The 55,123-nt window shown below is 63.8% G+C and carries 56 protein-coding genes and 1 pseudogene (2 of these 57 cut by a window edge); 25 read left to right on the forward strand and 32 right to left on the reverse strand.

The window, feature by feature from the left end; translation table 11 throughout:
* On the forward strand, nucleotides 1–20 hold the final stretch of the coding sequence (locus tag FX984_RS05690) for a DeoR/GlpR family DNA-binding transcription regulator (protein WP_146478367.1). It extends 766 nt beyond the left edge of the window; 20 of the gene's 786 nt are visible here — the last part of the coding sequence; its start codon lies off the left edge, out of view; the stop codon is at nucleotides 18–20.
* Between the two features lie 14 nt (nucleotides 21–34).
* Complete coding sequence (locus FX984_RS32395) at nucleotides 35–190, forward strand: hypothetical protein (RefSeq protein WP_175472311.1); 156 nt, start codon at nucleotides 35–37, stop codon at nucleotides 188–190.
* A gap of 168 nt (nucleotides 191–358) precedes the next feature.
* On the opposite strand, the gene FX984_RS05695 is transcribed toward FX984_RS32395, so the two are convergent.
* On the reverse strand, nucleotides 359–793 hold the full coding sequence (locus FX984_RS05695; protein ID WP_027607156.1) for a hypothetical protein: 435 nt from the start codon (nucleotides 791–793) through the stop codon (nucleotides 359–361).
* A 296-nt stretch (nucleotides 794–1,089) separates the two neighbouring features.
* On the opposite strand from FX984_RS05695, the gene FX984_RS05700 reads away from it, so the two are divergent.
* Nucleotides 1,090–1,650 (forward strand): type 1 glutamine amidotransferase domain-containing protein, encoded by a 561-nt coding sequence (locus FX984_RS05700; RefSeq protein WP_146478368.1) that lies wholly within the window; start codon nucleotides 1,090–1,092, stop codon nucleotides 1,648–1,650.
* 62 nt (nucleotides 1,651–1,712) lie between these two features.
* On the opposite strand, the gene FX984_RS05705 is transcribed toward FX984_RS05700, so the two are convergent.
* A complete protein-coding gene (locus FX984_RS05705) occupies nucleotides 1,713–1,919 on the reverse strand; it encodes a PLD nuclease N-terminal domain-containing protein (protein ID WP_027607158.1) in 207 nt (68 codons plus the stop codon).
* Between the two features lie 256 nt (nucleotides 1,920–2,175).
* Between FX984_RS05705 and FX984_RS05710 the strand changes: the two genes are divergently transcribed.
* Nucleotides 2,176–2,652 carry a PA2171 family ribosome-binding persister protein gene (locus tag FX984_RS05710; protein ID WP_027607159.1) on the forward strand — a complete coding sequence of 159 codons (477 nt, stop codon included), beginning with the start codon at nucleotides 2,176–2,178 and terminating at the stop codon, nucleotides 2,650–2,652.
* Nucleotides 2,653–2,720: 68 nt separating this feature from the next.
* Nucleotides 2,721–2,999: a hypothetical protein gene (locus FX984_RS05715; protein WP_092357289.1), complete on the forward strand. Its 279-nt coding sequence runs from the start codon at nucleotides 2,721–2,723 to the stop codon at nucleotides 2,997–2,999.
* Here the strand turns inward: FX984_RS05715 and FX984_RS05720 are convergent.
* On the reverse strand, nucleotides 2,988–3,197 hold the full coding sequence (locus tag FX984_RS05720) for a DUF3079 domain-containing protein (protein ID WP_146478369.1): 210 nt from the start codon (nucleotides 3,195–3,197) through the stop codon (nucleotides 2,988–2,990). The two genes, FX984_RS05715 and FX984_RS05720, sit on opposite strands and share 12 nt — an antisense overlap.
* A 179-nt stretch (nucleotides 3,198–3,376) precedes the next feature.
* On the opposite strand from FX984_RS05720, the gene FX984_RS05725 reads away from it, so the two are divergent.
* From FX984_RS05725 to FX984_RS05740, 4 genes and pseudogenes are all read left to right on the forward strand, one after another.
* Nucleotides 3,377–3,907, forward strand: a complete 531-nt coding sequence (locus tag FX984_RS05725) for an iron transporter (RefSeq protein WP_146478370.1) — start codon at nucleotides 3,377–3,379, stop codon at nucleotides 3,905–3,907.
* Nucleotides 3,907–4,098: pseudogene (locus FX984_RS05730) on the forward strand (cupredoxin domain-containing protein); the annotation flags it as partial. The gene FX984_RS05725 and the pseudogene FX984_RS05730, both read left to right, overlap by 1 nt.
* 28 nt (nucleotides 4,099–4,126) lie before the next feature.
* On the forward strand, nucleotides 4,127–4,966 hold the full coding sequence (locus FX984_RS05735; protein ID WP_146478372.1) for an FTR1 family iron permease: 840 nt from the start codon (nucleotides 4,127–4,129) through the stop codon (nucleotides 4,964–4,966).
* Nucleotides 4,963–6,318, forward strand: coding sequence for a 4Fe-4S binding protein (locus FX984_RS05740; RefSeq protein ID WP_027607165.1), 1,356 nt, complete (start codon nucleotides 4,963–4,965; stop codon nucleotides 6,316–6,318). Before FX984_RS05735 ends, FX984_RS05740 begins: the two co-directional genes overlap by 4 nt.
* A 420-nt stretch (nucleotides 6,319–6,738) precedes the next feature.
* Here the strand turns inward: FX984_RS05740 and FX984_RS05745 are convergent, their stop codons facing one another.
* The 12 genes from FX984_RS05745 to FX984_RS05810 form a co-directional block, all read right to left on the reverse strand.
* A complete protein-coding gene (locus FX984_RS05745) occupies nucleotides 6,739–8,358 on the reverse strand; it encodes a methyl-accepting chemotaxis protein (protein ID WP_027607166.1) in 1,620 nt (539 codons plus the stop codon).
* Nucleotides 8,359–8,427: 69 nt separating this feature from the next.
* Nucleotides 8,428–9,123, reverse strand: a complete 696-nt coding sequence (locus tag FX984_RS05750; RefSeq protein WP_043293716.1) for an anaerobic ribonucleoside-triphosphate reductase activating protein — start codon at nucleotides 9,121–9,123, stop codon at nucleotides 8,428–8,430.
* Nucleotides 9,120–9,275 carry an anaerobic ribonucleoside-triphosphate reductase gene (gene nrdD, locus FX984_RS32940; RefSeq protein WP_049712898.1) on the reverse strand — a complete coding sequence of 52 codons (156 nt, stop codon included), beginning with the start codon at nucleotides 9,273–9,275 and terminating at the stop codon, nucleotides 9,120–9,122. The genes FX984_RS05750 and nrdD overlap by 4 nt, the downstream gene beginning before the upstream one ends.
* Before the next feature lie 31 nt (nucleotides 9,276–9,306).
* Complete coding sequence (locus FX984_RS05760; RefSeq protein WP_027607169.1) at nucleotides 9,307–11,307, reverse strand: ribonucleoside triphosphate reductase; 2,001 nt, start codon at nucleotides 11,305–11,307, stop codon at nucleotides 9,307–9,309.
* 916 nt (nucleotides 11,308–12,223) lie between these two features.
* Nucleotides 12,224–13,210 (reverse strand): GTP 3',8-cyclase MoaA, encoded by a 987-nt coding sequence (moaA, locus tag FX984_RS05775; RefSeq protein ID WP_092357302.1) that lies wholly within the window; start codon nucleotides 13,208–13,210, stop codon nucleotides 12,224–12,226.
* A gap of 1 nt (nucleotide 13,211) precedes the next feature.
* The gene (locus tag FX984_RS05780) at nucleotides 13,212–14,138 is read right to left on the reverse strand and encodes a peptidylprolyl isomerase (RefSeq protein ID WP_146478373.1); all 927 of its coding nucleotides are present in this window, start codon (nucleotides 14,136–14,138) and stop codon (nucleotides 13,212–13,214) included.
* Nucleotides 14,139–14,148: 10 nt separating this feature from the next.
* Nucleotides 14,149–14,829, reverse strand: a complete 681-nt coding sequence (narI, locus tag FX984_RS05785; RefSeq protein ID WP_027607172.1) for a respiratory nitrate reductase subunit gamma — start codon at nucleotides 14,827–14,829, stop codon at nucleotides 14,149–14,151.
* Nucleotides 14,822–15,577 (reverse strand): nitrate reductase molybdenum cofactor assembly chaperone, encoded by a 756-nt coding sequence (gene narJ, locus FX984_RS05790; RefSeq protein ID WP_146478374.1) that lies wholly within the window; start codon nucleotides 15,575–15,577, stop codon nucleotides 14,822–14,824. Before narJ ends, narI begins: the two co-directional genes overlap by 8 nt.
* A 3-nt stretch (nucleotides 15,578–15,580) precedes the next feature.
* On the reverse strand, nucleotides 15,581–17,119 hold the full coding sequence (narH, locus tag FX984_RS05795; protein WP_027607174.1) for a nitrate reductase subunit beta: 1,539 nt from the start codon (nucleotides 17,117–17,119) through the stop codon (nucleotides 15,581–15,583).
* 1 nt (nucleotide 17,120) lies between these two features.
* Nucleotides 17,121–20,894 carry a nitrate reductase subunit alpha gene (locus FX984_RS05800; RefSeq protein WP_092357304.1) on the reverse strand — a complete coding sequence of 1,258 codons (3,774 nt, stop codon included), beginning with the start codon at nucleotides 20,892–20,894 and terminating at the stop codon, nucleotides 17,121–17,123.
* Nucleotides 20,895–20,951: 57 nt separating this feature from the next.
* Nucleotides 20,952–22,349 carry a NarK family nitrate/nitrite MFS transporter gene (locus FX984_RS05805; RefSeq protein WP_146478375.1) on the reverse strand — a complete coding sequence of 466 codons (1,398 nt, stop codon included), beginning with the start codon at nucleotides 22,347–22,349 and terminating at the stop codon, nucleotides 20,952–20,954.
* Nucleotides 22,350–22,351: 2 nt separating this feature from the next.
* Nucleotides 22,352–23,608 carry an MFS transporter gene (locus tag FX984_RS05810; protein ID WP_092357308.1) on the reverse strand — a complete coding sequence of 419 codons (1,257 nt, stop codon included), beginning with the start codon at nucleotides 23,606–23,608 and terminating at the stop codon, nucleotides 22,352–22,354.
* 310 nt (nucleotides 23,609–23,918) lie between these two features.
* Here FX984_RS05810 and FX984_RS05815 point away from each other — a divergent pair, with 310 nt between their 5' ends.
* The 3 genes from FX984_RS05815 (at nucleotide 23,919) to FX984_RS05825 (ending at nucleotide 27,398) form a co-directional block, all read left to right on the forward strand.
* On the forward strand, nucleotides 23,919–25,721 hold the full coding sequence (locus tag FX984_RS05815; RefSeq protein ID WP_092357310.1) for a HAMP domain-containing protein: 1,803 nt from the start codon (nucleotides 23,919–23,921) through the stop codon (nucleotides 25,719–25,721).
* Nucleotides 25,718–26,365 (forward strand): two-component system response regulator NarL, encoded by a 648-nt coding sequence (gene narL / locus FX984_RS05820; RefSeq protein WP_146478376.1) that lies wholly within the window; start codon nucleotides 25,718–25,720, stop codon nucleotides 26,363–26,365. Before FX984_RS05815 ends, narL begins: the two co-directional genes overlap by 4 nt.
* Nucleotides 26,366–26,717: 352 nt before the next feature.
* A complete protein-coding gene (locus FX984_RS05825; RefSeq protein ID WP_146478377.1) occupies nucleotides 26,718–27,398 on the forward strand; it encodes a Crp/Fnr family transcriptional regulator in 681 nt (226 codons plus the stop codon).
* Here the strand turns inward: FX984_RS05825 and ubiT are convergent, their stop codons facing one another.
* From ubiT to FX984_RS05870, 8 genes are all read right to left on the reverse strand, one after another.
* Nucleotides 27,399–27,878: a ubiquinone anaerobic biosynthesis accessory factor UbiT gene (gene ubiT, locus FX984_RS05830; protein ID WP_092357314.1), complete on the reverse strand. Its 480-nt coding sequence runs from the start codon at nucleotides 27,876–27,878 to the stop codon at nucleotides 27,399–27,401.
* Nucleotides 27,872–28,762: a U32 family peptidase gene (locus tag FX984_RS05835; RefSeq protein ID WP_146478378.1), complete on the reverse strand. Its 891-nt coding sequence runs from the start codon at nucleotides 28,760–28,762 to the stop codon at nucleotides 27,872–27,874. The genes ubiT and FX984_RS05835 overlap by 7 nt, the downstream gene beginning before the upstream one ends.
* A gap of 10 nt (nucleotides 28,763–28,772) precedes the next feature.
* Nucleotides 28,773–29,768 (reverse strand): ubiquinone anaerobic biosynthesis protein UbiU, encoded by a 996-nt coding sequence (gene ubiU, locus FX984_RS05840; RefSeq protein WP_065948136.1) that lies wholly within the window; start codon nucleotides 29,766–29,768, stop codon nucleotides 28,773–28,775.
* A 9-nt stretch (nucleotides 29,769–29,777) separates the two neighbouring features.
* The gene (locus FX984_RS05845) at nucleotides 29,778–31,010 is read right to left on the reverse strand and encodes a molybdopterin molybdotransferase MoeA (RefSeq protein ID WP_146478379.1); all 1,233 of its coding nucleotides are present in this window, start codon (nucleotides 31,008–31,010) and stop codon (nucleotides 29,778–29,780) included.
* Nucleotides 31,007–31,561 (reverse strand): molybdenum cofactor biosynthesis protein B, encoded by a 555-nt coding sequence (gene moaB / locus FX984_RS05850; protein WP_027607185.1) that lies wholly within the window; start codon nucleotides 31,559–31,561, stop codon nucleotides 31,007–31,009. Before moaB ends, FX984_RS05845 begins: the two co-directional genes overlap by 4 nt.
* A gap of 85 nt (nucleotides 31,562–31,646) precedes the next feature.
* Nucleotides 31,647–32,294: a pyridoxamine 5'-phosphate oxidase gene (pdxH, locus tag FX984_RS05855; RefSeq protein WP_092357320.1), complete on the reverse strand. Its 648-nt coding sequence runs from the start codon at nucleotides 32,292–32,294 to the stop codon at nucleotides 31,647–31,649.
* A gap of 661 nt (nucleotides 32,295–32,955) precedes the next feature.
* Nucleotides 32,956–33,387, reverse strand: coding sequence for a hypothetical protein (locus tag FX984_RS05865; protein ID WP_146478380.1), 432 nt, complete (start codon nucleotides 33,385–33,387; stop codon nucleotides 32,956–32,958).
* Nucleotides 33,388–33,396: 9 nt separating this feature from the next.
* Nucleotides 33,397–34,587 carry an NnrS family protein gene (locus FX984_RS05870; RefSeq protein WP_146478381.1) on the reverse strand — a complete coding sequence of 397 codons (1,191 nt, stop codon included), beginning with the start codon at nucleotides 34,585–34,587 and terminating at the stop codon, nucleotides 33,397–33,399.
* Between the two features lie 251 nt (nucleotides 34,588–34,838).
* Here FX984_RS05870 and FX984_RS05875 point away from each other — a divergent pair, with 251 nt between their 5' ends.
* Both FX984_RS05875 and FX984_RS05880 read left to right on the forward strand, forming a co-directional pair.
* Complete coding sequence (locus tag FX984_RS05875) at nucleotides 34,839–35,522, forward strand: Crp/Fnr family transcriptional regulator (RefSeq protein WP_027607189.1); 684 nt, start codon at nucleotides 34,839–34,841, stop codon at nucleotides 35,520–35,522.
* Nucleotides 35,519–35,710, forward strand: coding sequence for a protein DnrP (locus tag FX984_RS05880; protein WP_146478382.1), 192 nt, complete (start codon nucleotides 35,519–35,521; stop codon nucleotides 35,708–35,710). The genes FX984_RS05875 and FX984_RS05880 overlap by 4 nt, the downstream gene beginning before the upstream one ends.
* On the opposite strand, the gene FX984_RS05885 is transcribed toward FX984_RS05880, so the two are convergent.
* From FX984_RS05885 to FX984_RS05925, 6 genes are all read right to left on the reverse strand, one after another.
* Nucleotides 35,704–37,545, reverse strand: coding sequence for a nitric oxide reductase activation protein NorD (locus FX984_RS05885; protein WP_146478383.1), 1,842 nt, complete (start codon nucleotides 37,543–37,545; stop codon nucleotides 35,704–35,706). The genes FX984_RS05880 and FX984_RS05885 overlap by 7 nt on opposite strands.
* A gap of 978 nt (nucleotides 37,546–38,523) precedes the next feature.
* Nucleotides 38,524–39,945: a cbb3-type cytochrome c oxidase subunit I gene (locus FX984_RS05900; RefSeq protein WP_098479234.1), complete on the reverse strand. Its 1,422-nt coding sequence runs from the start codon at nucleotides 39,943–39,945 to the stop codon at nucleotides 38,524–38,526.
* Between the two features lie 3 nt (nucleotides 39,946–39,948).
* Nucleotides 39,949–40,389 (reverse strand): c-type cytochrome, encoded by a 441-nt coding sequence (locus tag FX984_RS05905; protein WP_027607193.1) that lies wholly within the window; start codon nucleotides 40,387–40,389, stop codon nucleotides 39,949–39,951.
* Nucleotides 40,390–41,023: 634 nt separating this feature from the next.
* Nucleotides 41,024–41,266, reverse strand: a complete 243-nt coding sequence (locus FX984_RS05915; RefSeq protein ID WP_027607194.1) for a cytochrome C oxidase subunit IV family protein — start codon at nucleotides 41,264–41,266, stop codon at nucleotides 41,024–41,026.
* Nucleotides 41,267–41,273: 7 nt separating this feature from the next.
* On the reverse strand, nucleotides 41,274–41,837 hold the full coding sequence (locus tag FX984_RS05920) for a cytochrome c oxidase subunit 3 (protein ID WP_098479232.1): 564 nt from the start codon (nucleotides 41,835–41,837) through the stop codon (nucleotides 41,274–41,276).
* Complete coding sequence (locus tag FX984_RS05925) at nucleotides 41,821–42,597, reverse strand: CbbQ/NirQ/NorQ/GpvN family protein (protein WP_027607196.1); 777 nt, start codon at nucleotides 42,595–42,597, stop codon at nucleotides 41,821–41,823. Before FX984_RS05925 ends, FX984_RS05920 begins: the two co-directional genes overlap by 17 nt.
* 195 nt (nucleotides 42,598–42,792) lie before the next feature.
* On the opposite strand from FX984_RS05925, the gene FX984_RS05930 reads away from it, so the two are divergent.
* The 11 genes from FX984_RS05930 to FX984_RS05980 are packed head-to-tail and all read left to right on the forward strand — an operon-like array spanning nucleotide 42,793 to nucleotide 51,717.
* A complete protein-coding gene (locus FX984_RS05930; RefSeq protein ID WP_027607197.1) occupies nucleotides 42,793–44,466 on the forward strand; it encodes a cytochrome D1 domain-containing protein in 1,674 nt (557 codons plus the stop codon).
* A 24-nt stretch (nucleotides 44,467–44,490) separates the two neighbouring features.
* Nucleotides 44,491–44,805 carry a c-type cytochrome gene (locus tag FX984_RS05935; protein WP_027607198.1) on the forward strand — a complete coding sequence of 105 codons (315 nt, stop codon included), beginning with the start codon at nucleotides 44,491–44,493 and terminating at the stop codon, nucleotides 44,803–44,805.
* A gap of 16 nt (nucleotides 44,806–44,821) precedes the next feature.
* On the forward strand, nucleotides 44,822–45,139 hold the full coding sequence (locus FX984_RS05940) for a c-type cytochrome (RefSeq protein ID WP_027607199.1): 318 nt from the start codon (nucleotides 44,822–44,824) through the stop codon (nucleotides 45,137–45,139).
* Entirely contained in the window at nucleotides 45,136–46,305 is a 1,170-nt protein-coding gene (locus FX984_RS05945; RefSeq protein WP_146477248.1) for a cytochrome D1 domain-containing protein, read from the forward strand. Before FX984_RS05940 ends, FX984_RS05945 begins: the two co-directional genes overlap by 4 nt.
* A 1-nt stretch (nucleotide 46,306) precedes the next feature.
* Entirely contained in the window at nucleotides 46,307–46,765 is a 459-nt protein-coding gene (locus FX984_RS05950) for an Lrp/AsnC family transcriptional regulator (protein ID WP_027607201.1), read from the forward strand.
* Nucleotides 46,762–47,277 (forward strand): siroheme decarboxylase subunit beta, encoded by a 516-nt coding sequence (gene ahbB / locus FX984_RS05955; RefSeq protein WP_027607202.1) that lies wholly within the window; start codon nucleotides 46,762–46,764, stop codon nucleotides 47,275–47,277. Before FX984_RS05950 ends, ahbB (FX984_RS05955) begins: the two co-directional genes overlap by 4 nt.
* On the forward strand, nucleotides 47,270–47,713 hold the full coding sequence (locus FX984_RS05960) for an Lrp/AsnC family transcriptional regulator (RefSeq protein WP_146477246.1): 444 nt from the start codon (nucleotides 47,270–47,272) through the stop codon (nucleotides 47,711–47,713). The genes ahbB (FX984_RS05955) and FX984_RS05960 overlap by 8 nt, the downstream gene beginning before the upstream one ends.
* The gene (ahbB, locus tag FX984_RS05965) at nucleotides 47,688–48,197 is read left to right on the forward strand and encodes a siroheme decarboxylase subunit beta (RefSeq protein ID WP_146477244.1); all 510 of its coding nucleotides are present in this window, start codon (nucleotides 47,688–47,690) and stop codon (nucleotides 48,195–48,197) included. Before FX984_RS05960 ends, ahbB (FX984_RS05965) begins: the two co-directional genes overlap by 26 nt.
* Nucleotides 48,198–48,200: 3 nt before the next feature.
* A complete protein-coding gene (gene nirJ, locus FX984_RS05970) occupies nucleotides 48,201–49,382 on the forward strand; it encodes a heme d1 biosynthesis radical SAM protein NirJ (protein WP_027607205.1) in 1,182 nt (393 codons plus the stop codon).
* Nucleotides 49,383–49,426: 44 nt separating this feature from the next.
* A complete protein-coding gene (gene cobA / locus FX984_RS05975; protein WP_027607206.1) occupies nucleotides 49,427–50,266 on the forward strand; it encodes a uroporphyrinogen-III C-methyltransferase in 840 nt (279 codons plus the stop codon).
* A complete protein-coding gene (locus tag FX984_RS05980) occupies nucleotides 50,263–51,717 on the forward strand; it encodes a nitrite reductase (protein ID WP_092357332.1) in 1,455 nt (484 codons plus the stop codon). Before cobA ends, FX984_RS05980 begins: the two co-directional genes overlap by 4 nt.
* 473 nt (nucleotides 51,718–52,190) lie before the next feature.
* Here the strand turns inward: FX984_RS05980 and hemN are convergent, their stop codons facing one another.
* The 3 genes from hemN to FX984_RS05995 all read right to left on the reverse strand — a co-directional run.
* Nucleotides 52,191–53,576 (reverse strand): oxygen-independent coproporphyrinogen III oxidase, encoded by a 1,386-nt coding sequence (gene hemN, locus FX984_RS05985; protein WP_027607208.1) that lies wholly within the window; start codon nucleotides 53,574–53,576, stop codon nucleotides 52,191–52,193.
* Nucleotides 53,563–54,678 carry an oxygen-independent coproporphyrinogen III oxidase gene (locus FX984_RS05990; RefSeq protein ID WP_081744468.1) on the reverse strand — a complete coding sequence of 372 codons (1,116 nt, stop codon included), beginning with the start codon at nucleotides 54,676–54,678 and terminating at the stop codon, nucleotides 53,563–53,565. Before FX984_RS05990 ends, hemN begins: the two co-directional genes overlap by 14 nt.
* A gap of 77 nt (nucleotides 54,679–54,755) precedes the next feature.
* Nucleotides 54,756–55,123, reverse strand: the 3' portion of a protein-coding gene (locus FX984_RS05995; RefSeq protein WP_098479228.1) for a hypothetical protein. It continues 76 nt past the right edge of the window; 368 of the gene's 444 nt are visible here — the last part of the coding sequence; its start codon lies beyond the right edge, outside the window; the stop codon is at nucleotides 54,756–54,758.

Below are 55,123 nucleotides of genomic sequence, written 5' to 3' on the forward strand. Positions count from 1 at the left end.
TGCGGGTGGAGGTCGAGTAAGTACCGGGCATCAAATGGCGGTGTGGCTGGCAGGCTTTGTTGTGGCCCGCGGACTTTTTGTGGTGGGCAAGCTTTTTTTTATGGTGAGCGGGCTTGTTGTGGTGAGCAGGCTTTTTGTGGTGAGCGGGCTTGCTGTGGTGAGCGGGCTTGCCCCGCGCTGGGGCGCGTAGCGGCCCCTCATAAGGCCACCGCCATTATCCTGCCTGCCTGAACGCGGTGACTGGTTTTAGGGCCGCTTCGCAGCCCAGCGCGGGGCAAGCCCGCTCACCACAAAAAGCCTGCTCACTACAAAAAAAGCTTGCTCACCACAACAAGCTCACTAGCCACAACAAGCCCGCTCACCACGACAGCACCTTGGCCGCATCGCGCATGAAAATCTCGATGGTCTTGGGCCCCACGCCGTCAAATTCACCCAGGCGCTGTTCGAACGCCTGGCGGTTTTCGCTGGCACTGCGGATATGGCTGATCTTGCCGGCGTATTCGGCGTTCAGCTTGGCACTCAGGTCCAGCAGGCGCTGTGCGGTGCTTTCGTCGTACCGCACGTAGTGGGCACGCCCCAACATCGCCACCAATTCCTTGGAGGTGCAATGTTGCAGCTTGCGCGCCGTATCGCGCCCCTCTTCTTCAACGATCACCTTGTAGGCCTGGGCGGCAATCGGTGCCTGGATGCGCTTGCCCATCAGGAAGCTGGCGACAAGCCACTTGAACAGGCTGGCGTCATCCCCAGGCTTGAGATCGATGCCCAGTTCAGCCGCTGAAATAGCCTTGGCCATGCTCAGTGCCCCAGCTTGCGCTCGGCATCATCCGCCCGTTCGTTGATGGCGTCGGCCTGGCGTTCGGTGTCCTTGATCGAGGTGGCGGTCACAGTGAAATCTCCTGGCAGTTGAAGGCCCGCGAAAGCGCCGGGCACTTATGCAGCAGAGGCCGGTGAGTTTCGATAGTTCAAGGAAATTGCCCGCACCAACCGCCCACGAAAAAAGCGCAAATTAATTTAAACCTTTGCCGCCCGGACTCGATCCACTCTCCCATATCGCCGCTTCAATCATCCCCCCTCAGGAGACACTCGATCATGAGCTCACACCTTAACGGCAAGAAGATTCTGGTCATCACCTCCAACACCGGCATTGAGCGCGACGAACTGCTCAAGCCCCTGGAAGCACTGCGCGGCCATGGCGCCACGGTGACCCACGCGTCCAGCAAAGGCGGCTCCACCCAGACCTTTGTCGGCGACACCGAGAAGGACAAAACCGTGGAATCCGACGTGCAGCTGTCGGACGTGGCCAGCAGCGACTTTGACGCCCTTGTAATCCCTGGCGGTACCGTCAATGCCGATACCCTGCGCCAGGACGCGGCGGCGCTGCGCCTGATCAAGGACTTTGCCCAAGCCGGTAAAACCATCGCGGCGATCTGTCACGGCCCATGGACGCTGATCGACGCCGGCGTGATCAAGGGCAAGACCCTGACCTCGTATAAAAGCGTGCGCATCGACCTGGAAAACGCTGGCGCGGCCGGGTGGGTCGATACCGAAGTCAAGCAATGCCAGGCCAATGGCTGGACCTTGATCACCTCGCGTACACCGGACGATCTGCCTGCTTTCAACGAGGCGATTGCCCAGGCTGTCGCTGGTTGAACCGCCAACGTTGAACGCAAAACAGGCGCCTTTCGGCGCCTGTTTTGCGTTACCCCTGCCACTCAGCTTTTACGCTGTTCCGGCATCTCCCGCTTGGGTCCGAACATGGCCCATGCAATCAAGCCCACCAGCGGTACGAAGATCAGGATCACCAGCCATAAGCCCTTGGTCTCCCAGCCACTGGTGCTGCGCAATACGATATTGATCGCCCACAATTCCAACAGCAGCAGAATCACCGCCAACGCAATCCAGATATATTGAATTTCCATGCTTCACCTCCTAGGTCGTATACGTTAGTTCAAGCATCGGCCGCGAGGGTTCATTTAAATTTTCCTGGGTGGTGGAATGCAACGTGGTCCCAGGCCGACCATGCAACCTGCACGACAGGCGCTCTCTGCAATCCTCTTCAACCAATTGAATTGAAAGGCCAATTTAAAAACACTCAAGTTGGTACGCCTGATGCACCACTGCACGGGACGAGGCGTGCATATCGACGCGCCCTGAGTTTCCCGTGAGGTGTCACCGATGAATGCCATTGACCTGCTCAAAGCCGACCACGAACGCGTAAAGGCCCTGTTGACTCAATTGAGTGAGTCCACCGAACGCGGGGTGAAAAAGCGCACCGAGCTGCTGGCCAAGCTGGAAGCGGAAATCAGCCTGCACACCAGGCTGGAAGAAGAAATCCTCTACCCGGCGTTCAGAAAGGCCGGCGGCAAGGAACAGGACATCATGTACCACGAGGCCAAGGAAGAGCACCGCACCGTTGACGCCCTGGTGCTGCCCGACCTGAAGCAAACCGAACCTTCGACCACCGAGTTTTCCGGCCGCGTCAAAGTGGTCAAGGAACTGCTGGAGCACCATATCGAAGAAGAGGAAACCGAGATGTTCCCCCAGGCCAAAAAGCTGCTGGGCAAGGCATTGCTTGAAGAGTTGGGCGCCGAAATGGAAGCCATGAAAGCGGCGCATAAAAAGTCGCAATCGAGCAAGCCGATGGCGGCTTGATCGAGGCAGGACCGGAGCCTGGAATTCATCCAGGCTCCTGATACATCCACACGATAGGGGATAGCGTCATGAAGACCAGATCGTCCCAACGGATTGTGCTTATCGTCGGCCTGTCGGCCCTGCTCGCCGGCCCCGCCCTCGCCGCCTTTGGCGATAACCCGGAACCTGCCGCCAACGCCTTGAGTGGCGACAGCGCCGCCGGCTCCGCCCTGCCACCGGGGACTTACCCCAGCAGCCCCTCGGACAGCGACAAAAAAACCAAGGACACCGCCAAACCGCCGAGCAAACCCGCCAGGCCGGCTGACACCCCTAAAGACGGCAAGGAAAAACCCCGCTCAGGCAGCTGAGGGCTCATCCGCCACCGGCGGCTCGGGCGCCAGCCCCCAGTCGCCATGCTCGTACCAGTCATCCCCGATCATCTCGGCCGGGTGCATGGTGCGGTCGGCGCCATTGCCGCACGCTAGGTCGGCGGCCGCGCAGTAGCGGTCACAGCCCCAACAGATACGTTCGGGATGCTTGGGGTGCAGCGGGAAAGGCTTGGCCATGAGTCGACTCCCTGGCGACGAACACTCCCTGCAACCTACCCCCATACAGCCTGTACAACCTTGACCGGCATCAAGCCTGGCCAAGATGAAATATCCTCGGAACTTGACAAGAATCATTATTATTTACTGCTGACCTTCCTAGACTCGGGTTCTCTCTCCACACCCCTCAGGAAGCCTCCATGCGTACCCCTTCTTTGCTGTGCCTTGCCCTGCTGCTGAGTACCTCCGTGGCAGTTGCCAAGGAGTACCCCATCGGCGAACCGCAACACTGTCCGGGCCTGGAAATCGGCGCGGTGTACCTGCAACCGATCGAGATGGCACCCGCCGGCATGATGCGCGCCACGGCGGATTCCGATGTGCACCTGGAAGCCGATGTGCGCGCCACGGCGGACAACGCCCAAGGGTTTCAGGAAGGCAGTTTCGTGCCCTACCTCAACCTGTCTTTCACCCTGAAGAAAACAGGCAGCGACACCCCCATCAGCGGCGACTTCCACGCCATGGTCGCCAACGACGGGCCGCACTACGGCGATAACGTCAAGCTGCAAGGCCCCGGCAAATACACCCTCACCTTCAGCGTATTGCCGCCCACCGGCCACCACTCCCTGGGCCGTCATACCGACAAGGAAACCGGGGTCGCCCCGTGGTTCGAACGCTGCGACGTGCACTATGAATTCGTCTACGCCGGCATCGGCAAAAAAGGCGGCTATTGATGCGCCGCGCTCTGTTGCTGGGCGGCCTGCTGCTAAGCGGCGCGGCAGTGGCGGCGCCGTTGCCCACCTATGCGTTGAGCCTGCAGGACGGCCACTTCGACCCGCCACAACTGGTGGTCAAGGCCGATGAGCGCTTCAAGATCGTGCTCAAGAACATCGGCCAAGGCCCGGCCGAATTCGAAAGCACGCCGTAGCATCCTCGCCGAATAGGAGCCGTTGATGAATCAATCGATGTTTATTGTCTGGCGTGAAAGCGTCGAGGCCCTGCTGGTGATCGGTATCCTGCAGGCCTGGATCAGCCGCCAGGCCGGCCATGTGCAGCTGGCCCGTTTCCTCTGGGCCGGGGTGGTGCTGGGGTTGCTGTGTTCGACCGGGCTGGCCGGTTTGATGCTGTGGGCCGGCGACGCCATGACCGGCCCACAGGGCGAGTGGCTGCAAGCGGCGCTGACCCTGTTGGCCAGCGGCTTGATGGTGCAGATGGTGTTCTGGATGCACCGCAACGCGGCCACGCTCAAACACAGCCTGGTACGCGAGGCCGACGAGCGCCTGGCGCGCCAGGGCGGCTGGGGCGTGTTGTTACTGGCGCTGCTGGCGGTGAGCCGCGAAGGCAGTGAAACCGTGGTGTTTTTGTATGGCGCCGGGGCGCGCCTGCACGATGAGGCGCAAGGCCTGTTCGCCGTCGGCGGCCTGCTCGGCCTGGCACTGGCGGGGCTCACGGTCCTGGTGTTGCGCGGCAGTCGGCGCTTTATCTCCTGGTCACTGTTTTTCGCCCTCAGCGAGGCGCTGCTGTTGCTGCTTGGCGGGGCCTTGCTGATCGCGGCAGTGGACCGCATCAGCGGGCAACTGCTGGACATGGACATGCCCGAGTGGGTCTACGCCGCCTTCGGTGAAAGCCGCTGGGACAGCAGCGCACTGCTCAGTGACAGCCATGGCCTCGGCGCACTGCTGGCCGACTTTACCGGCTACCGCGCGGCCCCCAGCCTTATCACCGTGTTGGTACTGCTCGGCTACTGGCTGTGGGTGGGCAACGGCTTGCGTCGCGCCCGGCACGCGGCATGAGCTGGCTGCAGCAACTGGGCGATGGCATGCGCCGCCATGCCCGGCTGATCCGTGCCATGCAATGGGCGGTGGTGCTGGCGTATGCCGTGCTGCTGGTACTGCCCGCCGCGCTGCCGTTGCCGGATAGCCAGGCGCGCATGGTGAACAACCTGACGCTGCTGGCGCAATTTATCTTCTGGGGGATCTGGTGGCCGTTCGTGTTGCTGTCGATGGTGCTGTTCGGGCGCCTGTGGTGTGGCGTGCTGTGCCCGGAGGGTTCGCTGAGCGAGTGGGCCAGCCAGCACGGGCGTGGCCTGGGCATACCGCGCTGGCTGCGTTGGGGCGGCTGGCCGACCCTGGGCTTTTGCCTCACCACGCTCTACGGCCAATTGATCAGCGTGTACGACTACGCCCAGGCAGCATTGCTGATCCTCGGCGGCTCGACGTTGGCGGCGGTGGCGGTCGGCCTGTTGTTCGTGCGCGGCAAGCGCGTGTGGTGCCGCTACCTGTGTCCGGTCAGCGGCGTGTTCGCCCTGCTCGCCCGCCTGGCGCCGGTGCATTTCGCCGTGGATGAACAACGCTGGAAAGCCAACCACGCCCCGCGCCTGCCGCTGCCCAACTGCGCGCCACTCCTGGACATCCGCCGCCTGCAGGGCGCCAGCGACTGCCACGCCTGTGGCCGTTGCAGCGGGCAACGCGGCGCGGTGCAACTGATCGCCCGCTCCTGCAACCAGGAGATTCTCCAGGCGCCGCGTCAACCCGGCTCGCCGTGGGATGCGCGCCTGCTGCTGTTTGGCGTGATCGGCCTGGCCATGGGCGCGTTCCAATGGACCTTGAGCCCGTGGTTTATCGCGCTGAAACAGACACTCGCCGAATGGCTGGTGAGCCGCGACTGGCTGTGGCCGTTGCAAGACAACGCGCCGTGGTGGCTGCTCACCCACTACCCGCCACTCAACGACAGCTTCAGCTGGCTCGATGGCCTGTGCATCCTGCTGTACCTGGCTGGCAGCGCACTGCTGCTCGGCGGTGGCTGCTGGCTGCTGCTGCGCCTGGCCGCGTCTGTGGCCGGCGATCGCGCACTGTTTCGGCCCCTGGCGCTGACACTCACGCCCCTGGGTGGTGCAGGGCTGTTCCTGGGGCTGTCGGCGACGACGGTGAAGTTGTTGCGCTATGAAGGGTTGGCATTGGCGTGGGTGCAACCGGCTCGTGCACTGGTGTTGAGCGCGGCGATTGGCTGGTGCTTGTGGTTGGGGTGGCGACAGCTCCAGGGGCTTGGAATCCGGCGCCGTTGCCTCGGGTGGTTGTGCGTACTGCTGAGCAACGGCCTGGTGGGCTATGGCTGGTGGTTGCAGTTCTGGGGATGGGCTGGCTGATGCACACCGATCCAAATGTGGGAGGGGGCTTGCCCCCGATGAGGGTGGGTCAGTGATACTTGGGTTGACTGACTCACCGCTATCGGGGGCAAGCCCCCTCCCACATTTTTAACCCAGTACACCAGACACAACTCCGGTCGGCTCTAAGGCCGCCGCGCTTTGGCTTTTGATCTCAAATCGCCCCGTCAAACACGCTGGCCAAAGCCGGAGTGAGGGCACACCGAGCCTAGGCGAGGTGCCGAGTGTTGGGGCGAAGCGTTTTTTGGTTACTTTTGGCGCTCTTCCAAAAGTGACCCGCTGTAAGAGCGGAACCCTAAGTGGCCGTGACCGCAGCAACGGATATGTACTCAATCAAATCCAACGACATGGTCGGCCCGAAGGCCGCCACGGAAACAAGCCCCCTGACCGCACCAGCCGAAGTTACACCTTGAACCGCGCCACCGTCTGATGCAGCGTCCCCGCCATCCCGGCCAGGTCGTGCCCGGCCGTCTCGGTGTGTATCGCGCCCTGCAACACCTGCTGGGACAAGTTGCGAATGCCCACCAGGTTGCGATCCACTTCCCGCGCCACCAGCGCCTGCTCTTCGGTGGCGCTGGCAATCATCATATTGCGTTCGTTGATCTGCGAGATCGACCGGGTGATCTCGTCCAGCGCTTCTCCCGAACGTTGCGCCACGCTCAAGGTCGCCTGTACCCGCTCGCTGCTGCTGTGCATGGCGGCCACGGCGTGTTCGGTGTCCTGGCGGATATTGCCGATCATCTGCTCGATCTCCTGGGTCGAGACCTGGGTGCGATGGGCCAACGCGCGCACTTCATCGGCGACCACCGCAAACCCGCGTCCGGCTTCCCCGGCGCGGGCCGCTTCGATGGCCGCGTTCAACGCCAGCAGGTTGGTCTGGTCGGCAATGCTGCGGATCACTTCGAGCACGCTGCTGATGTCTTGCACACGGCCGGCCAACTGCTGGATACGCTCCGAGGTTTCCACCACACCGGTGGCCAAGGTATTGATCGACGCCACGGTTTCCTGCACCTGCGCCTGTCCACGCTGGGCGGTCTGCTCCGACAGGCGCGAGGCTTCGCTGGTGCTCACGGCATTGCGTGCCACCTCGTCGACGGCGGCGGTCATTTCGTTCACCGCCGTGGCGGCCTGTTCGATTTCCTGGCCCTGCAACTGCAGGCTGCTGCTGGTCTGGCCGCTGACCGCGCTCAACTCTTCCGACGAGCTGGCAACGCCGTCCACCGACGCGGCGATATGGCGGACCATCTGGTTGAGGCTCTGCTGCATCTGGTGCAGATTGCGCATCACACTGCCGTCGATACTGTTGCCCAACGGCACCTCGAGGGTCAGGTCGCCCTCGGCGATATGGCTCAACACCCGCGCCACTTCATCCGGCTCGCCGCCCAGCGGGCGGGTAACGCTGCGCGTGACGATCACCGCCGCCACCACCACCAGGGCCAGGCACAGCAGGAACAACCCGAGCATGGTGCGTCGTGCCTCGTCATACAGGGTTTGCGCCGCCTGCTGACGCTCGGCGAACAACCGCCCCTGCATGGCCATCAGCGCATCCAGGCTCTTGAACACCTCAAGCTCGGCCGGGATCACCTGCTGTTTGAGCTGGGCCAGGCCCTGCTCGCGCGCGCCTTGCCGGATCAGCGCCTGCACCTGGGTGAAGGCCGCCACGTAGGCTTCGCGGTGGGTTTTCAAGGTGGCATAGGCGGCCTTGCCTTCGGCGGTGTCGAGCAGCGGTTCGAGGGTGGCGAACGCCTGGGTGATGCGCTCGCGCGTGGTGCCGATGGAGGCCTGGGCCTGTTGGTTGTCCTGGTCGATCAGCAGGTCGCGGGTGTTGCGCCCGTTATCGCGCACCCCGGTGGCGATCACCATGATCGGCGCAATTCTGGGCCAGTCCTGCTGCACGATCTGCTCGGACTGCTGCTTGAGGGTCGCCAGGTCGTGAAGGGCGTAAAACACCAAGCCGACCAGCGCCAGCGGCGCAATCGCGAAGCCGATGACAATGCGTTGTGCCGTGGTTAATTGCTTCATTGTGATAGTCCCTGATGAACACCTGCCCGTCATGGGCAGCATCTATAAAAATCCGCTTGAGGGCGCCGATCACCCTCGCAATACAAAGGCAGGAAACAACTCGCGCAATCGGCTCCATAACTCCGGCAAGGCAGCCTGTGGCGGAGAACTCGACAATTGCGCATCGAGCATGCTGGCCGTGCGCACCATTTGCACCGCAAAGCGTTGCACGCCATTCGCTTGCAAACGCTGGGCCAGCAACAGCAACCGAGGCGGGTCGATCAAATGCCAATGCACCGTGGTGCGGCACTCGTACTCGACGCCGCTGGCCAACAGGGTGTCGAGGCTGCGCCAGTTGGCGGCACCGCTGTTCCTGACCTGGGTAATCGACTGGCAATCCTCGGCCAGCGCCTTGACGTCAAAGCCGACCCAATCGGCATGCCGCAACGCATTGGCAAACCCTGCCGGCTTGATCCCGGCGCTGTGCAGGCCGACACGAAAGCCCATCGCCCGCACTTCATCCATGGCCGCCGGCAAGCCTTCCTGCAAGGTCGGCTCGCCGCCGCTGAACACCACGGCGTCGAGCAAGTCCTTGCGCCGCTGCAAGAACAGCAACACCCGGCGCCAATCCACCTCCGTGCTACCGCGCGGCGGGATCAGGTCCGGGTTGTGGCAGTAACGACAGCGCCAGGCACAGCCCTGGCAAAACAGCACACAGGCGAGCATGCCGGGGTAGTCGAGGGTGGTCAGGGGCACCAGGCCCCCGACCCGTAGCGCTCGACTCATTGGCGCCCGGCCACGGCGGCCGTTTCAGTGAAATGCACCCGCTCCTTGTGCTCGGATTGTTTGCCGGGATTGAACGCCGACACGGGCCGGTGATAGCCCATCACCCGGGTCCAGACTTCGCAGCGCTGACGTTGTGGCTGGGATGCTTGCATGGTGAATCTCCTTGCGGGTTGGAAGATCGGTTCAGTGCGCAGCGGCAAGGGCCAGCACTTCATCGCACTTGGGACAGAACTCATGCTCACCGGCGAGGTAACCGTGCACCGGGCAGATCGAGAACGTCGGGGTGATCGTCAGGTACGGCAGGCGGAAACGTCCCAACGCCTTGCGCACCAGCTGCTTGCAGGCCTGGGCCGAGGAAATCTGCTCGGCCATGTACAGGTGCAACACGGTGCCGCCTGTGTATTTGCATTGCAGTTCGTCTTGCAGCTCCAGGGCTTCGAAGGGGTCCTGGGTAAAGCCCACCGGCAGTTGCGAGGAGTTGGTGTAGTACGGCGCGACGTCGCTGCCGGCCTGCAGGATGTCCGGGTAGCGCTTGCGGTCTTCCTTGGCGAAGCGGTAGGTGGTGCCTTCCGCCGGGGTGGCTTCGAGGTTGTAGAGGTGGCCGGTGTCTTCCTGGAAGCGCAGCAAAGTGGCACGCACATGGTCGAGCAACTTGAGGGCAAATGCGCGGCCTTCCTCGGTGTGCATGCCCTGCTCGTCGCCGGTGAAATTGCGCAGCATCTCGTGCATGCCGTTGAGGCCGATGGTGGAGAAGTGATTGCGCAGGGTGCCGAGGTAACGCTTGGTGTAGGGGTACAAGCCGGCGTCCATATGGTGCTGGATCACCTTGCGCTTGACCTCCAGGCTTTCCATGGCCATGTCCATCAGGCTGTCCAGGCGTTGCAACAGGCCCGAGGTGTCGCCCTTGAACAGGTAACCGAGGCGCGCGCAGTTGATCGTCACCACGCCGAGGCTGCCGGTCTGCTCCGCCGAACCGAACAACCCACCGCCGCGCTTGAGCAGCTCGCGCACGTCCAGTTGCAGGCGGCAGCACATCGAGCGCACCTGGTTGGGTTGCATATCGGAATTGAGGAAGTTCTGGAAATACGGCAGGCCGTAGCGCGCGGTCATCTCGAACAGACGGTCGGCGTTCTCGCTGTCCCAGGGGAAATCGTGGGTGATGTTGTAGGTGGGAATCGGGAAGGTGAAGACCCGGCCCTTGGCATCGCCGGCCTGCATCACTTCGATATAGGCGCGGTTGATCAGCTCCATTTCCGCTTGCAGGTCGCCATAGGCAAACGGCATTTCCTCACCGCCGATCACCGGTACCTGCTCGCGCAGATCTTCCGGGCACACCCAGTCGAAGGTCAGGTTGGTAAACGGCGTCTGGGTGCCCCAGCGCGACGGCACGTTGAGGTTGTAGATGAACTCCTGCACCGCCTGGCGCACCTCGGCGTAACTCAGTTGATCCTTGCGCACATAGGGCGCCAGGTAGGTATCGAACGAGCTGAACGCCTGGGCGCCGGCCCATTCGTTTTGCAGGGTGCCGAGGAAATTGACCATCTGCCCCAGGGCGCTGCTCAAGTGCTTGGGCGGCCCGGCTTCGACACGGCCCGGCACGCCATTGAGGCCTTCGTGCAACAGCGACCGCAGCGACCAGCCGGCGCAATACCCGGCGAGCATGTCCAGGTCATGGATATGCAGATCCGCCTCACGGTGCGCACGGCCGATCTGCTGGCTGTAGACCTCGTCGAGCCAATAGTTGGCGGTGACCTTGCCCGACACGTTCAACACCAGCCCGCCCAGGGAATAGCCCTGGTTGGCATTGGCTTGCACACGCCAGTCTTCGCGGTCGAGGTATTCGTTCATCGAGGTGGCGACTTCCACCAGGGTCTTGCGGTCGCGGCGCAGGCGGCCGTGTTGTTCGCGGTAGACGATATAGGCGCGCATGGAGAGGAAGTAGCCGGCGTCCATCAGCACGCGTTCGACGCTGTCCTGGATTTGTTCGACGTCCAGGTGTTCGATGCCCCTCAGGCGGGCCAGGACAGCGCCCAGTAACAGGTCGACGTCGGCCTCCTGGTACTCGCCGGTGGCGGTACCGGCGGCGGTCAGGGCGTGGTGGATTTTTTCGGCGTTGAAGGGGACCAGGCTGCCGTCGCGTTTGTGTAGGCGGGTGCTGACCAGCGGGGTGAGCGTGTTTTGCATTTTCCGGGCTCCAGGCACTACATGTAGATATTTTTAGGTTTACAGACACAATATGCAGTGAGGTTACGGAGAATGGGGTGGGGGTCCCTTGATCGGGGTCAAGGTTTTTTGATTGGGTACATATCCGTTATTTAGGTAACGGCGGCTTAGGGTTCCGCCCTTACGGCGGGTCACTTTTGGAAAAGAGCCCCAAAAGTAACCAAAAGGGCTCTTGCCCCAACACTCGGCACCTCGCCTAGGCTCGGTGTGCCCTCACTCCGGCTTGAATCCGTGGGCCGCCGTCATGGGCCATCCTTGGCCCAGGACGGCTAACCCGGCGTCCTGCCGGGTTACCCACGGATTCAAGCCTGCGTTCGGCCAGCGTGTTTGACGGGGCGCCTAGGATCAAGATCAAAAGCCAGAGCAAAAGCAGAGCAAAAGCAGACCGAGTTCTAGCTGATATGTGGAGATCCAAATGTGGGAGGGGGCTAGCCCCCGATGAGGGAGTGTCAGTTGATGGATTTGGTACTGACCCACTGCAATCGGGGGCAAGCCCCCTCCCACATTTACCGAGTACACCAGACCCAACTCCGGTCGGCTCTAAGGCCGCCGCGCTTTGGCTCTTGATCTAAAATCGCCCCGTCAAACACGCTGGCCGAACGCAGGCTTTGGAGCGTGGGTAACCCGGCAGGACGCCGGGTTAGCCGCGCTGGGCCATGGATGGCCCATCGCGGCGGCCCACGCTCCAAAGCCTTCGTTCGGGCACACCGAGCCTAGGCGAGGTGCCGAGTGTTGGGGCGAGGACCTTTTGGTTACTTTTGGGTCCCTCCAAAAGTGAGCCGCTGTAAGAGCGGAACCCTAAGCCGCCGTTACCGAAGAAACGGATATGTACTCAATACCACACCACCCCACACACCCCACACACCCCTCACCCCCCTCACCCCCCACTCATATTCATAAACCGCACCACCTGCACCTCCCCCTCCCCACTGAAATCATGCCGCAACGGCTTGCCCTTCAACCCCCTGTGCAACGCCTCGACCAACGGCCCATCCTCCAGCGGATAGCGCCGTAACAACGCGCGAAAATCCAGCGCATCCTCCTGCCCCAGGCACAACAGCAACTGCCCTTCCACCGTCATCCGTACCCGATTACAACCGCCACAGAAATTATGGGAATTTGGCGAAATAAACCCCACCCGCGTCCCAGGATGCCCGGCCAACCGCACATACCGCGCCGGCCCGCCGCTGTTCTCGGTGCTATCGATCAGCCCATGCTCACGGGCAATCACCGCGCGTACTTCATCGCTGGAGCAGAACGTCTCGCCCCGCGATCGCCCCACGTCCCCCAGGGGCATTTCCTCGATAAAACTGATGTCGACACCCTGGTCGATGGCGTACCGCACCAACGCCGGCACCTCGTCGAAGTTGCGCCCTTTCATCACCACGCAGTTGAGCTTGACCCGCTCGAACCCCGCATCCCGCGCGGCCTCGATACCGTCCAGCACCTGGCGCAGGTCTCCGTTACGGGTAATCCCGCGAAAGCGTTGCGCATCCAGGCTGTCGAGGCTGATGTTCATGCGCTTGACCCCCGCCTCCACCAATGGCCGCGCCAGTCGCGCCAACTGCGAGCCATTGCTGGTCATCACCAGTTCACGCAAGCCCGGCAGTGCCGCGATGTTGCGGCACAGCCCGACAATGCCCGGGCGAATCAGCGGTTCGCCCCCGGTGAGGCGGATCTTGCGCACGCCCTGCCCCACGAACAGCGCGGCCAGGCGTTGCAGTTCTTCCAGGGTCAACACCTGCTGGCGCGGCAGGAATGTCATGTTTTTCGCCATGCAGTACACACAACGAAAATCGCAACGGTCGGTCACCGACAAACGCAGGTAATCGATCGAACGGCCCACCCCATCCACCAGGCTCATGTCACTGCACCAACGGTGAGTCGGCGCCCTGCAGCGCGATGCCGCGGATGTCCGCCGCGCCGATCAGGGTTTGCAGGTACTGCACCAATGCCTTCTGCCACACCCCTTGCTGCAACTGGGTGCGAATCGCGACGGCTACCGCTTCATACGGCAACGGCTGGCCTTCGATACGCTGGTCGACACTGATCACATGCCAGCCGTAGCGGCTCTCCAGCGGTTTGGCGGCCAAACCTGGGGCCAGGGTGAACAACTGGCGCTCCAACTCCGGCACGGTCTGGCCTTTGCTCACCTGGCCCAGCGAACCACCCTGTGCCTTGGACGGGCAGGCCGAGTACTTGAGCGCCAGTTCGGCAAACTGGCCCGGATGTTCTTCCAGCGTCAGCAGCAGGACTTCGGCCTGGGTGTGCGCCAGGTGGCGCGCCTCGGCGTCGTCCGGCGCGCACTCGAGCAGGATATGCCGCACCGCCAGCAACGGCGCGCTGTGAAAGCGCCCACGGTTGTTCTCGAAGTAGCGCACGCAGGTGGCTTCGTCGCAGTCGGGCACCGTCACCTCAAGCTCCAGCAGCAGGCGCGTGGCGGCTTCTTCTTCGTTCTCGCCGGCGGCGATTTCCACCGCCAGGCCCAGCTCGGCGATCCGCTGTTGCAACAGCTCGCGGATCACCAGCGCGCGGGCGGCCAGGTACACCGCTTCCTCGCGGCTGGCGGCCGGGTGGTATTGCAACTCCAGGGCCATGGCCTCGGGCGTGACCGCCACGCCGTTGACGCTGATGATCGGCCATTCCTGTTCACTGCTGGCGATCAATTCCGGCGCCTTGATCTCCTCGAAAGAGGCCTGGGCCACAGCCTCGGCCATCACCGGTTCCTTGGCCGACGAGCCGCAACCACCGCTGCCGCCGTTACCGCCACCACATCCGCATCCTGTAGTCATGACGTTCTCCTCAATACTTCTGCCGCACGATTTGATAACGACGCCCCAGGTACCAGATCGGCGCGCTGACCATATGCACCAGGCGGGTAAACGGGAACAGCACAAACAGGGTCAAGCCCAGCGCCACGTGGGCCTTGTAGATCAGCGACACCGGCGCAATCGACTCGGCCGCTTCCACCGGCCGCAACAGCACCACGTTCTGCGCCCAGTCGGCGAGCATCACCATCACCGAGCCGTCCATATGCCCGGTGGAGGCGACGATGGTCAGCAGGCCCAGCAGCAACTGCGCGAGCAACACCAGCAGGATCAGGATGTCCGACGGGCTCGAGGTCGCCCGCACGCGCGGATCGCCCAGGCGACGCTTGACCAGCATCAGCAGGCCCACCAGGCACAGCAGGCCAAAGAAGCCGCCCGAGACCATCGCCAGCAACTGCTTGTGCTCAGTGCTGATCACATGGTGGTAGACCGACGCCGGGGTCAGCAGGCCGACAAAATGCCCGGCCAGCACGAACAGCACGCCGATGTGGAAAAAGTTGCTCGCCACGCGCATGCCACGGTTGTTGAGCATCTGGCTGGAACCGGCCTTCCAGGTGTACTGCGACAGGTCGAACCGTGCCCAACTGCCCAACAGGCAGATCGCCAGGGCCACATAGGGGTACACCCCGAATACCAGCAAATTCCACTTAGACATTACCCACCTCCCCGGCGGGCACTGCGGCCCGGCCTTCTTGCTGAAAATCCACCCAGTGCAACGGCACCGCGCTTTCTTCGCGGGCCTTGCCCGGACTGCTCGGCATCGAGCTGCAGCGGTCCTGTTGCTCAGCCTGCATAAAGTCCACCGCTTCCTCTTCCCAGATTTTGTCCAGGGCTTCGAGGGAGTCGTCGCGCGGTTCGGCGGCGACCTGGGCACGCAGTTCGGCCACGGCCTGGTGCGGCTCGGCGCCGGCAATCTGCAACAGCGCACGGAAGCAACTGGCATAGCCGCTCTCACGCTCGTCGAGACGCGCAGCGAGCAAGGCCAACAGGTGCGCCACATCCGCCAGGCCCTCCCGGGCCTCGATGTCTTCGCGGGTGGACAGGAACTCCAGGTACAACGGGATGTAGTCCGGCAGCTCCTTGACGCCGATGGCAAAGCCGGCTTCTTCGTACTGGGCCATCATGTCGACCATGGCCTGGCCACGGTCGCGGGACTCGCCGTGCACGTGTTCGAACAACAACAGCGACAGCGAACGGCCCCGGCCAAACAGCGCGCCGTAGTGTTCCTGGCCGTCCATCAGGTCATTGGCGCAGATCAGTTCCAGCAGCTCGAACAACGCACCGCGCTGCTTGGGGCTGATTTCCCGGGATTCGAGAATCGCCTGTTCCAGTTCGTCGCGGCCGTTCACCAAGGTTTCAGTGGGGTAGTCCAGCAGCAACGAAATCACTTTAAGAATGCGCATGGCTCAGTCCTCCCAGATCTGGACGGTTTTCAGCACGTCACGGCGGTTGGCTTTCTTGGCGCCGAACATGTTGGTGTCGGAGCTGCCGCTGCAACCGCTGCCGAAGCTGAAACCACAGCCGGAGCGTTCGGCGAACGCGTCGCTCATGGCGTCTTCACGGTGGGCGCTCGGTACCACGAAGCGGTCTTCGTAGTTGGCGATGGCCAGGTAGCGGTACATCTCTTCCACCTGTTCAACGCTCAGGCCGACGTCTTCGAGCACTTGCAGGTCCTGTACGCCATCGACTTGCTGGGAGCGTTTGTAGGCGCGCATCGCCAACAAGCGCTTGAGTGCACGCTTGACCGGTTTTTCATCGCCGGCGGTGAGCATGTTCGCCAGGTAACGCAGCGGAATACGCAGGCTGTCCACATCCGGGATCACCCCGTTCATGCCCACGGTGCCGGCCGCGGCGGCGTTCTGGATCGGTGACAGCGGCGGCACGTACCAGACCATCGGCAAGGTGCGGTATTCCGGGTGCAGCGGCAGCGCCAGCTTCCAGTCGACGGCCATTTTGTACACCGGCGAACGCTGGGCCGAGTCGATCACCGACTGCGGCACGCCATCGGCCAGGGCCTGGCGAATCACCGCCGGGTCATTCGGGTCGAGGAAGATCTCCAGTTGCTTCTCGTACAGGTCCTGCTCGTTGGCGGTGCTGGCCACTTCGCTGATACGGTCGGCGTCGTACAGCAACACACCGAGGTAGCGAATCCGACCCACGCAGGTTTCGGCGCACACGGTCGGCATACCGGCTTCGATACGCGGGTAGCAGAAGATGCACTTCTCGGATTTGCCGCTCTTCCAGTTGAAGTAGATTTTCTTGTACGGGCAACCGCTGATGCACATGCGCCAGCCCCGGCACTTCTCCTGGTCGATCAGCACGATGCCGTCTTCTTCACGCTTGTAGATCGCACCGCTCGGGCAGGATGCCGCACACGCCGGGTTGAGGCAGTGCTCGCACAGGCGCGGCAGGTACATCATGAAGGTGTTTTCGTACTCGCCATAAATGTCGGCCTGGATCTGGTCGAAGTTCTTGTCCTTGCGACGCTTGGCGAATTCGGTACCGAGGATTTCCTCCCAGTTCGGGCCCCACTCGATCTTTTCCATGCGCTTGCCGGACACCAGCGAACGCGGGCGCGCGGTCGGCTGGTGCTCGCCCAATGGCGCGGTGTGCAAGTGCTGATAGTCGAAGTCGAACGGCTCGTAGTAGTCGTCCAGGCTTGGCAGGTCGGGGTTGGCGAAGATGTTCGCCAACACGCGGAACTTGCCGCCGATGCGGGGGTTGATCGAGCCGTTGGCGTTGCGTACCCAGCCGCCCTTCCACTTGTCCTGGTTCTCCCACTCCTTGGGGTAGCCGATGCCGGGCTTGGACTCGACGTTGTTGAACCAGGCGTATTCCATGCCTTCACGGCTGGTCCACACGTTTTTGCAGGTGATGGAACAGGTGTGGCAGCCGATGCATTTGTCCAGGTTGAGGACCATGCCGATCTGTGAGCGAATTTTCATCTCAGTTCTCCTCGATGTCAGTCGGCAATGGGCGCGGCAAATCATCACCGCTGGAGCCATCGAGCCAGTCGACCTTGGCCATCTTGCGCACCACGACAAACTCATCGCGGTTGCAACCGACCGTGCCGTAGTAGTTGAAACCGTAGGCCTGCTGGGCATAGCCGCCGATCATGTGGGTCGGCTTGAGCACCACGCGGGTCACCGAGTTGTGGTGGCCGCCCCGGGTCTTGGTGGTTTCCGAACCCGGCACGTTCACGATGCGTTCCTGGGCGTGGTACATCATCACCATGCCTTCCTTGACGCGCTGGCTGACCACCGCACGGGCGGTCAATGCGCCGTTGACGTTGAAGCATTCGATCCAGTCGTTGTCTTCGATGCCGGCGCGCTTGGCGTCGATTTCCGAGAGCCACACGATCGGTCCGCCACGGCTCAGGGTGAGCATCAGCAGGTTGTCGCTGTAGGTGCTGTGGATGCCCCACTTCTGGTGCGGGGTGATCCAGTTCAGCACGATCTCGGTCTCGCCATTGCTGCGCTTGCCCTTCACCCCTTCGATGGTGCGGGTGTTGACCGGTGGCCGGTAGCTCATCAGCTGCTCGCCGAACGCCTGCATCCACGGGTGATCCTGGTAGAACTGCTGGCGGCCGGTGATGGTGCGCCATGGGATGTTTTCATGCACGTTGGTGTAGCCGGCGTTGTAGCTCACATGCTCGTCTTCCAGGCCTGACCAGGTCGGGCTGGAGATGATCTTGCGCGGCTGCGCCTGGATGTCGCGAAAGCGAATCGCTTCGTGGGCCTTGGAGATCGCCAAGTGACTGTGGTCGATGCCGGTGAATTCCGACAGCGCGGCCCAGGCTTTCAAGGCGACCTTGCCGTTGGTTTCCGGGGCCAGGGACAGGATCACTTCGGCGGCGTCGATGGCCGTGTCGATTTTCGGCCGGCCGTGGCTGATGCCCGCAGCGCTTTCGTGATGGTTCAGCTCGCCGAGGAACTCGACTTCTTCATCGGTGTTCCAGTTGATGCCCTTGCCGCCGTTGCCGAGTTTTTCCAGCATCGGGCCCAGGGACGAGAACTGCTTGTAGATGTTCGGGTAGTCGCGTTCCACCACCGCCATGTTCGGCGCGTTCTTGCCCGGAACCGGCGCCACACCGGCGCTTTTCCAGTCGGTGCCGCCAAACGGCTGGGCCAGTTCGCCGACGCTGTCGTGCATCAACGGTACCGTGACCAGGTCTTGCTCCACGCCCAGGTGGCCGACCGACATGGCCGAGAACGCCTTGGCGATGCCCTTGTAGATTTCCCAGTCGGAGCGCGACTCCCACGCCGGGTCGATGGCCGCCGACAACGGGTGAATGAACGGGTGCATGTCCGAGGTGTTCATGTCGTCTTTTTCGTACCAGGTGGCAGTCGGCAAGACGATGTCGGAATACACGCAGGTGGAGGACATGCGGAAGTCGAGGGTGGTCACCAGGTCAAGCTTGCCGATGGCGCCGTCTTCGACCCATTCGGCCTCGGTGGGCTTGCATTCGGTGCTGTGGCCGATGTCTTCGTTCATCACGCCGTTCTTGGTGCCCAACAGGTACTTGAGCATGTACTCATGGCCCTTGCCCGAGGAACCGAGCAGGTTGGAGCGCCAGATAAACATGTTGCGCGGGAAGTTCACCGGGCTGTCCGGCTGTTCGCAGGCGAAGCGCAGGCTGCCGTCCTGCCAGGATTTGACCACGTAGTCTTTCGGCGTCATGCCGGCTGCAGCGGCGTCACGGCAAATGTGCAGCGGGTTGGTGTTGAGCTGTGGGGCACTGGGCAACCAGCCGGCGCGTTCGGCGCGGATGTTGTAGTCCAGGGCGTGTTCCGGGAATTGCGACTTGTCGGCCAGCGGCGAGAGCACGTCGTGCATGCTCATCTTCTCGTGGCGCCATTGCGAGCTGTGGCCGTAGAAGAAGCTGGTGCCGTTCATCTGGCGTGGCGGGCGGTTCCAGTCGAGGCCGAAGGCCAGGGGCAGCCAGCCGCATTGCGGGCGCAGTTTTTCCTGGCCGACGTAGTGGGCCCAGCCGCCGCCGGTCTGGCCGACACAACCGCAGAGCATGAGCATATTGATCAGCCCGCGATAGTTCATGTCCATGTGGTACCAGTGGTTCATCGCCGCGCCGACGATGATCATCGAACGGCCCTTGGTCTTGTCGGCGTTGTCGGCGAACTCACGGGCGATCTGGATGGCTTTCTCGCGGCTGACACCGGTGATCGCTTCCTGCCACGCCGGGGTGCCCGGCACGCTGGCGTCGTCGTAGTCCCTGGCCACGTTCTGGCCGCCCAGGCCACGGTCGATGGCCAGGTTGGCGGCGGACAGGTCGAACACCGTCGCCACTTTGGCCACGCTGCCGTCAGCCAGGGTCACGCTGTGCACCGGCACGCGGCGGAACTGCACGGCATCGCCGGCCACGTGCTGGAAGTGCTCGTGGGCTTCGCCGGCAAAATACGGGAAGGCCACTTCGGCGATGTCGTCGCCGATCAAGCTGAGTTTCAGGTCGATGGCACGGCCTTCACCGCCCTCCTTGGCGAGGATGTTCCACTTGCCCTTCTCGCCCCAGCGGTAGCCGATGGAGCCTTGTGGCGACACCAGTTCACCGCTTTCGTCGAGGGCGATGGTTTTCCATTCCGGGTTGTTGTCCTGGCCGAGGTTGCCGGTGAGGTCCGAGGCACGCAGGAAGCGGTCGGGCTGGAAGCCGGCGCCGGGCGCGAACCCGGTCATCGGCTTGAGCATCACCAGCACCGGCAAGTCGGTAAAGCGCTTGGCGTAGTCGGTGAAGTAGGCGCTCGGTTTATCCAGGTGAAATTCCTTGAAGATCACATGGTTGAAGGCCTGGGCCAACGCGGCGTCGGTGCCCTGCTTGGGGTTGAGCCACAGGTCGGTGAGCTTGGCCACTTCCGAATAGTCCGGGGTGATGGCCACGGTCTTGGTGCCCTTGTAGCGCACCTCGGTGAAGAAGTGCGCGTCCGGGGTACGGGTCTGCGGGACGTTGGAACCCCAGGCGATGATGTAGTTGGAGTTGTACCAGTCGGCCGATTCGGGCACGTCGGTCTGCTCGCCCCACACCATCGGCGAGGCCGGTGGCAGGTCGCAGTACCAGTCGTAGAAGCTCAGGCACACGCCGCCGAGCAGCGACAGGTAACGCGAACCCGCCGCGTAGCTGACCATCGACATGGCCGGGATCGGCGAGAAGCCGACGATGCGGTCCGGGCCGTATTGCTTGATGGTGTAGACGTTGGAGGCGGCGATGATCTCGTTGACCTCCTCCCAGTTCGAGCGAATGAAACCGCCCATGCCGCGCTTGCTCTTGTACGAGTCGGCCTTGACCTTGTCCTCGACGATGCTCGCCCACGCCTCCACCGGCGACAGGGTCTGGCGCGCCTCACGCCACAGCTTGAGCAGTGGCTTGCGGATCTTCGGGTACTTGAGGCGGTTGGCGCTGTAGATGTACCAGCTGTAGCTGGCACCCCGTGGGCAGCCGCGCGGCTCATGGTTGGGCAGGTCGTTGCGGGTGCGCGGGTAGTCGGTCTGCTGGGTTTCCCAGGTGATCAGGCCGTTCTTCACGTAGATCTTCCACGAGCACGAGCCGGTGCAGTTCACGCCGTGGGTGGAGCGCACGATCTTGTCGTACTGCCAGCGCGAACGGTAGACGTTTTCCCAGTCGCGGGACTCCTTGCGGGTCTCGCCGTGACCGTCGGAGAATTCGTTTTGCTTGCGGTTGAAGAACCGCAGTTGATCCAGTAAGTGACTCATGATGCTTTCCTCATCAGGCGTGCCGTGGGGTGCGTTGCCCCGCGAATTCGTGGTCGATCAGCAGGGTGTGGCGCAGCCTTTGCGGGCGTACCACCACCAGGTCACGACGATGCAGCTCAGGTAGAAACCGACAAACATGTAGAAGGCCATCGCCGGGCTGCCAGTGGCGGCCATGGACGTGCCGAAGGACTTGGGAATGAAGAACGCACCGAAGGCGCCCATGGCCGAACTGAAGCCCAGCACCGCGGCGGATTCCTTACCGGCATCCTTGATCGCCTGCTCGCGCTCGGCGGCGGACTTACCGGCACTGGCCTTCTCGTGCTGGGTGCGGAAGATCACCGGGATCATGCGGAAGGTGGAGCCGTTGCCGACGCCGGTGGTGATGAACAGCAGCATGAACATACCGAGGAAGCCGTAGAAGCTGCCGCCCTGCCCGTTCTGCGGCAAAAAGTGCAGCACGCCGAACACCATCACGATCATCAGCACGAAGTTCCACAAGGTCACCCGTGCGCCGCCCAGCTTGTCCGCCAGCCAGCCGCCGAGTGGGCGCACCAGGGCACCGACCAGCGGGCCGAGGAAGGCGAATTTCAGCGCCACCACATCGGGGAACGAGGTCTTGATCAGCAGCGGGAACGCCGCCGAAAAGCCGATGAATGAGCCGAAAGTCGCCAGGTACAACCAGCACATCAGCCAGTTGTGCTTGCGCTTGAAGATCACCGCCTGCTCGCTGAACGAAGCGCGGGCGCTGGACAGGTCATTCATGCCGAACCAGGCCGCCACGGTGACGGTGAGGATAAACGGCACCCAGATGAAACCGGCGTTCTGCAGCCAGAGTTGACTGCCATCCGCCAAGGTCTGCGGTTGGCCGCCCACCAGGCCGAACACGCCGAACGTGATCACCAGCGGCACGCAGAACTGCATCACCGACACCCCCAGGTTGCCGAGGCCGGCGTTCAGGCCCAGGGCCGTGCCTTGCTGCGACTTGGGGTAGAAGAAGCTGATGTTGGACATGCTCGAGGCGAAGTTGCCGCCGCCGAAACCGCACAGCAGTGCGATCAGTACAAACACGCTGTAGGGGGTGCTGGGGTCTTGCACCGCAAAGCCCATCCACAGCGACGGCAGCAACAGCGACGCGGTGCTCAGGGCGGTCCAGCGGCGGCCGCCGAAGATCGGCACCATGAACGAGTAGAACACCCGCAAGGTGGCACCGGACAGGCCCGGCAACGCCGCCAGCCAGAACAACTGGTCGGTGGTGAACGTAAAGCCGATGGCGTTCAGGCGCACGATCACCGTGCTCCACACCATCCACACGGCGAAGGCCAGCAACAGCGCAGGGATCGAGATCCACAGGTTGCGGGTTGCGGTCTTCTTGCCGCTGGCGCCCCAGAACGCCGGGTCTTCAGGGCGCCAGTCGTGGATCACCGGCCCCGAGCCGGGCTTTTGCGCGATGGACATGTTCATTCTCCTTGGAGAGGTTGGGCGGTTTTGCCCAACAGCGGTTGCTTGCGCATTTCGCTGAAGTACATCCAGGTCAGGGACACCCAGACCACGCCGTACATCAACATGAAGCAGGACGAGCGCACGCCGGTGAGGTCCACCAGGGCGCCAAACAGGATCGGCAGCACAAAGCCGCCCAGGCCACCGGCCAGGCCGACGATGCCGGACACCGCGCCCATGTTCTGTGGGTAGTCATTGGCGATGTACTTGAACACCGAGGCCTTGCCGAACGCGAAGGCGATGCCCATCACGAACAGCAGTACGGTGAACAGGGTGGCGTTGAGGCCGATGTGGAAGTCCAGGGGACCGTTGACGGTCTGCACCTGCAATTGGGTCTGCGGGTAGCTGAGCAGGAACAGGCAGATCCAGCTCACCCACAGCACCCACCAGGTCACGCTCTGGGCGCCCCAACGGTCGGACATCCAGCCGCCCACCGCGCGCAGCACGCCGCCGGGCAGGGAGAAACACGCGGCCAGCAACGCGGCGCTTTGCAGGCTGAAGCCGTATTCCTGCACGTAGTACTTGGTCATCCACAGCGCCAGGGCCACATAGCCGCCGAACACAATCGAGTAGTACTGGCAGTAGCGCCACACGGCCGGGTCTTTCAGGCACAGCAGCTGCTGGCGCAGGGTGGCGCCGCCGGCACTGCGGTGGGCCTTGTTCTCGCTGGTGAGGAACCAGAACAGTAGCGCGGTGATAAACAGGATCGCGCCGAACACCTTGGGCACCAGGTGCCAGGTGCCGAGGGCGATCAGCGCCGGGGCCAGGAACTTGGTGACGGCGGCGCCCGCGTTGCCGGCGCCGAACACGCCCATGGCAAAGCCCTGGTTGTCTTTGTCGAACCACTTGGCCACGTAGGCGATGCCCACCGAAAACGAACCGCCGGCCAGGCCGACGAACAGGCCCAGCACCAGGAACTGCCAATAGGCGGTGGCGTAGGTGATCAGGTACAGCGGCAGCACACAGGCGAGCATCAACAGGAAGAACACGATGCGCCCGCCGAAGCGGTCAGTCAGCAGGCCCAGGGGCAGGCGTACCAGGGAGCCGGTCAATACCGGGGTAGCGGCCAGCAGGCCGAACTGGGTTTCGTTGAGTTGCAACAGCTCTTTGATGGGTACGCCCAGCACGGCGAACATCATCCACACCATAAAGCAGACGGTGAAGGCGAGTGTGCTCATGCCCAGCACCAGGCCTTGTCTTATACGGGGTTGAGTCACGGTATGCGCTCCAGAAAGTGATTCCATGGGCGCAGGTTAGGGGCGACACCCCCGTGGAACTTGACCCAGGTCAACGTCCGCCTGGGGGGTATGGGGCTATGCTGGCCCCACATACCTCTAAGGAGGTAGTCCTAACAACAAGAGAAAGTCTTTATTTATCAATGGATTGGTCTCTTGTGCCGGCGTTTTCCCGTGGGAGGGTTTGCCGGCAACTCTTTAGAGGTAGTGCGCCAGGGATTGCGGTTTTTCAGCCCTTTTCCCTTTGCAGGTGCCGCCATGCAGGCTTCCAACCCCCTTCGCTTACGCCGCCATGTTTAACTGGCTGCGCAGCTCCCTGCCCGCTCGCGCCGGGCTGGCGGTGATCCTGATCGCCATCCTCGCCCTCGCCAGTTCCTTGAGCGCCGGCCTGATCGCCTGGTTCAGCCAGGGCGACGCGGCCGCCATCAACACCGCCGGTTCGGTGCGCATGGAGACCTACCACCTGAGCTGGAAACTGGCGGCCGGCGCGCCTGCCGACGAGATCGACGCCATCACCCACAGCCTGCAAGGGCGCCTCGACAGCCAATCGCTCAAGGCGGTGCTTGAAGACGGCCCGCGCAGTGCCCTGCTGCAGAGCTACCAACAGATCCAGCAGCGCTGGGACACCGATCTGCGCCCGGCGCTGGCCCGTGGCGACGCGATGCTGTTCCAGGCCAGCGCACCGGGGTTCGTCGAGCAATTGAACCAATTCGTCAGCCTCCTGCAACAACACAGCGAACAGAAACAGGGCTGGCAGCAAAGCATCCAGGGCCTGGCTCTGTTCAGTACGCTGATCATCCTGCTGATCGGCCTGTATGAATTGCAGTACGGCGTGGTCAACCCCCTGGAAGAGCTGGTGCACGCGACCCGGCGCTTTCGTGATGGCGACTTCAAGACCCGGGTCAATCACCGCTCCGAAGACGAGTTGGGGCAACTCGCCCTGAGCTTCAACACCATGGCCGAAACCATTGAACACTCCCACCGCACCCTCGAGAGCCAGGTGCGGCAGAAAACCCTCAACCTGCAACAAGCCAACGCTGCCCTGGAGCTGCTTTACCAGAGCAGCCGCAGCCTGGCCACGCGCCTGGCGAACGCCGAGGGCCTGGATGAACTGATCCGGCGCTTCCAGAAACGCCTGCCGGGGCTGCGCCTGTCGCTGTGCCTGCAAGGGCACTTCCTGGCGCCGGCCCAGCAGATGCTCTCCCTGAATGGAGGGGATAGCCGCAACGTCTGCGCCATCGGTGATTGCGCAACGTGCCAAAAACAGAAAGTGGCGCTCCCCCAGGTATTCAGCATCAGCAACCAGGGCTCGGAACTGGGCGAACTCAAGGCGCACTTCCTCGACGGCCATGCGCCCCAGGACTGGGAGAAACAGTTGATCCAGGCCCTGGCCAACCTGATCGGCACCTCGCTGTCGCTCAAGCGCCAGCGCGAACAGGACCACCGCCTGCTGCTGCTCGACGAACGCACCATCATCGCCCGGGAACTGCACGATTCCCTGGCCCAGGCGCTGTCCTACATGAAGCTGCAGGTCAGCCGCATGCAAACCCTGATCCGCCGTGGCGAACCGGTGGAAACCCTGGCCACCGTCACCGCCGAACTGCGCGACGGCCTGAACAACGCCTACCGCCAACTGCGCGAATTGCTCACCACCTTCCGCCTGCAAATCCACGATGCCGGGCTGGTGCAGGAGCTGCAGGACACCGCCGAGGAGTTCTCGCGGCGTGGCGAGTTCCAGGTGCACCTGCATGTGGACGCCCTGGCCTTCCAACTGTCGGCCAGCGAACAGATCCACTTGTTGCAGGTCACCCGCGAGGCCCTGTCCAATTGCCTGCGCCATGCCCATGCGCAAAACGCCTGGCTGCAACTGCGCCAGGAAGGCGAGACCGTGAGCCTGAGCATCGAGGACGACGGCCGGGGCTTCTGCGGTGAGGTCGACACCCGCGAACACCACGGCCTGACCATCATGGACGAGCGCGCCCGCAGCCTGCATGGCCACCTCGACATCAGCCCCCGCGAGCCCCAAGGCACCCGCGTGCAATTGCGTTTCCAACCGGAATTTCTCGGCCACTCCCTACAAGGCACCGCCTCATGAACACCCTCACCCGCCACCGTATCCTGCTGGTCGACGATCACCCGATGATGCGCCACGGCATGCGCCAGATGCTTGAACTGGAAGACGACCTGCAAGTGGTCGGCGAAGCCGGCAACGGCCAGGAAGCCCTGGACCAGATCGACGCGCTGCAACCGGACCTGGTGCTGCTGGACAACAACATGCCGCACATGAACGGCCTGGAAACCCTGCGCCGCCTGCGGGCCATGAACTATGCCGGCAAGGTGTTGCTGTTCACCGTGTCCGACGCCGAGGACGACATCCGCGACGCGCTGCGCCTGGATACCAATGGCTATCTGCTCAAGGACATGGAGCCGGAGTTGTTGATCCAGTACATCCGTGATGCGTTGCATGGCGCGTTGGTCATCAGCCCCGGCCTGACCCGCGTCCTGGCCCAGGCCCTGCGCTCGCCACAGCCCCATGCGGCAGTGGAATTGACCGAGCGCGAGCGCCAGGTGCTGAGGACGATTGCCAGTGGGCACAGCAACAAGGTGATCGGGCACAAACTGGGGATTACCGAGGGCACGGTGAAGGTGCATGTGAAGAATCTGCTGCATAAGCTGGGGTTGCGGTCGCGGGTGGAGGCGGCGGTCTGGGCGATGGAGCATTTGCGGCAGGCGGGGTGAGGCTGTTTGAGGCTGAACGCGCGGCAGATAGGGCTGTTGTGGTGAGCGGGCTTGTCCCGCGCTGGGCTGCGTAGCAGCCCCAGTCCAGAAGAATGCGGTGTATCAGACACTCTGTAGACACTGGTTTTGGGGCTGCTACGCAGCCCAGCGCGGGACAAGCCCGCTCACCACAAAAAGCCCGCTCACCACAGGGAGATTTGTCAGGGGCTGAAAGGTTGTGTAGATACTCATGCTCATCGGGGGGCAAGCCCCCTCCCACATTGTTTACACAAACCCCGCAAGAGGTACCCCCACAGAGGCATATCAACCCCGCCCCAAGCCTTCTACGCTAGCCCATTGCGGAGGCCCAACCATGCTCACCCATCCCCACATCGTGCTCACCCTGCGTCGCCATCACCTGTTCAGCCAGCTCCCGGAAAAAACCTTCCAGGACGTCTGCACCCTGGCCAATCTCAAGCGCCTGCCCGGCCATGCGCCGTTGATGCACCAGGGCGACGCGGCCGAGCGTTTTTTCCTGCTGGTCAGCGGCCAGATCAAGCTGCACCGGGTCACGGGCGAAGGCCAGGAACACCTGGTGGAAATCATCCAGCCCGGCCAGACCTTTGCCGAAGCGCTGCTGTTTACCCAGGCCAAGGCCTATCCGGTGAGCGCCACCGCGCTCAAGGACAGTGTGCTGGTCAGCATCGAAGGCCAGCACTACCGCCGGGCCCTGGAAAACCAGCCGAAAATCTGCCTGGCGATCCTGGCCAGCATGAGCATCCACCTGCATCAGCGCCTCAAGGACATTGACACCCTGACCCTGGCCAACGCCAGCCGTCGGGTGATCAACTTCCTGTTCCAGGAGCGCGATGCGCTGAGTGGCGAGGTGGTGCTGCAAGTGCCCAAGCGCCTGGTGGCGTCGAAGCTGGGGATCCAGCCGGAGACCTTTTCAAGGATCCTGCACCGGCTGGTGGAAGGCGGGTTGATCGAGGTGCAGCGGCGCACCATTCGAATCCTCTGCGAAGAACAGTTGATGGGCTATCAGGCCGGCTGATCAGTGCCCGCTGTGGACCGCTGACGCCCGCCCCGCCCGCTCCAGATTCCGCCACAACCAGGGCGGCAACACATCCGGGTCCAAACTGTCGATCAGATTCTTCAACCCCAGCCCCAATTCCGTATCCCCCTCGATCACCAACCGGCGGCGAAAGAACAACGTATCCGGATCTTCCTGGCGGCTGGCCAGCAACAGAAACTCCCGCCAATTACCACTGATGCTAACCTGCGCCTCAGCCTTTTGCGCAATCCGCAACCCATCCCGCCCCAGGGTCAGGTACCAGCACAACCCCAGGTCAGGAATACGCAAACACAGCCAACGCCCGCGCAGCAGGTCAAACCCACCGTCGCGCAGGGGTTCGGCCAGGCAGCGGTTGAGGGCTTGCTGCAAGGCCAGGCGCTGTACGCCAAACGGCACGCGGCGGATCAACGGCAACAACCGGTCGGCACCCTTGAGCAGCCATGGTTTACGACTCAGCACAGGCCCACCTCCTCAACCCGCAACATGCCCGCCTGGCCGTGCCAGTAGCCGTTGCAGCCTTCGACATACAGCGGCGGCGTAGCGCCCTGGCGTACCTGGTCGTAGGCACGCACCACCTCGACCATGCCCTCGGCCCGGGGGCTCAGGCGCAACAGGTTGGCGCCGCTGGACACCAGGCCGGGGTAATCGGCCAGCAGGTTGGTAACGTCGGCCGACATGGTCTGGATGCCGTTCAAGGTGAACAACGCCTGCCCTTCCTGGCTGGTCAGTGGCATGCCATCGGGGTAGTTGATGCAGCAGAACTGGCAATCGTCCTTCGGGCGGTTTTCCGCGCGGGCGGTGAAGCAACGCGCCGAGTAGGCCAGGGGCAAATGGCCGTAGGCGAAGATCTCCACTTCGGGCAACGGCCGGCCCAATTCGCGCACCTGTTCCAGCACGTCGGCGATCAGGCCCTGGGAGCACTCCACCGGCGGCACCCAGCGCTGCATGCCGGCGTCGAGCAGTTGCACCAGGGCGTGACCGTTGTAGAGGTTGAGCGCCGGGCCGCCGACAAAGGGCAGTTTGCGCTCGATCAGCATCTGCACCGCGCCCATGTCGTTGGCCTCCACCAGCCACTCGCCGTTGTCGCACAGGCGGCGCAGGCTCGAGAGTTCGGAGGCGGCTTCGATCAAGGTCAGGCTCGACAACACGATCTGCGCCGGGCTGCAGGTTTGCAGTTCCCGGCCCAGGCCCAACCAACGGTCCAGGGAAAACGCGCGGCGCTTGGCGCACACGGTTTCGCCCAGGTAAATCACGTCCAGGGGCAAGCCGGCCATGTCCGAGTAGAAGCGCCCCAGGTGTTCCTTATCCCAATAAAACAGCACCGGTCCCAGGCTGAGTTTCATCTGTGTCTCCTCACTGCCATGCACGATGGTAGGCGCCGAGTGTGGTCTGGCTGCCTTCGGATAACCCGGCCAGCACCTGGCGCCATTGGTCCTTGACCACAAAGCTGGCCGGTGCGCTGCGGTGGGCGTCGAGCGCGGCGCGCCAGACCCGGGTGACTTGTTCCACATACGCCGGGCTGCGTTGGCGGCCTTCGATCTTGACCGCTTCGACGCCGATGGCGCTGAGCTCCGGCAGCAGGTCGAGGGTGTCGAGGCTGGTGGGTTCTTCGAGGGCATGGAAGCGTTTGCCGCCGACCAGGAAGCGGCCCTTGCACAGGGTCGGGTAACCGGCGGGTTCGTCGGCGGTATAGCGGTCGATAAGTACTTCGCTCAGGCGCGCACTCAAGCCCTCGGCATCTTCGCTCCAGCGCACCGCCTTGGCCGGCGAGCACACGCCGCACAGGTTCGGCGACTCGCCGGTGATATAGGAAGACAGGTGGCAACGCCCCTCGGCCATGATGCACAGGCTGCCGAAACCGAACACTTCGATGGGCACCGGGCTGCTCGCAGCCACCTGCTTGACCTGGGCCAGGGACAGCACACGGGGCAATACCGCGCGGCGAATGCCGTAGCGCTCGGCATAGAACTTCAGCGCCGCCGCGTGGGTGGCCGAGCCCTGTACCGACAGGTGCAAGGCCATGTGCGGATGCTGGCGGCTGGCGTAGTCGAGCACGCCGGGGTCGGCGGCGATCAGGGCGTCCACGCCGTGGTCCGCCGCGCGGTCGACGGCGCGTTGCCAACGCGCCCAGATCTTCGGTTGCGGGTAGGTATTGACCGCCACGTAAAGCTTGCGCTGGTGCTGGCGAATAAAGGCGACGGCACCGTCGAACTGTTTGTCGTCCATGTTCAACCCGGCAAAGTGCCGGGCATTGGTGTCATCGCGAAAACCGACATACACCGCATCGGCGCCTTGGCGCACCGCGGCTTTAAGCGCAGGCAGGTTGCCTGCCGGGCAGACCAGTTGCATGGGGGCTCCTCAGAGAAATTCAGCGAAAGACACAAACGGCACCGGTTCATCCTTGAGCACCTGGTGCTCACGCTCGACGATCACCAGGCCATCGGCCCAACAGGCGGCGGTGAGCATCGCCGAGCTTTGCTGGGGGTGCAGCACGGCGCGCAATTGCCCGTCCTCGCCAGGGCTCAGGCGTGCACGCAGGTACTGGCGGCGCTTGTTGGGCTTGAGCCATTCGAATGCGGCCGGCACCTGGATCGGCACCGGCAACACCCGCTCCACTCCTTGGGCGCGCAGCAGGAACGGACGCACCACCACCAGCGCGGTGATCAACGCCGCCGACGGGTTACCGGGCAGGCCCAGCCACGGCTTGCCCGCCACGTCGCCAAATGCCAGGGGTTTGCCGGGCTGGATCGCCAGGCGCCAGAAGTCCACGCGGCCGAGCGCCTCGATGGCCTGCTTGAGATGGTCCTCCTCACCCACCGACACCCCCGCCGAGGTCAGCAACAGGTCGCATTCAGACGAGGCCAGGGCCAGCGCATCACGGCTGGCGGCCAGTTCATCCGCCATCACGCCGTAGTCGTGCACGTCCACGCCCCAGCCACGCAACAAGGCAGCCAGGGCATAGCGGTTGCTGTTGTAGATCTGCCCCGGCACCAGCGCTTCGCCCGGGTCACGCAGCTCGTTGCCGCTGCTGAGCAGGCACACCCGCAACGGGCGATAGACTTTCAACCGAGGGATGCCGGCCGAGGCCAGCAAGCCGATGTCCTGGGCGCGCAGGCGCTTGCCGACGGCGATCAGGGTCTGCCCACGCTGCAACTCTTCACCCTGCTTGCGCACATGCTCGCCGAGACGTACCGGCGGGCACCAGATGCGCTGGCCGTACAGGCGACAACGCTCCTGGGGCACCACCGTGTCGGCGCCGGGCGGTAGCGGCGCACCGGTAAAGATGCGCACGGCCTGCCCGGCCTGCACCCTCACCTTGCTGTGCTGCCCCGCCGCAATGCGCCCGGCGAGCATCAGGTAGCCGCCTTCGGCCGGTACGTCCTCGGCGCGCAGGGCGTAGCCGTCCATGGCGCTGTTGTCGAAGCCGGGCAAATCCAGGGGTGAGAACAGTTCTTCGGCGACCACCCGCCCCAGCGCCTGCTCCAGGCCAATCACCTGGGTGCTCGGCGGCGGCGGCGCCTGGGCCAGCAGCGCGGCGATGGCCTCGTCCACCGGCATCAGGTGGCCGCTGTCACACACCGAGACACTCATGAACGCGACTCGCAGGCTTGCAGGATTTGCTCAGGCTGAGGCTTGAGGTGCGGCACGAAGTTGCACGGGCCGGTGCGGCTGTCCAACTGTTCCGCCAGGATCCTGTCCCAGCCGGTGCGGCATGCGCCCGGCGAGCCCGGCATGCAGCACACCAGCACGCCGTTGCTGATGCCGGCCAGGGCGCGGGACTGCAAGGTGGAAGTGCCGATTTCGGCCAAGGACACCTGGCGGAACAGCTCACCGAAGCCTTCGACATGTTTGTCCAGCAACGGCAGCACCGCCTGGGGCGTGTTGTCGCGGGCGGTGAAACCGGTACCGCCGGTCATCAGCACCACTTGCACCTCGGGGTCGGCGATCCACAGGGACACCTGCGCACGAATCTGGTAGATATCGTCGATCACCAGGCCACGGTCGATAAGCACATGCCCGGCACTTTCGAGGCGGTCCACCAGGGTCTGGCCGGAGGTGTCGGTGTCGAGGGTACGGGTGTCACTGATGGTCAGCACGGCGATGTTCAGGGGCACGAACGTGCGTTGTTTCAAATGGGCCATGATCAAGGCTCCAGGCGTCAAGAAAGTTGCCGTCAGCCTGCGCCGCAACGGGCGCAGGGCCTATTCCTCCAAGGAGGTATCTCGTTCAGGGGGCCAGGCGCGTGCGCTGCCAAATGCCCCCGTGCAGGCGGTAGTCGAGACGGTCATGCAGACGGTCGGGCCGGCCCTGCCAGAACTCGATGCGCTGCGGTTGCAGGCGGTAACCGCCCCAATGCTCGGGCCGTGGTGGTTGCTGCCCGGCGAAACGCTCGGTGACGTCACGCAGGCGGCTTTCCAACTCGCTGCGATGGCCAAGGGGCTGGCTTTGCGGCGACGCCCAGGCGCCCAACTGGCTGGCGGCCGGTCGCGCATCGAAATAATCGTCCGACAGCTGCGCATCCGCTCGAACCACCGGGCCTTCGATACGCACCTGACGCTCCAGCCCCGGCCAGAAAAACGTCATGGCCGCATGGGGATTGCTCGCCAACTCCTGGCCCTTGGCACTCTGGTAATGGCCGAAAAAGAAAAAACCCTCGGCACTGAAACCCTTGAGCAGCAGGATGCGACAGTGGGCATGCCCATCATGATCGACCGTAGCCAAGGCCATGCTATTGGCCTCGGCCGGCGGCACCTCGGTTTTACGCGCCTGATCCAGCCACTGGCCGAACAGCACCAAGGGATCGTCCTGCACCAAGTCATCACGCAGGCCATAAAGGGTGTAGTTGCGGCGCAATTGCGCAAGAGACAGGGGCATGGCGCAGTCCTCCAGAAAGTTCGCCACAGTGTGGGAACTACCACGAAGTTATCCCTTGACCGCGATCAACATTCGCCCGTGGCATGACGCCGCATGTGATTGCTTGAGGTGTGGGGGGCTACACAACGGATCGCGTTGCTGTTGCTGTTGCTCTGGCTGTTGCTCTGGCTCTGCTTTTGATCTTGATCTCAGGCGCCCCGTCAAACACGCTGGCCGAACGCAGGCTTGAATCCGTGGGTAACCCGGCAGGACGCCGGGTTAGCCGTCCTGGGCCAGGGATGGCCCATGACGGCGGCCCACGGATTCAAGCCGGAGTGAGGGCACACCGAGCCTAGGCGAGGTGCCGAGTGTTGGGGCGAGGACCTTTTGCTTACTTTTGGGTCCCTCCAAAAGTGAGCCGCTGTAAGAGCGGAACCATAGGTGGCCGTTACCGTAGCAACGGATATGTACTCGGCCTGATCCAACATCCTGGTCGGCTGTCAGGCCGCCATCGGGGGCAAGTCGAATCGTCGCACCGCCCCTCCCACATTTGATCTCCATACAGTCAGGTAGATACTAGTCTGCTCTGGATCTCACTCCATTACCGCAGCAACACCCGCGCGACCACATCCGCCTGGAGAACGACCTGTTGTTTACCAGGGCGCTCAGTCCGCCTGCCTGATCAACGCAACATCAGCTTGGCCACGATCACGATCACGACCATATGCACCAGGATGCTGCGACGAATCCACGTCGCACGCCGGGGGCTCAAGCGCTGGTGACTCAGCAGGTACGCCAGCCACAGGTAATGGCCGATGATGCTCAGGGCCAGCAGGATTTTCAGGCTCAGCAGCGCGGCGAAGTGGCTGGCCCAGGGCACCGCCAACAGCCCGCGATAGTGCCAGGCCAGGCCGATGCCCGCGCCGTACAGCAGCACCACCACGCCGTGCAGTACCTGGCGCGAACGCCGTGCAATGGCATGGTCGGAGGTGAACTGCGCCGACCAGGCCAGTTCCTCGCGGGCGCTGTACCAGATCACTACTTCGAAAAACAGCGTGCCGATAAACGCAATCGCTGCCAGCAGATGCACGATCAACAAGGTGGAATAGAGCATGACGTCCTCCTAGCCCGGATGCCCATCGACCCGTGCCTGCCACAGCATCGGGCCATACCGCCACAGGTACAGGCCGAGCCCGAGGGTCCAGCACACCCCCGCCAGCCACAACGCGGCCATCGGCAACAGCAGGACCAGCACCACCCGGCACACACACGCCAGGTTCAGCAGCCCAAAGGCCAGGGTCATCCCTGCGGGCGGCTGCAACGGGCGGCCGGTGTGGCCCAGGCTGACGCGGGCGATCATGGCCAGGATCAGCCCGGCCATGGCGCCGATGGTCAATGCATGCACGGCCAGGCTGGGATTGAGCGGCGCGCCGAAGTGCCACAGCGCCATGCCCAGGCAGGCCACGGCCAGCCAGGCATACGCCAGGTGCAATGACCACAGCAACGGCACGCGCCACAGGCCACGATCATGCCAGCGGACCAGGCGCACCAGGTGCCCCAGCCCGAGGGCGGCGAACAGCAGGCCGATCCACAGGTTGGCGCCCAACGCGGGCCCTGCGGCATACAGCACGGCGATCAGCAGCGAGCCGCCAAGCAATATAAGGTCCAGCCACGCCCAGGGTTTGACCGCTTCGACCCGACCCAAACCGCGCTGGGTGAAAAACGGAATCACCCGTCCGCCGATCAGGCCCATCATCGCCGCCACCAGCCACAGGCCGGTGAGCACCGCCTGGCGCTGCAGCCCGGAGTCATTGCGCAGCAAGCCATACAGCGACAGCGCATCAGCCACGGTCAGCAGCGCCAGCACCAGCACAATCGGGTAATTACGCGTCTGTCTTACCTGCCAGAGGGTCCAGCCCATCACCGCGGCGACGGCCAAGGGAAAGGTCAGTTCCAGCACCGCCAGCAGCGGCCAGTGCAGGTTGAACAACCAGCCCAGGCGCGCCGCCAGCCACACGCCGGCAAGCAGCGCCAGGGCATTGCCGCTGATGCCTGGGCGGCCGGTCCAGGTCTGCACTGCCGTGAGCAGGAACCCGGCGATGATCGCCACGCCAAAGCCGAACAGCAGCTCATGGCGATGCCAGGCCAGCCAGCCGCCGGCGGGTTGCCAACTGCCGAGGTGCCCGCCCAGGGCCAGCAGCCACAGGGGGATTGCCAGCGCCGCCAACACACAGGCGCCGAGAAAGAATGGCCGGAAGGCCAGGCGAAACAACGGGGTAATCGACATGGCCTTGCGCCGATCGAGCACTTGCATGACACGGTCTCCCTTCAGGACTGCGGCAATCTTGCGCCGATACCTGCGTATTGCCCTTGTCGTAGATCAAGTCGCTATCGGGGCCAAGGGATTACCCTCGCGCCTATATCCACACCGCACCCCGGAGCCATGATGAAAAACGCCTATGTCCCCCTCGCCTGGTTTGTGATCCTCGGCTCCATGCTGGCCGCCGCCAGCGGGCTCTCGCTGGTGCTGGTGTGAACGCCCCGCTGCTGTTCAAGGAACCGGGCATGGTGCTGCATCGCGTGCACCACCAGATCCTGCGCAGCCATCACCTGTTCGAACCGCTGAACGACGAAGAACTCGACGAGCTGATGGGCAACAGCCAGTTGCTGAGCATCGACAAAGGCGAGCCGCTGTTCCGCCAGGGCGAATCGGCCGAGGCGTTTTACTTTGTGATCGCCGGTGCGGTGAAGGTCTACCGTTTGACCCCCGACGGCCAGGAGAAAGTCTTCGAAGTAATCGGCGAGCGCCAGACCTTCGCCGAGGCCATGATGCTGATGGACACCCCCAACTACGTGGCCTGCGCCGAAGCGGTGTGCCCCACCCAGTTGTACCGTTTGTCCAACGCCACCTACATGCGCCTGCTGCACAGCAACAGCCGCCTGACCTTCGCCCTGCTCGGCACGTTGTGCGTGCGCCTGCACCAGCGGGTCAACGAGATCGAGACCCTGTCGCTGAAAAACGCCACCCACCGCGTGGTGCGCTACCTGCTGACCCAACTGATGCGCCTGCACAGCACCGACGCCACCTTCGAACTGCCCATGGCCAAGCAGTTGATTGCCGGGCATCTGTCGATCCAGCCGGAGACCTTTTCGCGGATTATCCGGCGCCTGATCGACGAAAAGATCATCACCCAGGACGGACGTCAGATCGCCATTCTGGACCGGCTGCGCCTGGAGCAATTCGAGTGAAAACCTGCCTGTATTGCCAGCAGCGCAATGCCGACGTGCGCGAGGCATGCGCCGGCTGCGGAACGTCCCTGCCCGCCGCGGATGCCAGCCTGCAAGCGCGGCGGCTACGGCGTTTCCAGTGGTTCTGCCTGGGCCTGGCGCTGTTTTGCATCGCGATGTTCTTCTGGTTGCCCCGCGACTTCTACTGACCCTCGGTCAGTTGCCGGTACAGCTGGGGCAACCGCAGCGGCAACTGCTCCGGCTGGCGGATCAGGGTGTAGCCATGGGCACCGAACATATAGGGCAAATAGTCCCCGGCCTGTCTGTCGATGGTGATGCAGAACGGAATCAGGCCCTGGCGCCGCGCCTCGACCACTGCCTGGCGGGTGTCTTCGACCCCGTAGCGGCCCTCATACAGATCCAGGTCATTGGGCTTGCCATCGGTCAGTAGCAACAACAACTTGCGCCGCTGTTTGCACGCGCCCATCAACTGGGTGGCCTGGCGAATCGCGGCGCCCATGCGCGTGTAGTACCCCGGTTTGAGGGCCTGGATACAGCCACGCGTGCGGTCGTCATAGACTTGCTCGAAGGTCTTGAGCTGGTGCAGGCGCACCTGATGGCGGCGCAGGGACGAGAAGCCATACAGTGCAAACGCATCCCCCAGCCCGTCCAGGCTTTCGCCGAACAGCAACAGGCTGTCGCGGATCACGTCGATGACCTTTTGCTCGTCGTTCAAATGCGCGTCGGTGGACATCGACAGGTCCGCCAGCAGCAGGCATGCCAGGTCGCGTCGGGTGTGACGTTGCTCCTGGTACAAGCCGCGTTCGGTGCAGGCGCCGTGTTGGCGTTGCGCGTAGAAATCCACCCAGGCTTGCAGGTCCAGCTCCGCGCCCTGGGGTTGCCGGCGCAGCCATTGGCGGTCGGTGCGCAGTTGCTGGAATTGACGGCGCAGGCGCTGGGCCGGGCCGAGTAATCGGGCCGGTAACGGTTGCGGTGCATCGGCACGTGGCTGCATCAGCTGCAGATTGACGAAACCGGGTCGAAGGCATTGTTGGCGGTAGTCCCACTCGGGCAGCTTGATGCCCTCGCCGAGGGGGATGTCATCCACATCGGCGGGCGGCAGGTCGAGGTGCAGCTTCAAGCCGCCACTCTTGCGCACGCGCTGGCGCGACAGGCTCAACTGGTCGAGGTCTTCGGCGACGCGGGCGGCGTCCGGGTCCTCACTGTCGTCGGCCCAGCGATCGAGGTCGACGTGCTCGGTCCAGCTGAACAGGTTTTCCAGGCGCACCACCAGCAGGCCGCCATCACGGCCGTGATCATCCACACGGCTGGCACGTTTGGGCGCGCCCTGCTGCTCCCCGGACGGGGTGGCGAGGTCGTCGCCGTCGTCTTCAAGATCGAGGGCCTGGGGCGTGTCCAGGTGCAACGGCGGGTACAGCCATAAGGGCAACGGCCAGGCAGCGCGTTCGCTGCGGGGCAGATGGCGCACGCTGCCGGGCTCGCGCAGGGCCTTGCGCAGGGCTTTTTCCAGGGCGGCTTCAGCGGGACTCAGTCTGGCCGGGTCGGGGCGCAGCGTAATATGGGCGTCCACCAGGCGCTGGTAGCTGGGCAACAGCGCCGGGTAGCGTTGCAGCAGCAGCCAGGTCCAGCGCTGGTTGTCCCGGGCCCAATGGGTCATGGGGCCTGCATGGGCGGCCAGCAGCGCCAGCCAGCGGTACAGCTCCCGGTTCAAGGCGACGGTGGGGTACACCGCCAGGCTCGACGGCAGGCGTAGACGGTTGCCATCGCAGGAGGCCAGGGGTGCATGCTTGCAGGTGCCGGCGATGCGCATCAACAGGTTGCGGCGCAGCAGCAGGTCGCGTTCGCTGGCGGCTTCGAGGGCGATCCCGCTGGCACCGCCCAGGGCGCGAAACAATACGGCGAGGCTGCGCTGGCGGTCGACCAGATCGACCCGCGCGTGCGGAAAATCGACACTGGCGCGGCGGGTGATAAAGCGGTGCCAGGCACTGCCGACCCATTCTTCCAATTCAAGGGTAAAGGCCATGGGATGGGCTCCAACTGTTTGATGTTTGACAGGCACACTGCAGTCAAAATGTGGGAGGGGCGGTGCGACGATTCGACTTGCTCCCGATGGCGGCCTCTGGGCCGACCATTTTTTTGGATTGGACCGAGTGCATATCCATTGCTGCGGTAACGGCCACTTAGGGTTCCGCTCTTACAGCGGGTCACTTTTGGAAAAGAGCCCCAAAAGTAACCAAAAGGGCTCTTGCCCCAACACTCGGCACCTCGCCTAGGCTCGGTGTGCCCTCACTCCGGCTTGAATCCGTGGGCCGCCGTCATGGGCCATCCTTGGCCCAGGACGGCTAACCCGGCGTCCTGCCGGGTTACCCACGGATTCCAGCCTGCGTTCGGCCAGCGTGTTTGACGGGGCGCCTAGGATCAAGATCAAAAGCCAGAGCAAAAGCAGACCGAGGTCCAGCTGATATATGGAGATCCAAATGTGGGAGGGGCGGTGCGACGATTCGACTTGCCCCCGATTGCAGTGGGTCAGTACCAAATCCACCAACTGACACTCCCTCATCGGGGGCAAGCCCCCTCCCACATTTACCGAGTACACCAGGCACAACTCCGGTCGGCTCTAAGGCCGCCGCGCTTTGGCTTTTGATCTCAAATCGCCCCGTCAAACACGCTGGCCGAACGCAGGCTTTGGAGCGTGGGTAACCCGGCAGGACGCCGGGTTAGCCGCGCTGGGCCAAGGATGGCCCATCGCGGCGGCCCACGCTCCAAAGCCTTCGTTCGGGCACACCGAGCCTAGGCGAGGTGCCGAGTGTTGGGGCAAGAGCCCTTTTGGTTACTTTTGGCGCTCTTCCAAAAGTGACCCGCTGTAAGAGCGGAACCCTAAGCAGCCGTTACCGCAGCAACGGATATGTACTCCCCCCCAAAAAGCGGTCGGCCCACAGGCCGCCATCGGGGGCAAGTCGAATCGTCGCACCGCCCCTCCCACATTTGGACCGCGTTACCTTCAGTAGACGATCGGCACCGGTGCTCCAGCCATCCGGGCGCGTTGCCGGAAGCTGAACAGGTAGCAGAGCAACCCCATCAGAAAGCCCACCCCACTGACCAACCGCGCCCAGAACAGTCCCTGCAAATGCTCCACCGTGGCCATGAACGGCAAGGCCACCCCATCCACCTGCCAGCGTTGCAGCCAGACCTGCACGGCCCCGGCGGCGGTGAGGAACAGCGTGATCATCACCATCGACAGCACCATCATCCAGAAGCCCCGGATTTCGAGGGTCTGCGAACGCGCGTCCGGCGCTTCACCGATACCGCGCAGGCGGGGCATGGCGTAGCTGATCAGGGTCATCACGATCATGGCGTAGGCACCGAAGAACGCCAGGTGCCCGTGGGCGGCAGTGAGTTGGGTGCCGTGGGTGTAGAAGTTGACCGGTGCCAGGGTGTGCAGGAAACCCCACACGCCCGCGCCGAAGAACGCCGTGACCGTGGTGCCCTTGGCCCACAACGTGGCCGCGCGGTTGGGGTGCTGGCGCCGACGTTGCTTCACCATGGTGAAGGCGAACATCACCATCGCCAGGAACGGCAGCGGCTCCAGGGCCGAGAAGATCGAACCGACCCACAGCCACACCTCGGGTGCGCCGATCCAGAAGAAGTGGTGACCGGTGCCGATGATCCCGGTGATCAAGGCCATGGCGATGATCACGTACAGCCATTTCTCCACCACTTCGCGGTCGACGCCGGTGACCTTGATCAGCACGAAGGCCAGCATCGAGCCCATGATCAGCTCCCACACGCCTTCGACCCACAGGTGCACCACCCACCACCAGTAGAACTTGTCCCGCGCCAGGTTGCCGGGGTTGTAGAAGGAGAACAGGAAGAACACCGCGAGGCCGATCAGCCCGGTCATCATCACCATGCTGACGGTGGTCTTGCGGCCCTTGAGCAGGGTCATGCCGATGTTGTACAGAAAGCCCAGGCACACCACGACAATGCCCATTTTGGTGATGGTCGGTTGCTCCAGGAACTCACGCCCCATGGTCGGCAGCAGCTCGTTGTGGGTCAACTTGGCCAGCGCCGCATACGGTACCAGCAGGTAGCCGAGGATGGTCAACACCCCGGCGGCGGCGAACACCCAGAACAGGACGATCGCCAGTTTCGGGCTGTGCAGCTCGCGTTCGGCCTCCTCGGGCACCAGGTAGTAGGCCGCGCCCATAAAGCCGAACAGCAGCCACACGATCAGCAGATTGGTATGGACCATCCGCGCCACGTTGAAGGGGATCAACGGGAACAGAAAGTCGCCGATCACGTATTGCAGGCCCATGATCAAACCGAACAGCACCTGACCGAGAAACAGGATCAGGGCGAACACAAAGTAGGGTTTGGCCACGGCCTGGGATTGGAATTTCAAGTATGGATTGGCACTGCGCATGGCTCAGCCCTCCTTGTTCGGTGGCCAGTTGTTGGTATTGATCTTCGAGCTCCATTTGAGGAACTCGGCCATATCGTCCACCTCCTGGTCGCTGAGATTGAATTGCGGCATGGCCCGTCGCCCCGGTACACCCAGGGGCTGCATTTTCATCCAGGCATGCAGGAACGGCTTGAACCCTTCTTCGCCGCCCCGGCGCTTGAACACATTGCCCAGCTCCGGCGCGAAATAAGCGCCCTCGCCCAGCAAGGTGTGGCAGCCGACGCAGTTGTTGCGCTCCCAGACGCCTTTGCCGCGCACGACAGATTCGGTGAGTTGGTCGACGTTGCTGCGGGCGGGAAAGGTTTGTTCGGTGTGGTAGGTCAGGGCCAGGAAAATCAGGAAGAAGAACACGCTTCCTCCGAAATAGATATTCCTGGCCATGCCCTTGGTGAAGGTCTCTGACATGGTCGCTTCCTCATGGCTTGGCCAGGGAATGATAGGGAGGTGGGGGGTGGAAACTGCTTGATGGCGATCAAGAATTGTTGATGGTTTTGGTGGGGTATTTTTTTGGGGGTTGGGTTGGGTACATATCCGTTATTTAGGTAACGGCGGCCTATGGTTCCGCTCTTACAGCGGGTCACTTTGGAAAAGAGCCCCAAAGTAACCAAAGGGCTCTTGCCCCAACACTCGGTGCCTCGCCTAGGCTCGGCATGCCCTCACTCCGGCTTGAATCCGTGGGCCGCCGTCATGGGCCATCCTTGGCCCAGGACGGCTAACCCGGCGTCCTGCCGGGTTACCCACGGATTCAAGCCTGCGTTCGGCCAGCGTGTTTGACGGGGCGCCCAGGATCAAGATCAAAAGCCAGAGCAAAAGCAGGCTGAGGCCTGCCTGCTGGATGGAGATCCAAATGTGGGAGGGGGCTTGCCCCCGATGAGGGAGTGTCAGTTGATGGATTTGGTACTGACCCACTGCAATCGGGGGCAAGCCCCCTCCCACATTTTTAACCGAGTACACCAGACCCAACACCGGTCGGCTCTAAGGCCGCCGCGGCTTGGCTTTTGATCTGGAGTGAGGGCATACCGAGCCTCGTAAGCAGCCGCTACGCAAATAACGGATATGTACTCAGTAAAGCGACCACAACCACCCCCCACCCCAGCATCAAAAATCTCCACAACACTGGCCCGCGCCGCAACGCCATAAACCCATCCACAATCACCCACCCCTTGACCACCGCCAGCAGCAACACCGCCCACCACAACCCGGACGCCCCCGTCAGCACAGTGCCAACGCTCAGCACCACCAACATCAGCCAACACAGGATCAGCGTCCGGGAACCCGTCATACACACCTCAGCGAATCACATAGACCAGCGGAAACAACACCACCCACACCAGATCCACCATGTGCCAATACAGCACCCCCGACTCCAGCCCGCCGACCGACAGCCCGCCGCGCCAGCAGCCCAGCGCCAGCCACCCGAGAATCACCATCCCCAGCAGCACATGCAGGAAATGAAACCCCGTGAGTATCCAGTACAAGGTAAAAAACGTGCCGTGCTCCAGGCCCAGTCCGGCAGCGCCCAGGTGGGCGTACTCGCCAAGCTTGATCCCCACATACACCAGCGCCACCAACAACGCCGCGACGAACAAACCGGCGCCGCGTCGCCAGCACTGCAATCGCACCTGCTGCACCGCCAACGCGGCCAACAAGCCTGCGGTCAGCAGGCTCAAGGTCATCGCCAACCCGGTCGAGGTATCCAGCTGTGCGCGCCCGGCGGCAAACAGCTCGGGCTTGAGCGCCTGGGTCACGGCAAACGTGAGGATCAGAATCGCGAACACCAACAGCTCGGCGAGGATAAAAAACCACATCGCCAGGTCGCCTGGCAGCCGGCGCGGTTCAGGCAAAGTGCACATCCACCACGTCCATCAGCGCGGCGACGGTCTGCGGGTCGTCGCTCAGCGGTTCGGCCAGGCAGGCCAGGCAGGCTTCGCGTGGGCTCATGCCGGCGCCGATCAGGCGGGCGGTGAAGATCAGCAGCCGGGTGGAGGCCACCTCCTCCAGGTCATGCTGGTCAAGCCGACGCAGCGCCTGGCCCAGGCGCACGACCTGGGCGGCCAGCGCCACATCCACACCGGCCTCGCGGGCGACGATGCGTTCTTCGTCGGCCACCGGCGGGTAACCAAACCGCATCGCCACGAAGCGCTGGCGGGTGCTGGGTTTCATGCCCTTGAGCAGGTTCTGGTAGCCGGGGTTGTACGACACCACCAGCATGAACGACGACGGCGCCTTGAGCACTTCGCCGGTGCGTTCCAGGAACAGTTCGCGGCGTTCATCGGCAATCGGGTGCAGCACCACGGCGGTGTCCTGGCGCGCTTCCACCACTTCGTCGAGGTAGCAGATCCCGCCTTCGCGCACGGCGCGGGTCAGTGGGCCGTCCTGCCACCAGGTGCCGTCGGTGCCGATCAGGTGGCGGCCGAGCAGGTCGGCGGCGCTGAGGTCGTCGTGGCAGGCCACGGTGTACAGAGGCAGGTTCAGGCGGTGCGCCATGTGCTGCACGAAGCGCGTCTTGCCACAGCCCGTGGGGCCTTTGATCAGCACCGGCAGGTGGTGGCGCCAGGCGTGTTCGAACAGCTGCTGTTCGTTATCCAGCGGTTGGTAGAAGGGCTCGGTCATCACGCGTACTCGCAACGGGTTCGGCCCCCACGCTAAGGGCCCCTGCGACAACCTGGCAAGCACGTACAACGGCAAACTTGATCGCCGTCAAGCGAGCCTTGCGCGACTGCAACATAGTCTTGCCTGGCACTAAGAACCTGCGCTCTACCCCGCCTTCGCCGGGCATCGCAAAGGTCTTGCCTGAGGAGATATGGAATGCTGACTCGCAACAGAAAACCCTGGGTCCTGAGTCTTGCCAGCCTGAGCTGCGCCCTGGCCCTCGCATTGCCCATCAACGCCCATGGCGACGCGCCGACCGGGATGGTGAAAAGCCCCGGCGCGCCGGATATGAGCCAGGCTGAGTTCGACGCCTCCAAGCAGATTTACTTCGAACGCTGCGCCGGCTGCCACGGTGTGTTGCGCAAAGGCGCCACCGGCAAGCCGCTGACCCCGGACATCACCCAGGCCCGTGGCCAGGCGTATCTGGAAGCGCTGATCACCTACGGTTCCCCGGCCGGCATGCCCAACTGGGGCACGTCCAATGCGCTGACCAAGGCGCAGATCACCAGCATGGCCACCTTCATCCAGCACACCGCGCCCACCCCGCCGGAATGGGGCATGGCCGAAACCCTCAAGACCTGGAAAGTGCTGGTCAAGCCCGAAGACCGGCCGAAAAAACAACTGAACACCCTCAACCTGCAAAACCTGTTCTCGGTCACCCTGCGCGACGACGGCAAGATCGCCCTGGTGGACGGCGACACCAAGCAGATCATCAAGCTGATCGACACCGGTTACGCCGTGCATATCTCGCGTATCTCCGCGTCTGGCCGCTACCTGCTGGTGATCGGCCGCGATGCCAAGATCGACATGATCGACCTGTGGCCCCTGGAGCCGACCAAAGTCGCCGAGATCAAGGTGGGCATCGAGGCCCGCTCGGTGGAGACTTCGAAGTTCAAGGGCTACGAAGACAAGTACGCGATTGCCGGTTCCTACTGGCCGCCGCAGTTCACCCTCATGGATGGCGAAACCCTGGAGCCCAGGCAGATCGTGTCCACTCGGGGCATGACCGTCGATAAGCAGGAATACCACCCCGAACCCCGCGTGGCGGCGATCATCGCCTCCCACGAGTGGCCGGAGTTCATCGTCAATATCAAGGAAACCGGCAAGGTGATGCTGGTCAATTACCAGGACATCAAGAACCTCACCATCACCACCATCGACGCCGCGCCGTTCCTGCATGACGGCGGCTGGGACAGCACCCACCGCTACTTCATGACCGCCGCGAACAACTCCAACAAGGTCGCGGTGATCGACTCCAGGGAGCGCAAGCTCACCGCGTTGGTGGAGGTCGGCAAGACCCCGCATCCCGGCCGTGGCGCCAACTTCAATCACCCAAAATATGGGCCGGTATGGGCCACCAGCCACTTGGGCGACGGCGGTATTTCGGTGATCGGCACCGACCCGGTCAAGCACCCGCAATACGCCTGGAAACAGGTGGAATCCCTCAAGGGCCAGGGCGGCGGTTCGCTGTTTATCAAGACCCACCCCAACTCCCATCACCTGTATGTCGACACCACCCTCAACCCCGACGCCAAGCTCAGCCAGTCGGTGGCGGTGTTCGACATCAACCAGTTGGACAAGGGCTACACCGTGCTGCCGATTGCCGAGTATTCGGGCATCAAGCAAGGCGCGCTGCGGGTGGTGCAACCGGAATACAACAAGGCCGGTGACGAGGTGTGGTTCTCGGTGTGGAACGGCCAGACCGAAGAGTCGGCGCTGGTGGTGATCGATGACAAGACCTTGAAGCTCAAGCAGGTGATCCGCGACAAGCGCCTGATCACGCCGACCGGAAAATTCAACGTCTACAACACCCAACACGACATTTATTGAGCCCCATCAACACGAGGTCACCGAATGAAAAATATGCTCCTCGCACTGCTGGCATCCGCCGCTGCGCTCAGCCTGCAACCGGTGTTGGCACAAGACGGCCCGGGGTTGTTCAACAGCAAACCCTGTGTGGGCTGCCACACGATTGACAGCAAACTGGTGGGGCCGGCCTTGAAGGACGTCGCCGCCAAGAATGCCGGCGTGAAAGACGCAGCCACCACCCTGGCCAGCCACATCAAGAACGGCAGCCAGGGCAACTGGGGACCGGTGCCGATGCCGCCGAACCAGGTCACCGATGATGAAGCCAAGGTGTTGGCCGATTGGGTCCTGACCTTGAAATAAGCACAAGGAGCACGCCATGCAAGCATCGATGATCGGTACGGCCATGGCGCTGCTCCTGCTGATTCCCGCGCGGGCAGCGGCCACCCCGGACGCTGCCCGCCTTGAACACCTGTTGACCCAGGATTGCGGGGCCTGCCATGGCCTGCACCTCACCGGCGGCCTGGGCCCGGCCCTCACACCGCAAGCCCTGGCCCACCACAGCCGCGACAGCCTGATCGCCACCGTGACCTACGGCCGCCCCGCCCGCGCCATGCCCGGGTGGGGCCCGCTGCTGAGTGCCGGCGATATTGCCTGGCTGGTCGACCGCCTATTGCAAGGAAGCCCCCCACCATGATGCGTCCCACCCTGTTATCCCTGTGCCTGTTGCTGGGTGCCTGCGCCCAACCTGCATTGCGCGGCAGCGGCGACCTGGGCCTGGTGATCGAACGCGCCAGTGGCAGCGTACAGATTATCGAGAGCACCGGCATGACCGAACTGGCCCGTATCGAGGGGCTGGGCGACCTGTCCCACGCCTCGGCGGTGTTTTCCCGCGACCAGCGCTATGCCTACGTGTTTGCCCGCGATGGCGGGCTGACCAAGATCGACCTGCTGCGCCAACGCATCGAGCGGCGCATCGTCCAGGGCGGCAACAGCATCGGCGGCGCCATCAGCCAGGATGGGCGCCTGATCGCTGTGTCCAACTACGTGCCGGGCGGGGTCAAGGTGTTCGACGCCGAGAACCTGGCACTCATTGCCGACATCCCCGCGACGGAAATGGCCGATGGCAAGCGCTCGCGGGTAGTCGGCCTGGTGGATGCGCCCGGGCAGCGCTTCGTGTTCAGCCTGTTCGACACCGGCGAGATCTGGAGCGCCGACTTCAGCCACGGCAACCCGCCGCGTATCACCCGCTTCAAGGACGTCGGCGAGCAACCCTATGACGCGCTGATCACCGCCGACGGCCGCTACTACATGGCCGGGCTGTTCGGTGAGGACGGCATGGCCCAGCTCGACCTGTGGGACCCGGAGCGCGGCGTGGTGCGCGTACTCAAGGACTACGGCCGGGGCCAGGCCAAGCTGCCGGTGTACAAGATGCCCCACCTGGAGGGCTGGGCCGTCGCCGATGACCAGGCGTTCGTGCCGGCGGTGGGACGTCACCAGGTGCTGGTGATGGACGCGCGCACCTGGCGGCAGACGGCGGCGATCCCGGTGGCCGGGCAGCCGATCTTTGTCACTGCGCGGCCCGACGGGCGCCAGTTGTGGGTCAACTTCGCCTACCCGGACAACGACCGGGTGCAGGTGCTCGACACCGAAACCCACCAGGTGGTCGCCGACCTGCGCCCCGGCCCCGGTGTGCTGCACATGGAATTCACCGGGCGTGGCGAGCAACTGTGGCTGTCGGTGCGCGATGGCGAACAGTTGCAAGTGTGGGATCCGTACCGCCTGACCCTGCTGAAAAGCCTGCCGGCCCGGAGTCCCAGCGGGATTTTCTTCAGCCTGCGCGCGCAAAAAATGGGGTATTGAAATGGACCTTGATTCGCTCAGCCAGCAATTGATCGAACGCTTCCAGCACGGCATGCCGCTGTGCGCCGAGCCCTACCGCGAAATGGCCCAGGTGCTGGGCTGCAGCGCGGCCGAGGTGATGGCCTGCCTGCAACGCCTGGAACTGGCCGGCGCCTTGTCGCGCATCGGCCCGGTGTTCGAACACTCCCGCGCCGGCGCCAGCACCCTGGCCGCCCTGGCGGTGCCGATCGAGCGCCTGGAACAAGTGGCCGCACGGGTCAGCCAGTACCCGGAGGTCAATCACAACTATGCCCGCGAGCACCGTTACAACCTGTGGTTCGTGCTCACCGGGCCCCACCGCCAGCACCTGCAGCAGATCCTCGACGAGCTGGAGCAAGACACCGGCCTCACGCCCCTGGACCTGCCGATGCTCACCGCCTATCGCATCGACCTTGGATTCTCCCTCGGAGAGCAGCCGTGATCGCGCCACTGAACCACGAGCAGATGCTCGACCTGCGCCAGTGCCTGGAGCGCGGCCTGCCCATCGTGCCACGGCCCTACGACGAGCTCGCCGAGCAGATCGGTGCCCACCACGATCAGGTGCTGCAACAGATGCAGCAATGGCACGACCAGGGCCTGTTCCGTCGCGTCGGCCTGGTGCTCAATCACCGCGCCCTGGGCTATGTGGCCAATGCCATGCTGGTGCTGGATGTGCCGGATGCGCTGGTCGATGAAGTCGGTGCGCGCCTGGGCCGCGCGCCCGGCGTAAACCTGTGTTACCAGCGCCCGCGGCGCCTGCCGCAGTGGCGCTACAACCTGTTCTGCATGGTGCACGGGCGCGAGCGCGCGGTGGTCGAGGCGCAGATCCAGGCGTTGCTGGAGCAGCATCTGCTCAGCGACTTGCCCCACCAACTGCTGTTCAGCACCCGCGCCTTCAAGCAATGCGGTGGGCGTTTCGCGCCGCCGCCGTCACAGGTATGGGCCCATGGATGAGCTGGATCGACAACTGATCAACCGCCTGCAACACGGCCTGCCGCTGGTGCGCCAGCCCTGGCAGCAGGTGGCCGAGGAACTGCATTGCCCTGCGAGCGAACTGCTCGACCGCCTGCACGACTTGCTCGAAGACGGCATGCTCACGCGCTTCGGCCCGATGTTCGATGTCGAGCGTCTCGGCGGCGCTTTCACCCTCGCGGCGCTCGCCGTACCCGAGGCGCGCTTTGATGCGGTCGCCGAGCAGCTCAACGCCCTGCCCCAGGTGGCCCACAACTACCGCCGCGAACACCGCTGGAACATGTGGTTCGTGCTGGCCTGCGCCACCGCGCAGGAGCTGGCCGATACCCTGTCGTGCATCGAGGCCCTGACCGGGCTGGCGGTGCTCAACCTGCCGAAGGAGCACACCTACCATGTCGGTCTGTATTTCCCGGTCTGACAACACCCTGGCCCTGCAACTGGTCGCCCTCACCCAAAGCGGCCTGCCGCTGGTGGAGGACCCATGGGCCTGGCTCGCCGAGCAACTGGGCATCAGCGTCGAGTCGACCCTCGACCTGCTCAAGCGCCTGCAGGCCGAAGGCGCGATCCGGCGTATCGCCGCGGTGCCCAACCACTACCGCCTGGGCTATCGGCATAACGGCATGACGGTGTGGGACGTGGCCGATGTGCACGTGCCGCGCCTGGGAGAACTGCTCGGCGCCCAGCCGTTTGTCAGCCATTGCTACCGTCGCCCCCGGCGCCCGGACTGGCCCTACAACCTGTTCGCCATGGTGCATGGCCGCAGTCGCGAAGAAATCGACAGCTACCGCGAGCACCTGCGTTTCCTGCTGGGGGAGGCCTGCCGCGCCGACGAGATGCTGGTGAGCAGCCGCATCCTGAAAAAAACCGGCCTGCGCCTGACGCCGGCGTACTCAAAGGAATAGCCCATGCTGCGAATCAGTCAGTACCTGCGCACCCTCGCCGGTCAATGCCCGCCGCCGCGCACCTCGCCCCCTGGCAGTGAGCGGCCGCCGGTGGTGATCTGGAACCTGCTGCGGCGCTGCAATCTCACCTGCAAGCACTGCTACGCCACCAGCGCCGACAGCGTGTTTCGCGATGAGCTCGACACCCCGGCAGCATTGCGGGTGATCGACGATTTGCACGACGCCGGGGTGCGCGTGTTGATCCTGTCCGGGGGCGAGCCGCTGCTGCGCAAAGACCTCTTCGTGCTGAGTGCCTATGCCCGTGACAAAGGTTTTTTCGTCGCACTGTCGACCAACGGCACGCTGATCGATGAGCACAACATCCAGCAGATCGCCGACGCCCGTTTCGACTACGTGGGCATCAGCATCGACGGCCTGGAAGCGACCCACGACGCGTTTCGCCAACTGCACGGCAGTTTCCAGCGCTCCATGCACGCCATCCGCCTGTGCCGCGAAGCCGGGATTCGCGTGGGCCTGCGCACCACCCTGACCCAGGACAACCATGGGCAGCTGCCGCAGTTGCTGGCGCTGATGCGCACCTATGACGTGCAGAAGTTCTACCTGTCGCACCTCAACTACAGCGGGCGCGGCAAACGCAGCCGCCAACTGGATGCGCACCGGCAGATGAGCCGCGAGGCCATGGCGCTGATTTTCCAGCAGGCCTGGAGCGATATTCAACACGGCGTGGACAGCGATTTCGTCAGCGGCAACAACGACGCCGACGCCGTGCTGTTGCTGCAATGGGTGCACCAGCACCTGCCCGAACACTACCCGCAGCTTGAACACCTGCTGCATGCCTGGGGCGGCAATGCCTCGGGCAGCGGCATCGCCAATATCGACAACACCGGCGAGGTGCACCCGGACACCTACTGGTGGCAGCAATCGGTGGGCAATGTGCGCAACACCACCTTCCGCCAACTCTGGCTGGAGCAGCCCGACCCGTTGCTGCTGCGCCTGCGCGAACACCCGCGCAGCATTGGCGGGCGCTGCGCCGAGTGCCGCTGGCTGGCGATCTGCAACGGCAATACCCGCACCCGCGCCTGGGCCGATGGCGACCTGTGGGGCCCGGACCCCGGTTGCTATTTCAGCGACGCCGAGATCGCGCGCCAGCCCCTCAACCTGATCCCTTGCTCGACCACCCGGTGACACAACCGGGGGCCGCCTACCTGATGATGAACCAAGGACGTCCCATGCACACTTCAACTGCCCACTTCTCCACTGGCCTGCCAGCCAGTCTGCACAGCCCCTTGCACCCCGGCGAAGTCGCGTTGGTGGGCGCCGGCCCCGGTGACCCGCGCCTGCTGACCCTGCGCGCCTGGAGCCTGTTGATGCAGGCCGACGCGGTGGTGTTCGACCGGCTGATCAGTGCCGAACTGCTCGCGCTGATCCCGTTGACCTGCGCCCGTCATTACGTGGGCAAGGCCAGCGGTTGCCACAGCCTGCCCCAGGATCAACTCAATGAACTGCTGGCTGAGTTGGCCGACCAGGGCCAGCGGGTGGTGCGCCTCAAGGGCGGCGACCCGTTTATCTTCGGGCGCGGCGCCGAGGAGCTGGAGTACCTGCTCGCGCGCGGTATCCCGTGCCAGGTGGTGCCGGGCATCACCGCCGCCTCCGGCTGCAGCGCCTATGCCGGTATCCCGCTGACCCACCGCGAGCTGGTCAATTCGTGCCGTTTCGTCACCGGCCACCTGCAACGCGACGGCGCGTTGAAACTGCCATGGGCCAGCCTGGCCGAGCCGAGCCAGACCCTGGTGTTCTACATGGGCCTGTCGAACCTGGCACTGATCGCCGAGCATTTGGTGGCGGCCGGTTTGCCCGGGGACACACCGGCCGCCCTGATCAGCAACGGTGCACGCGCCGATCAACAGGTGGCCCGTGGCACCCTGCGCCAGTTGCCCACCCTGGCCGCCGACTGCGAACCCGGCGTACCGACGCTGACGGTGATCGGCCACGTCGTCAACCTGTTTGCCGACGCCGCCCTGCACTTCCCCGCCAGCCTGGCACCGGCCCGTGAAGCGGTGGCGGTATGAAACGCCTGCTGCTGGTGCCGCTGCTGTGGGCGACGGCCGCACACGCTACGCCCGCGCAGGACTACCGCCAGTATTGCGAAAGCTGCCACGGGCTTAATCGCATCGGCGCCACCGGCCCGGCGCTGCTGCCGGAGAGCCTGGGGCGAATCAAGCCGGATGAAGTGCGCAAGGTCATCGAACAAGGCCGGCCCGCCAGCCAGATGGCCGCGTTCAGTGCGCAACTGAGCGCCGCGCAGATGGATGGGCTGGCGCAGTTTCTGCAACAGCCGCCTGACTCACCGGCGACGTGGAACGAGCATGACATCCGCACCAGCCACAGCGTGCTGGCGGACCTGCGCCAATTGCCGAGCACGCCGCAACATCACGCCGACCCGCTCAACCTGTTTGTGGTGGTGGAGTCCGGCGACCATCACATGGATATTCTCGACGGCGACACCTTTGCCGTGCTGGACCGTTTCCCTACCCACTTCGCGGTGCACGGCGGGCCGAAATTCTCCCCGGACGGACGCTTTGTGTACTTCGCCTCGCGGGACGGCTGGATCAGCCAGTACGACCTGCACAACCTCAAGTTGATCGCCGAGATCCGCGTGGGCCTCAACACCCGCAACCTGGCGGTGAGCAAGGATGGCCGCTGGGTGCTGGCGGGCAATTACCTGCCGGGCAACCTGGTGCTGCTGGATGCGCGCGACCTGTCGCTGGTCAAGACCCTGGACACCGGCTCACGGGTCAGTGCGGTGTACACCGCGCCACCGCGCAACAGCTTTATCGTCGCGCTCAAGGACGTGAACGAGGTCTGGGAATTGTCCTATGCCGATGCTCGGCCCAGTTTCGAGCCCCGGCGCATCCAGGCCCAGGATGTGCTCGATGACTTCTCGTTCTCGCCCGATTACCGCCAACTGATCGCCACCTCACGCAAGGCCGGCGGCGGCCAGGTGATCGACCTGGGCAGCGGCCGCGTGGTCACCGATATCCCGCTGTCCGGTATGCCGCACCTGGGCTCGGGGACGTATTGGCAACGCAACGGACAATGGGTGTTTGCCACGCCGAATATCAGCAAGGGGCAAATCTCGGTGATCGACCTCAAGACCTGGAGCCTGATCAAACAGATCCCCACCCTCGGGCCGGGCTTTTTCATGCGCAGCCATGTGAACTCGCGCTATGTGTGGAGCGACGTGTTTTTCGGGCCGGACAATGATGCGATTCACCTGATCGACAAGCAGACCCTCGAGATCGCCCACACCCTGAGGCCAGTGCCGGGCAAGACGGCAGCCCATGTGGAATTCACCCGGGATGGGCGGTATGTGTTGCTGAGCATCTGGGCCACGGAGGGGGCGCTGATTGTGTATGACAGCCAGACGCTCGAGGAGGTGAAGCGCATTCCCATGAATAAGCCGTCGGGCAAGTACAACGTGGGCAATAAGGTGGAGTTTGCGGAAGGGACATCGCATTGAACACGGGTGACAGGCAGGAAGCAGCCGGGTCATAGAGCGCATGGGCACCGCCGGTCCCCTGTGGGAGATGTCGAGCTTTAGCGAGGCTTCGATGGCGGTGGCACTGCCGGCAGAGAGGTTGGCTGACCCACCACTATCGGGGGCAAGCCCCCTCCCACATTTGGTCGCGGTTGGCAGGTAGAAAGTGGCCCGGCTGTAGATCTGATGGGCGCCGCTGATCCCTGTGGGAGATGTCGAGCTTCAGCGAGGCTTCGATGGCGGCGGCACAGTTGGTAGAGGTGTTGGCTGACCCACCGCCATCGGGAGCAAGCCCCCTCCCACATTTGATCGCGGTTGGCAGGTAGAAAGTGGCCCGGCTGTAGATCTCGTGGGCACCGCTGATCCCCTGTGGGAGATGTCGAGCTTTAGCGAGGCTTCGATGGCGGCGGCACAGCTGGTAGAGGTGTTGGCTGACACACTGCTAACGAGGAGTGTCAGACGGTACGGGAGAATTGGCCTTTGTGGGCGCCGCCCAGGTAGGCGTCGAAGGCCATGGCCACGCTGCGCACCATCAGTTGGCCCTTGGGCAGCAGTTGCAGCGCGTCGTCCTGGACCAGTAATAAGCCGTCCGCCACTTGCTCGTCCAGCTGCGTCAACGCTTGGGCAAAATACTCATTGAACCGAATGCCATGGGCCGCTTCCACCTGGGCGACATCGACGCGGCCGTCGCACATCAACCCATTGATCACCTCGCGGCGCAGTACGTCATCGGGGTTGAGCCGGTAACCGCGCTGCACCGGCAACATGCCCGCATCGATGCGCGCGTAGTACTGGGACAGCTCCTTGACGCTCTGGCTGTAGCTGTCGCCGACCTTGCCGATGGCCGATACGCCCAGGCCGATCAGGTCGCAATCGGCATGGGTGGAGTAGCCCTGGAAGTTGCGTTGCAGGCTGCCGTTGGCGCGGGCCAGTGCCAGCTCATCGTCGGGCAGGGCGAAGTGGTCCATGCCGATGTAGATGTAACCGGCCTCGGTGAGGCGGCGAATGGTCAGTTCCAGCAGCTCCAGCTTGCGCGCCGGGGGTGGCATGTCTTCGGGACGGATCATGCGCTGGGCGCGGATCTGGCTCGGCAAGTGTGCGTAGCTGTAGGCGGCCACGCGGTCGGGCCGCAGGGCGATCAGCTTGCTCAGGGTCACGTCGAAGCTGGCCACGGTTTGCAGGGGCAGGCCGTAGATCAGGTCGACACTCACCGACTTGAAGCGTGCCTCGCGGGCCGCCGCCACCAGTTGCAGGATCTGCGCTTCGCTTTGCACGCGATTCACGGCGGCCTGTACGTCGGGGTCGAAGTCCTGCACGCCGAAACTCAGGCGATTGAAGCCCAGGCGGCGCAGGGTGTTGATGCGCTCGAGGCTGATGGTGCGCGGGTCGACCTCGATGGAGAACTCATGGGCGTCGCTGTCATCCAGGCTGAAGTTGTCCGCCAGGCAGGCCATCAGTTCGGCCAGTTGCGCATCGTCCAGATACGTCGGGGTGCCGCCGCCCAGGTGCAACTGGGTCAGGCGCCGCGAGCGCTCGAACAACGCGCCCTGCATCTGGATCTCGCGCTTGAGGTACGCCACATACTCGACGGCGCGATGGGTCTTGCGGGTGATGATCTTGTGGCAGCCGCAGTAGTAGCAAAGGCTCTGGCAGAACGGAATGTGGATGTACACCGACAACGCCTTGGGCGCGGCGAGTTGGTGACTGGCGCGCACGGCCTGGTGATAGTCGTCCAGGGCAAACGCGCTGTTGAACTGCGGCGCGGTCGGGTACGAGGTGTAGCGCGGCCCCGGGCGGTCGTATTTGTGCACCAGGGCACGGTCGAACTCAAACGCCGTCATGGTCGATCACCTCGTCGTTGGCGCTGACGGGGGTGGTCAGGGGCTGGGTGACGTACAGACGCGCCGGGTCGGCGGTTTCGTGAAACCCGCCACAACAGGTGGCGAGCTGGCCGTTGCTCAGCTGAGCGCAGTACTCACGGGCATCCAGGGTGTTCTGGACACACAGCGTGTCGATCTGGCTGATGGCCCCCAGGCCAAAGCCGATGTGATCGCAGTAGCCGTGCAGGGTGAAGCCTTCGCAATTACGGCTGAGGCGGCCGCGCTCCTGGGCCTGTTTGAGGTCATCGTCGGTGCGGGCGAACTGGCCCAGGCCGATGTAGTGGTACCCGGCGGCGGCCAGGTGTTCAAAACCGCTGCGGCGCATCGCGCGTTTATCCGCCGCGCTGCAAAATGCCTGGGATTGCCGGCCCTGGTAGCGCACCGGTGGCTGGGCGTAATCGAACAGTTGCAGGCGGTCAGGCTCCAGGGCGATCAGGCTGGCCAGTTTCTGCTCGAAACTGGCCGGCGTCTGCCAGGCATGGCCGTAGCCGAGGTCGATGTTCACTGAGCGAAACCCGAAGGTCCGCGCCGCATCCACCAGCGACTCGATGGGCGCCGGGTCCTGATAGCGTGCCTGGGACAGCGGCCCGTCCCGGTTGGCGTCGGGCACGCCGATGCTGGCGTGGTTGAAACCCTGGTCGCGCAACAGGCCCATGGTGGCCCAGTCGATGTGCCAGGGGTCGAGGTCGATTCGGTAGTCGCCACGGTCGTGGTCGAGAAAGTTGAAGCGGCTGTGCAGGTGTTCCAGCACCGTGCACACCTGCTCGATCGTCGGTGTGGTGCCGCGCAGGTGAAAGTGCTCGACTGGTTGGCGCGGGCCGAGCTGGCAGCCGATCAGCTGGATTTCCTGGGTGAGGCTCTGCAGGTACTCAGCGCCGGCATCGCTTGCCGGCCAGTGCAGGTTCAGCGCCAGGGGCCGCTGGCGCTGGCGGCTGTCGCGCAGGGCGCGCAGCAGGTCGAGCGAGCCGACGCCGGCATGGAAGCGGCGCGTGTCCGTCTGGCACGCCAGGTCCAGCACGCCCTGGTCCTGACGAAAGCGGGTGGGATGAAGATGGGTGCGCATGGCGGACTCCGGAACGGGCGGCGGTGGTCCATTGTCCGGTGCGACCGCTGCGCGCACCTTGATATGCATCAAGGTCGTTACCAGCTGAGGTAAAACATGCCCTTGGCCAGCAGCACAATGGCGACCATGTGCACAAACAAGCTCAGGTGAATGAAATGGCTATAGCGCGCACTGACCTTGCCCCGGCGCATCCGCGCCATGGTCACCAGGAAGTGCAGCAGCACACTGGCGGCCAGGATCAACTTGAGGCTCAGCAACGTGCCGAACGCGGACGCCAGCGGGGCCGACAACGCCGGCAGGTAGCGCAGCCAGACCATGCCGAGCCCGGCGCCGAACAGCACCAGCAACACCCACGGCATCAACACCCGGGCACGCCGGGCGACGCCCTGCTCCACCAGCACCGTCACCCGCATCGGCAAGTGCTGGTGCAGGTGCCCGAGGATCA

Origin of the sequence: Pseudomonas marginalis, from assembly GCF_008692035.1 — a bacterium.
Lineage (GTDB): Bacteria > Pseudomonadota > Gammaproteobacteria > Pseudomonadales > Pseudomonadaceae > Aquipseudomonas > Aquipseudomonas marginalis.

What these genes read in the sequence shown, in the direction of transcription:
- FX984_RS32395 (WP_175472311.1), top strand. Translation starts at nt 35, where the DNA reads ATGGCGGTGTGGCTGGCAGGCTTTGTTGTGGCCCGCGGACTTTTTGTG.
- FX984_RS05695 (WP_027607156.1), bottom strand. Translation starts at nt 793, where the DNA reads ATGGCCAAGGCTATTTCAGCGGCTGAACTGGGCATCGATCTCAAGCCT.
- FX984_RS05700 (WP_146478368.1), top strand. Translation starts at nt 1,090, where the DNA reads ATGAGCTCACACCTTAACGGCAAGAAGATTCTGGTCATCACCTCCAAC.
- FX984_RS05705 (WP_027607158.1), bottom strand. Translation starts at nt 1,919, where the DNA reads ATGGAAATTCAATATATCTGGATTGCGTTGGCGGTGATTCTGCTGCTG.
- FX984_RS05710 (WP_027607159.1), top strand. Translation starts at nt 2,176, where the DNA reads ATGAATGCCATTGACCTGCTCAAAGCCGACCACGAACGCGTAAAGGCC.
- FX984_RS05715 (WP_092357289.1), top strand. Translation starts at nt 2,721, where the DNA reads ATGAAGACCAGATCGTCCCAACGGATTGTGCTTATCGTCGGCCTGTCG.
- FX984_RS05720 (WP_146478369.1), bottom strand. Translation starts at nt 3,197, where the DNA reads ATGGCCAAGCCTTTCCCGCTGCACCCCAAGCATCCCGAACGTATCTGT.
- FX984_RS05725 (WP_146478370.1), top strand. Translation starts at nt 3,377, where the DNA reads ATGCGTACCCCTTCTTTGCTGTGCCTTGCCCTGCTGCTGAGTACCTCC.
- FX984_RS05735 (WP_146478372.1), top strand. Translation starts at nt 4,127, where the DNA reads ATGAATCAATCGATGTTTATTGTCTGGCGTGAAAGCGTCGAGGCCCTG.
- FX984_RS05740 (WP_027607165.1), top strand. Translation starts at nt 4,963, where the DNA reads ATGAGCTGGCTGCAGCAACTGGGCGATGGCATGCGCCGCCATGCCCGG.
- FX984_RS05745 (WP_027607166.1), bottom strand. Translation starts at nt 8,358, where the DNA reads ATGAAGCAATTAACCACGGCACAACGCATTGTCATCGGCTTCGCGATT.
- FX984_RS05750 (WP_043293716.1), bottom strand. Translation starts at nt 9,123, where the DNA reads ATGAGTCGAGCGCTACGGGTCGGGGGCCTGGTGCCCCTGACCACCCTC.
- nrdD (WP_049712898.1), bottom strand. Translation starts at nt 9,275, where the DNA reads ATGCAAGCATCCCAGCCACAACGTCAGCGCTGCGAAGTCTGGACCCGG.
- FX984_RS05760 (WP_027607169.1), bottom strand. Translation starts at nt 11,307, where the DNA reads ATGCAAAACACGCTCACCCCGCTGGTCAGCACCCGCCTACACAAACGC.
- moaA (WP_092357302.1), bottom strand. Translation starts at nt 13,210, where the DNA reads ATGAGCCTGGTGGATGGGGTGGGCCGTTCGATCGATTACCTGCGTTTG.
- FX984_RS05780 (WP_146478373.1), bottom strand. Translation starts at nt 14,138, where the DNA reads ATGACTACAGGATGCGGATGTGGTGGCGGTAACGGCGGCAGCGGTGGT.
- narI (WP_027607172.1), bottom strand. Translation starts at nt 14,829, where the DNA reads ATGTCTAAGTGGAATTTGCTGGTATTCGGGGTGTACCCCTATGTGGCC.
- narJ (WP_146478374.1), bottom strand. Translation starts at nt 15,577, where the DNA reads ATGCGCATTCTTAAAGTGATTTCGTTGCTGCTGGACTACCCCACTGAA.
- narH (WP_027607174.1), bottom strand. Translation starts at nt 17,119, where the DNA reads ATGAAAATTCGCTCACAGATCGGCATGGTCCTCAACCTGGACAAATGC.
- FX984_RS05800 (WP_092357304.1), bottom strand. Translation starts at nt 20,894, where the DNA reads ATGAGTCACTTACTGGATCAACTGCGGTTCTTCAACCGCAAGCAAAAC.
- FX984_RS05805 (WP_146478375.1), bottom strand. Translation starts at nt 22,349, where the DNA reads ATGTCCATCGCGCAAAAGCCCGGCTCGGGGCCGGTGATCCACGACTGG.
- FX984_RS05815 (WP_092357310.1), top strand. Translation starts at nt 23,919, where the DNA reads ATGTTTAACTGGCTGCGCAGCTCCCTGCCCGCTCGCGCCGGGCTGGCG.
- narL (WP_146478376.1), top strand. Translation starts at nt 25,718, where the DNA reads ATGAACACCCTCACCCGCCACCGTATCCTGCTGGTCGACGATCACCCG.
- FX984_RS05825 (WP_146478377.1), top strand. Translation starts at nt 26,718, where the DNA reads ATGCTCACCCATCCCCACATCGTGCTCACCCTGCGTCGCCATCACCTG.
- FX984_RS05835 (WP_146478378.1), bottom strand. Translation starts at nt 28,762, where the DNA reads ATGAAACTCAGCCTGGGACCGGTGCTGTTTTATTGGGATAAGGAACAC.
- ubiU (WP_065948136.1), bottom strand. Translation starts at nt 29,768, where the DNA reads ATGCAACTGGTCTGCCCGGCAGGCAACCTGCCTGCGCTTAAAGCCGCG.
- FX984_RS05845 (WP_146478379.1), bottom strand. Translation starts at nt 31,010, where the DNA reads ATGAGTGTCTCGGTGTGTGACAGCGGCCACCTGATGCCGGTGGACGAG.
- moaB (WP_027607185.1), bottom strand. Translation starts at nt 31,561, where the DNA reads ATGGCCCATTTGAAACAACGCACGTTCGTGCCCCTGAACATCGCCGTG.
- pdxH (WP_092357320.1), bottom strand. Translation starts at nt 32,294, where the DNA reads ATGCCCCTGTCTCTTGCGCAATTGCGCCGCAACTACACCCTTTATGGC.
- FX984_RS05865 (WP_146478380.1), bottom strand. Translation starts at nt 33,387, where the DNA reads ATGCTCTATTCCACCTTGTTGATCGTGCATCTGCTGGCAGCGATTGCG.
- FX984_RS05870 (WP_146478381.1), bottom strand. Translation starts at nt 34,587, where the DNA reads ATGCAAGTGCTCGATCGGCGCAAGGCCATGTCGATTACCCCGTTGTTT.
- FX984_RS05875 (WP_027607189.1), top strand. Translation starts at nt 34,839, where the DNA reads ATGGTGCTGCATCGCGTGCACCACCAGATCCTGCGCAGCCATCACCTG.
- FX984_RS05885 (WP_146478383.1), bottom strand. Translation starts at nt 37,545, where the DNA reads ATGGCCTTTACCCTTGAATTGGAAGAATGGGTCGGCAGTGCCTGGCAC.
- FX984_RS05900 (WP_098479234.1), bottom strand. Translation starts at nt 39,945, where the DNA reads ATGCGCAGTGCCAATCCATACTTGAAATTCCAATCCCAGGCCGTGGCC.
- FX984_RS05905 (WP_027607193.1), bottom strand. Translation starts at nt 40,389, where the DNA reads ATGTCAGAGACCTTCACCAAGGGCATGGCCAGGAATATCTATTTCGGA.
- FX984_RS05915 (WP_027607194.1), bottom strand. Translation starts at nt 41,266, where the DNA reads ATGACGGGTTCCCGGACGCTGATCCTGTGTTGGCTGATGTTGGTGGTG.
- FX984_RS05920 (WP_098479232.1), bottom strand. Translation starts at nt 41,837, where the DNA reads ATGTGCACTTTGCCTGAACCGCGCCGGCTGCCAGGCGACCTGGCGATG.
- FX984_RS05925 (WP_027607196.1), bottom strand. Translation starts at nt 42,597, where the DNA reads ATGACCGAGCCCTTCTACCAACCGCTGGATAACGAACAGCAGCTGTTC.
- FX984_RS05930 (WP_027607197.1), top strand. Translation starts at nt 42,793, where the DNA reads ATGCTGACTCGCAACAGAAAACCCTGGGTCCTGAGTCTTGCCAGCCTG.
- FX984_RS05935 (WP_027607198.1), top strand. Translation starts at nt 44,491, where the DNA reads ATGAAAAATATGCTCCTCGCACTGCTGGCATCCGCCGCTGCGCTCAGC.
- FX984_RS05940 (WP_027607199.1), top strand. Translation starts at nt 44,822, where the DNA reads ATGCAAGCATCGATGATCGGTACGGCCATGGCGCTGCTCCTGCTGATT.
- FX984_RS05945 (WP_146477248.1), top strand. Translation starts at nt 45,136, where the DNA reads ATGATGCGTCCCACCCTGTTATCCCTGTGCCTGTTGCTGGGTGCCTGC.
- FX984_RS05950 (WP_027607201.1), top strand. Translation starts at nt 46,307, where the DNA reads ATGGACCTTGATTCGCTCAGCCAGCAATTGATCGAACGCTTCCAGCAC.
- FX984_RS05960 (WP_146477246.1), top strand. Translation starts at nt 47,270, where the DNA reads ATGGATGAGCTGGATCGACAACTGATCAACCGCCTGCAACACGGCCTG.
- ahbB (WP_146477244.1), top strand. Translation starts at nt 47,688, where the DNA reads ATGTCGGTCTGTATTTCCCGGTCTGACAACACCCTGGCCCTGCAACTG.
- nirJ (WP_027607205.1), top strand. Translation starts at nt 48,201, where the DNA reads ATGCTGCGAATCAGTCAGTACCTGCGCACCCTCGCCGGTCAATGCCCG.
- cobA (WP_027607206.1), top strand. Translation starts at nt 49,427, where the DNA reads ATGCACACTTCAACTGCCCACTTCTCCACTGGCCTGCCAGCCAGTCTG.
- FX984_RS05980 (WP_092357332.1), top strand. Translation starts at nt 50,263, where the DNA reads ATGAAACGCCTGCTGCTGGTGCCGCTGCTGTGGGCGACGGCCGCACAC.
- hemN (WP_027607208.1), bottom strand. Translation starts at nt 53,576, where the DNA reads ATGACGGCGTTTGAGTTCGACCGTGCCCTGGTGCACAAATACGACCGC.
- FX984_RS05990 (WP_081744468.1), bottom strand. Translation starts at nt 54,678, where the DNA reads ATGCGCACCCATCTTCATCCCACCCGCTTTCGTCAGGACCAGGGCGTG.